General features: G+C 70.3%; 55 protein-coding genes, 1 tRNA gene and 1 other RNA gene (1 of these 57 cut by a window edge). 24 read left to right on the forward strand and 33 right to left on the reverse strand.

The features are described 5' to 3' along the window. From ACYVIP_RS33765 to ACYVIP_RS33780, 4 genes are all read right to left on the reverse strand, one after another. Window positions 1-2,186: hypothetical protein (locus ACYVIP_RS33765; RefSeq protein ID WP_460403846.1), on the reverse strand; the 2,186-nt coding region annotated here is incomplete at its 3' end. Window positions 2,187-2,276: 90 nt separating this feature from the next. Then, window positions 2,277-2,894, reverse strand: a complete 618-nt coding sequence (locus tag ACYVIP_RS33770; protein ID WP_460403848.1) for a hypothetical protein — start codon at window positions 2,892-2,894, stop codon at window positions 2,277-2,279. A gap of 55 nt (window positions 2,895-2,949) precedes the next feature. After that, window positions 2,950-3,408 (reverse strand): RidA family protein, encoded by a 459-nt coding sequence (locus tag ACYVIP_RS33775; protein ID WP_460403850.1) that lies wholly within the window; start codon window positions 3,406-3,408, stop codon window positions 2,950-2,952. A gap of 5 nt (window positions 3,409-3,413) precedes the next feature. Further along, window positions 3,414-3,569 carry a DUF4177 domain-containing protein gene (locus ACYVIP_RS33780; RefSeq protein WP_157420884.1) on the reverse strand — a complete coding sequence of 52 codons (156 nt, stop codon included), beginning with the start codon at window positions 3,567-3,569 and terminating at the stop codon, window positions 3,414-3,416. On the opposite strand from ACYVIP_RS33780, the gene ACYVIP_RS33785 reads away from it, so the two are divergent. The 3 genes from ACYVIP_RS33785 to ACYVIP_RS33795 are packed head-to-tail and all read left to right on the forward strand — an operon-like array spanning window position 3,568 to window position 6,045. Continuing rightward, a complete protein-coding gene (locus ACYVIP_RS33785) occupies window positions 3,568-3,876 on the forward strand; it encodes a hypothetical protein (RefSeq protein ID WP_460403852.1) in 309 nt (102 codons plus the stop codon). The genes ACYVIP_RS33780 and ACYVIP_RS33785 overlap by 2 nt on opposite strands. Window positions 3,877-3,922: 46 nt before the next feature. After that, a complete protein-coding gene (locus ACYVIP_RS33790) occupies window positions 3,923-4,927 on the forward strand; it encodes an ArsA-related P-loop ATPase (RefSeq protein WP_460403854.1) in 1,005 nt (334 codons plus the stop codon). Beyond that, the gene (locus ACYVIP_RS33795; RefSeq protein ID WP_460403856.1) at window positions 4,924-6,045 is read left to right on the forward strand and encodes an ArsA family ATPase; all 1,122 of its coding nucleotides are present in this window, start codon (window positions 4,924-4,926) and stop codon (window positions 6,043-6,045) included. Before ACYVIP_RS33790 ends, ACYVIP_RS33795 begins: the two co-directional genes overlap by 4 nt. 8 nt (window positions 6,046-6,053) lie before the next feature. On the opposite strand, the gene ACYVIP_RS33800 is transcribed toward ACYVIP_RS33795, so the two are convergent. After that, window positions 6,054-6,359, reverse strand: coding sequence for a WhiB family transcriptional regulator (locus tag ACYVIP_RS33800; RefSeq protein WP_460403858.1), 306 nt, complete (start codon window positions 6,357-6,359; stop codon window positions 6,054-6,056). A 265-nt stretch (window positions 6,360-6,624) separates the two neighbouring features. On the opposite strand from ACYVIP_RS33800, the gene ACYVIP_RS33805 reads away from it, so the two are divergent. Then, entirely contained in the window at window positions 6,625-9,135 is a 2,511-nt protein-coding gene (locus ACYVIP_RS33805) for a penicillin-binding protein (protein ID WP_460403860.1), read from the forward strand. A 52-nt stretch (window positions 9,136-9,187) separates the two neighbouring features. Here the strand turns inward: ACYVIP_RS33805 and ACYVIP_RS33810 are convergent, their stop codons facing one another. Continuing rightward, entirely contained in the window at window positions 9,188-9,658 is a 471-nt protein-coding gene (locus ACYVIP_RS33810; protein ID WP_460403862.1) for a GatB/YqeY domain-containing protein, read from the reverse strand. Between the two features lie 57 nt (window positions 9,659-9,715). Between ACYVIP_RS33810 and ACYVIP_RS33815 the strand changes: the two genes are divergently transcribed. The 3 genes from ACYVIP_RS33815 (at window position 9,716) to ACYVIP_RS33825 (ending at window position 12,267) form a co-directional block, all read left to right on the forward strand. Next, complete coding sequence (locus tag ACYVIP_RS33815) at window positions 9,716-10,681, forward strand: metallophosphoesterase (protein WP_460403864.1); 966 nt, start codon at window positions 9,716-9,718, stop codon at window positions 10,679-10,681. A gap of 17 nt (window positions 10,682-10,698) precedes the next feature. Further along, window positions 10,699-10,775: transfer RNA gene (locus tag ACYVIP_RS33820), tRNA-Pro, on the forward strand. A 217-nt stretch (window positions 10,776-10,992) separates the two neighbouring features. Further along, window positions 10,993-12,267, forward strand: a complete 1,275-nt coding sequence (locus ACYVIP_RS33825; protein ID WP_460403866.1) for a hypothetical protein — start codon at window positions 10,993-10,995, stop codon at window positions 12,265-12,267. A 51-nt stretch (window positions 12,268-12,318) separates the two neighbouring features. On the opposite strand, the gene ACYVIP_RS33830 is transcribed toward ACYVIP_RS33825, so the two are convergent. After that, window positions 12,319-13,323 (reverse strand): DUF3558 family protein, encoded by a 1,005-nt coding sequence (locus tag ACYVIP_RS33830; protein WP_460403868.1) that lies wholly within the window; start codon window positions 13,321-13,323, stop codon window positions 12,319-12,321. A 151-nt stretch (window positions 13,324-13,474) separates the two neighbouring features. Here ACYVIP_RS33830 and ACYVIP_RS33835 point away from each other — a divergent pair, with 151 nt between their 5' ends. Both ACYVIP_RS33835 and ACYVIP_RS33840 read left to right on the forward strand, forming a co-directional pair. Next, a complete protein-coding gene (locus ACYVIP_RS33835; protein WP_460403870.1) occupies window positions 13,475-13,795 on the forward strand; it encodes a YciI family protein in 321 nt (106 codons plus the stop codon). Between the two features lie 2 nt (window positions 13,796-13,797). Continuing rightward, the gene (locus ACYVIP_RS33840; protein ID WP_460404159.1) at window positions 13,798-15,024 is read left to right on the forward strand and encodes an RNA polymerase sigma factor; all 1,227 of its coding nucleotides are present in this window, start codon (window positions 13,798-13,800) and stop codon (window positions 15,022-15,024) included. Between the two features lie 68 nt (window positions 15,025-15,092). Here ACYVIP_RS33840 and ACYVIP_RS33845 read toward each other — a convergent pair whose 3' ends face one another. Next, entirely contained in the window at window positions 15,093-15,869 is a 777-nt protein-coding gene (locus tag ACYVIP_RS33845; RefSeq protein WP_460403872.1) for an amidase family protein, read from the reverse strand. Between ACYVIP_RS33845 and ACYVIP_RS33850 the strand changes: the two genes are divergently transcribed. Together ACYVIP_RS33850 and ACYVIP_RS33855 are read left to right on the forward strand one after the other, a co-directional pair. Beyond that, a complete protein-coding gene (locus tag ACYVIP_RS33850) occupies window positions 15,787-15,978 on the forward strand; it encodes a hypothetical protein (RefSeq protein ID WP_460404172.1) in 192 nt (63 codons plus the stop codon). The two genes, ACYVIP_RS33845 and ACYVIP_RS33850, sit on opposite strands and share 83 nt — an antisense overlap. Window positions 15,979-16,047: 69 nt before the next feature. After that, on the forward strand, window positions 16,048-17,874 hold the full coding sequence (locus ACYVIP_RS33855) for a prolyl oligopeptidase family serine peptidase (protein WP_460404162.1): 1,827 nt from the start codon (window positions 16,048-16,050) through the stop codon (window positions 17,872-17,874). On the opposite strand, the gene ACYVIP_RS33860 is transcribed toward ACYVIP_RS33855, so the two are convergent. Next, window positions 17,871-18,347, reverse strand: a complete 477-nt coding sequence (locus ACYVIP_RS33860) for a Dps family protein (RefSeq protein ID WP_460403874.1) — start codon at window positions 18,345-18,347, stop codon at window positions 17,871-17,873. The two genes, ACYVIP_RS33855 and ACYVIP_RS33860, sit on opposite strands and share 4 nt — an antisense overlap. Window positions 18,348-18,374: 27 nt before the next feature. After that, window positions 18,375-18,980, reverse strand: a complete 606-nt coding sequence (locus tag ACYVIP_RS33865; RefSeq protein WP_460403876.1) for an NADPH-dependent FMN reductase — start codon at window positions 18,978-18,980, stop codon at window positions 18,375-18,377. A gap of 19 nt (window positions 18,981-18,999) precedes the next feature. Here ACYVIP_RS33865 and ACYVIP_RS33870 point away from each other — a divergent pair, with 19 nt between their 5' ends. The 3 genes from ACYVIP_RS33870 to ACYVIP_RS33880 all read left to right on the forward strand — a co-directional run bounded on the left by ACYVIP_RS33870 (window position 19,000) and on the right by ACYVIP_RS33880 (window position 21,837). Continuing rightward, window positions 19,000-19,431, forward strand: coding sequence for a thiol-disulfide oxidoreductase DCC family protein (locus tag ACYVIP_RS33870; RefSeq protein WP_460403878.1), 432 nt, complete (start codon window positions 19,000-19,002; stop codon window positions 19,429-19,431). Between the two features lie 34 nt (window positions 19,432-19,465). Then, window positions 19,466-20,563, forward strand: a complete 1,098-nt coding sequence (locus tag ACYVIP_RS33875) for an alpha/beta hydrolase (protein WP_460403880.1) — start codon at window positions 19,466-19,468, stop codon at window positions 20,561-20,563. 65 nt (window positions 20,564-20,628) lie between these two features. Then, window positions 20,629-21,837, forward strand: a complete 1,209-nt coding sequence (locus ACYVIP_RS33880) for an MFS transporter (protein WP_460403882.1) — start codon at window positions 20,629-20,631, stop codon at window positions 21,835-21,837. A 48-nt stretch (window positions 21,838-21,885) separates the two neighbouring features. Here ACYVIP_RS33880 and ACYVIP_RS33885 read toward each other — a convergent pair whose 3' ends face one another. Then, on the reverse strand, window positions 21,886-22,362 hold the full coding sequence (locus ACYVIP_RS33885) for a cupin domain-containing protein (protein ID WP_460403884.1): 477 nt from the start codon (window positions 22,360-22,362) through the stop codon (window positions 21,886-21,888). A 76-nt stretch (window positions 22,363-22,438) separates the two neighbouring features. Between ACYVIP_RS33885 and ACYVIP_RS33890 the strand changes: the two genes are divergently transcribed. Next, on the forward strand, window positions 22,439-22,918 hold the full coding sequence (locus tag ACYVIP_RS33890; protein ID WP_460403886.1) for an RrF2 family transcriptional regulator: 480 nt from the start codon (window positions 22,439-22,441) through the stop codon (window positions 22,916-22,918). A 3-nt stretch (window positions 22,919-22,921) separates the two neighbouring features. Here the strand turns inward: ACYVIP_RS33890 and ACYVIP_RS33895 are convergent, their stop codons facing one another. From ACYVIP_RS33895 to ACYVIP_RS33905, 3 genes are read right to left on the reverse strand one after another with little or no spacing between them, the layout of a single operon-like run. Then, complete coding sequence (locus ACYVIP_RS33895) at window positions 22,922-23,683, reverse strand: NPP1 family protein (RefSeq protein WP_460403888.1); 762 nt, start codon at window positions 23,681-23,683, stop codon at window positions 22,922-22,924. Between the two features lie 52 nt (window positions 23,684-23,735). Next, a complete protein-coding gene (locus ACYVIP_RS33900; protein WP_460403890.1) occupies window positions 23,736-24,797 on the reverse strand; it encodes an aspartate-semialdehyde dehydrogenase in 1,062 nt (353 codons plus the stop codon). Beyond that, window positions 24,797-26,062, reverse strand: a complete 1,266-nt coding sequence (locus tag ACYVIP_RS33905; protein WP_460403892.1) for an aspartate kinase — start codon at window positions 26,060-26,062, stop codon at window positions 24,797-24,799. Before ACYVIP_RS33905 ends, ACYVIP_RS33900 begins: the two co-directional genes overlap by 1 nt. 159 nt (window positions 26,063-26,221) lie before the next feature. Here ACYVIP_RS33905 and ACYVIP_RS33910 point away from each other — a divergent pair, with 159 nt between their 5' ends. Beyond that, window positions 26,222-27,469 carry a mannosyltransferase family protein gene (locus tag ACYVIP_RS33910; RefSeq protein ID WP_460403894.1) on the forward strand — a complete coding sequence of 416 codons (1,248 nt, stop codon included), beginning with the start codon at window positions 26,222-26,224 and terminating at the stop codon, window positions 27,467-27,469. After that, window positions 27,469-28,074: a nitroreductase family protein gene (locus ACYVIP_RS33915; protein WP_460403896.1), complete on the forward strand. Its 606-nt coding sequence runs from the start codon at window positions 27,469-27,471 to the stop codon at window positions 28,072-28,074. Before ACYVIP_RS33910 ends, ACYVIP_RS33915 begins: the two co-directional genes overlap by 1 nt. 46 nt (window positions 28,075-28,120) lie before the next feature. Here the strand turns inward: ACYVIP_RS33915 and ACYVIP_RS33920 are convergent, their stop codons facing one another. From ACYVIP_RS33920 to ACYVIP_RS33930, 3 genes are read right to left on the reverse strand one after another with little or no spacing between them, the layout of a single operon-like run. Beyond that, a complete protein-coding gene (locus tag ACYVIP_RS33920; protein WP_460404164.1) occupies window positions 28,121-28,957 on the reverse strand; it encodes an SDR family oxidoreductase in 837 nt (278 codons plus the stop codon). After that, window positions 28,957-29,703 carry an SDR family oxidoreductase gene (locus ACYVIP_RS33925; protein WP_460403898.1) on the reverse strand — a complete coding sequence of 249 codons (747 nt, stop codon included), beginning with the start codon at window positions 29,701-29,703 and terminating at the stop codon, window positions 28,957-28,959. Before ACYVIP_RS33925 ends, ACYVIP_RS33920 begins: the two co-directional genes overlap by 1 nt. Beyond that, window positions 29,700-30,851: an acetyl-CoA C-acetyltransferase gene (locus ACYVIP_RS33930; protein ID WP_460403900.1), complete on the reverse strand. Its 1,152-nt coding sequence runs from the start codon at window positions 30,849-30,851 to the stop codon at window positions 29,700-29,702. Before ACYVIP_RS33930 ends, ACYVIP_RS33925 begins: the two co-directional genes overlap by 4 nt. A gap of 43 nt (window positions 30,852-30,894) precedes the next feature. On the opposite strand from ACYVIP_RS33930, the gene ACYVIP_RS33935 reads away from it, so the two are divergent. Then, entirely contained in the window at window positions 30,895-31,503 is a 609-nt protein-coding gene (locus ACYVIP_RS33935) for a TetR/AcrR family transcriptional regulator (protein WP_460403902.1), read from the forward strand. Here the strand turns inward: ACYVIP_RS33935 and ACYVIP_RS33940 are convergent. From ACYVIP_RS33940 to ACYVIP_RS33950, 3 genes are read right to left on the reverse strand one after another with little or no spacing between them, the layout of a single operon-like run. After that, window positions 31,478-32,974: a FadD3 family acyl-CoA ligase gene (locus tag ACYVIP_RS33940; RefSeq protein WP_460403904.1), complete on the reverse strand. Its 1,497-nt coding sequence runs from the start codon at window positions 32,972-32,974 to the stop codon at window positions 31,478-31,480. The two genes, ACYVIP_RS33935 and ACYVIP_RS33940, sit on opposite strands and share 26 nt — an antisense overlap. Before the next feature lie 26 nt (window positions 32,975-33,000). Continuing rightward, on the reverse strand, window positions 33,001-33,330 hold the full coding sequence (locus tag ACYVIP_RS33945; protein ID WP_460403906.1) for a hypothetical protein: 330 nt from the start codon (window positions 33,328-33,330) through the stop codon (window positions 33,001-33,003). A 31-nt stretch (window positions 33,331-33,361) separates the two neighbouring features. Continuing rightward, a complete protein-coding gene (locus ACYVIP_RS33950; protein WP_460403908.1) occupies window positions 33,362-33,661 on the reverse strand; it encodes a hypothetical protein in 300 nt (99 codons plus the stop codon). A 248-nt stretch (window positions 33,662-33,909) separates the two neighbouring features. Here ACYVIP_RS33950 and leuA point away from each other — a divergent pair, with 248 nt between their 5' ends. Then, window positions 33,910-35,715, forward strand: coding sequence for a 2-isopropylmalate synthase (leuA, locus tag ACYVIP_RS33955; protein WP_460403910.1), 1,806 nt, complete (start codon window positions 33,910-33,912; stop codon window positions 35,713-35,715). A gap of 12 nt (window positions 35,716-35,727) precedes the next feature. Here leuA and ACYVIP_RS33960 read toward each other — a convergent pair whose 3' ends face one another. The 9 genes from ACYVIP_RS33960 to ACYVIP_RS34000 all read right to left on the reverse strand — a co-directional run bounded on the left by ACYVIP_RS33960 (window position 35,728) and on the right by ACYVIP_RS34000 (window position 45,227). Continuing rightward, on the reverse strand, window positions 35,728-36,807 hold the full coding sequence (locus tag ACYVIP_RS33960) for an ABC transporter ATP-binding protein (RefSeq protein ID WP_460404166.1): 1,080 nt from the start codon (window positions 36,805-36,807) through the stop codon (window positions 35,728-35,730). A 44-nt stretch (window positions 36,808-36,851) separates the two neighbouring features. After that, complete coding sequence (locus ACYVIP_RS33965) at window positions 36,852-37,862, reverse strand: ABC transporter ATP-binding protein (protein ID WP_460403912.1); 1,011 nt, start codon at window positions 37,860-37,862, stop codon at window positions 36,852-36,854. Between the two features lie 7 nt (window positions 37,863-37,869). Next, a complete protein-coding gene (locus ACYVIP_RS33970; protein ID WP_460403914.1) occupies window positions 37,870-38,796 on the reverse strand; it encodes an ABC transporter permease in 927 nt (308 codons plus the stop codon). Next, a complete protein-coding gene (locus ACYVIP_RS33975) occupies window positions 38,793-39,812 on the reverse strand; it encodes an ABC transporter permease (RefSeq protein ID WP_460403916.1) in 1,020 nt (339 codons plus the stop codon). Before ACYVIP_RS33975 ends, ACYVIP_RS33970 begins: the two co-directional genes overlap by 4 nt. A gap of 49 nt (window positions 39,813-39,861) precedes the next feature. Continuing rightward, a complete protein-coding gene (locus tag ACYVIP_RS33980; RefSeq protein ID WP_460403918.1) occupies window positions 39,862-41,538 on the reverse strand; it encodes an ABC transporter substrate-binding protein in 1,677 nt (558 codons plus the stop codon). Between the two features lie 93 nt (window positions 41,539-41,631). After that, window positions 41,632-42,153 (reverse strand): uridine kinase family protein, encoded by a 522-nt coding sequence (locus ACYVIP_RS33985; protein WP_460404168.1) that lies wholly within the window; start codon window positions 42,151-42,153, stop codon window positions 41,632-41,634. A gap of 20 nt (window positions 42,154-42,173) precedes the next feature. After that, window positions 42,174-42,770, reverse strand: a complete 597-nt coding sequence (gene recR / locus ACYVIP_RS33990; RefSeq protein ID WP_460403920.1) for a recombination mediator RecR — start codon at window positions 42,768-42,770, stop codon at window positions 42,174-42,176. Between the two features lie 4 nt (window positions 42,771-42,774). Further along, window positions 42,775-43,083 (reverse strand): YbaB/EbfC family nucleoid-associated protein, encoded by a 309-nt coding sequence (locus tag ACYVIP_RS33995; protein ID WP_460403922.1) that lies wholly within the window; start codon window positions 43,081-43,083, stop codon window positions 42,775-42,777. A gap of 236 nt (window positions 43,084-43,319) precedes the next feature. Continuing rightward, window positions 43,320-45,227, reverse strand: a complete 1,908-nt coding sequence (locus ACYVIP_RS34000; protein WP_460403924.1) for a DNA polymerase III subunit gamma and tau — start codon at window positions 45,225-45,227, stop codon at window positions 43,320-43,322. A gap of 62 nt (window positions 45,228-45,289) precedes the next feature. Between ACYVIP_RS34000 and ffs the strand changes: the two genes are divergently transcribed. Continuing rightward, window positions 45,290-45,384, forward strand: an RNA gene (gene ffs / locus ACYVIP_RS34005) — signal recognition particle sRNA small type. Window positions 45,385-45,728: 344 nt separating this feature from the next. After that, window positions 45,729-47,918, forward strand: a complete 2,190-nt coding sequence (locus ACYVIP_RS34010; protein ID WP_460403926.1) for a terpene synthase family protein — start codon at window positions 45,729-45,731, stop codon at window positions 47,916-47,918. Here the strand turns inward: ACYVIP_RS34010 and ACYVIP_RS34015 are convergent. After that, window positions 47,915-48,370 (reverse strand): hypothetical protein, encoded by a 456-nt coding sequence (locus ACYVIP_RS34015; protein WP_460403928.1) that lies wholly within the window; start codon window positions 48,368-48,370, stop codon window positions 47,915-47,917. The genes ACYVIP_RS34010 and ACYVIP_RS34015 overlap by 4 nt on opposite strands. 50 nt (window positions 48,371-48,420) lie before the next feature. Here ACYVIP_RS34015 and ACYVIP_RS34020 point away from each other — a divergent pair, with 50 nt between their 5' ends. Then, window positions 48,421-49,449 (forward strand): alpha/beta hydrolase, encoded by a 1,029-nt coding sequence (locus ACYVIP_RS34020; RefSeq protein ID WP_460403930.1) that lies wholly within the window; start codon window positions 48,421-48,423, stop codon window positions 49,447-49,449. 4 nt (window positions 49,450-49,453) lie between these two features. On the opposite strand, the gene ACYVIP_RS34025 is transcribed toward ACYVIP_RS34020, so the two are convergent. Then, window positions 49,454-51,493: an MMPL family transporter gene (locus ACYVIP_RS34025; RefSeq protein WP_460403932.1), complete on the reverse strand. Its 2,040-nt coding sequence runs from the start codon at window positions 51,491-51,493 to the stop codon at window positions 49,454-49,456. Window positions 51,494-51,590: 97 nt separating this feature from the next. Here ACYVIP_RS34025 and ACYVIP_RS34030 point away from each other — a divergent pair, with 97 nt between their 5' ends. Then, window positions 51,591-53,063: a glycosyltransferase family 39 protein gene (locus tag ACYVIP_RS34030; protein WP_460403934.1), complete on the forward strand. Its 1,473-nt coding sequence runs from the start codon at window positions 51,591-51,593 to the stop codon at window positions 53,061-53,063. Window positions 53,064-53,107: 44 nt separating this feature from the next. On the opposite strand, the gene ACYVIP_RS34035 is transcribed toward ACYVIP_RS34030, so the two are convergent. Continuing rightward, window positions 53,108-53,791 carry a glycoside hydrolase family 11 protein gene (locus ACYVIP_RS34035; RefSeq protein WP_460403936.1) on the reverse strand — a complete coding sequence of 228 codons (684 nt, stop codon included), beginning with the start codon at window positions 53,789-53,791 and terminating at the stop codon, window positions 53,108-53,110. Between the two features lie 413 nt (window positions 53,792-54,204). On the opposite strand from ACYVIP_RS34035, the gene ACYVIP_RS34040 reads away from it, so the two are divergent. Continuing rightward, window positions 54,205-55,032, forward strand: coding sequence for an LLM class F420-dependent oxidoreductase (locus ACYVIP_RS34040; protein WP_460403938.1), 828 nt, complete (start codon window positions 54,205-54,207; stop codon window positions 55,030-55,032). A gap of 71 nt (window positions 55,033-55,103) precedes the next feature. Here the strand turns inward: ACYVIP_RS34040 and ACYVIP_RS34045 are convergent, their stop codons facing one another. Next, window positions 55,104-55,294, reverse strand: partial view of a cytochrome P450 gene (locus tag ACYVIP_RS34045; protein ID WP_460403940.1) — the 3' end only. The gene runs 967 nt beyond the window's last position; 191 of the gene's 1,158 nt are visible here — the last part of the coding sequence; its start codon lies off the right edge, out of view; its stop codon occupies window positions 55,104-55,106.

A 55,294-nucleotide genomic window follows, 5' to 3' on the forward strand; every position in this document is an offset into this window, starting at 1 on the left:
TGCCCGCCGGTGGCCCCGCCGCCGACCCGCACGGTCGCGCCCTGGTCGGCCCCCTGCTCGAACACCGACTTGATCGACTCGACCGGTCGGGGTCGGGAGAAGCGCACCGGCAGCTCCGTGGCGGCCGGTACCGCACGCACGGAGTCGATGGTCGGCGGCTCCATGCCGAACGGCGACCTCGGCTTCGGCCCGGCCTTCGCCGCGGCGTCGTCGGACTCCGGCGCCACCTCGGCGGCCGGCTTCGGCCCGGCCCCGTGCCGAGCCGCCGGCGCGGCCTCCGCTTCGCCAACTCGCGCCGCGGGAGCTTCCTCGGCCGACACCATCGGCCCGTCGGCGACAGCCAGCGCCGGGACCGCCGCGTCCGTGACCGACACCGGTGCGAAGACCGCGGTCTTGTCGCCCGACGTGTCGGTGGCCGCCGGAGCGACCTCGGCAACCGATCGGACCTGCGCGGCCGGCGACATCGAGACGGGCTGGGCCGCGGCGGCCTCGGTCGCCGGCGCGGACTCAACAGCGGACGCCGCGGGCACGACCGAAGCGGATTCCGCGAGCCCCGGCGCGGCCTCAGCGGCCGGCATCACGGGCATGGACTCCGCGACCGACAGGGCCGCCGCTGGCTCCGCCGGCGCGGCGCTGACCGCCGGCAACCCAGTCACCGACTCCGCGGCCGGCATCACCGGCGCGGTTTCGACAGCCGGCGCCATCCGCGTGGACTCGGACATCACCGCGGCAGCCGGCGCGGACTCGGCGGCCGGCACGGGGCTGACCGCCGGCATCCCAGCGGCAACCGCGACATCCGACGACACCGGCGCGGACTCCGCCGCCGGGATCCCCGGAACAGCCTCAACTACCGGCACCAGCGGCGCCTGCGCGGCAGGCAGCCCGGCCGCGGCAGTCTCAAGCGACGTCGCCGAACCACCCGGCATGGCCGAACCGGACACCGCGACCGGCGCGGCGCTCACCGCCGACACGGACTCCGCCGACGTCACCCCAGCAGCCGGCATCGCCGAACCAGACACCGCAGCCGGCGCGGCGTTCACCGCAGACATCACCCCAGCAGCCGGCTCCGCCGAAGCGGACTCCGCGACCGGCGTCACCGGTGCGGCACTGACCGCCGGCAGCCCAGTCGCGAACTCCACCACCGACGTCGCCGCAACGGCCGGCGCCGCGGCGGCAGGCTCGGCAACCGGCGCCGCGCTGACCGCCGGCAACCCAGCGGCAACCGCAACGCCCGGCACCAGCGGCACAGATTCCACGGCGGCCTCGGCACCCGACGCCATTGGCGCGGACGCCACCGCCGAGGCCCCCGGAACAGCCGCAACCACCGGCGCGGCCTCCACGGTCGGCATCGCCGCGGCAACCGGTGTCGCCACGGCGGCGGTCACCGACTCCACCGCCGGCGGCACCCGGCCAGCGTCCCCAGCCGACATCGCCGCGGTGTCGGCAGCGGGCATCGACGGCGTGGACACGGGCTCACCTGCCCGCGCACGCACCCCGGCCGCCGCCTTCGCCGGCTCCGCCGCGAAACTCTCCGCGCGCGCCTGCTCTGCCGGGCTCACCGGCGGACGGCCACCGCCGCCACCTGGCCCGGGGTCATCGAAAGGGACCTGTCGCGCGCAGCGCATCGCCTCCTGGTGGTAGGCGGTCGGCTGCCCGCCGTCGACGAGCACCTCCACCGACGCCCGCACCCCGGCCCGCCGCAGCGCGTACTCCACCCGATACGCCGTCGCCGGCGCGAAACCACCTGGGCCGACCCCGACCAGCACCACCCGGTGCGGCACCGGCCCGGACACCGGGCCGGCGGGCGTCAGCCGCCACACACACCACACCGAACGCACGTCCGGCAGCACGTCGAGCACCGGCCGGATCGCCTCCGGGACCCCGACATCCGGCTCGGTCCCGTCCACCGCACCGACCGCGAACCGGTGCCGGTAGGCGGGCACGTCATCACGCGCGTGCACCCGCTCGATCACCGACGGGTCGAGATAGGTGCCGGCGAACAGCTCCTCAAGCTCCCGGTGCTGTGCTCCGGACAGCACAACGCCACCCGCCGCGAGGCAGCCGGCGACGAACTCGAGCGCGCGGTCCAGCTCGGCGGACGCGAGCATCTGCCTGGCGTCGGCCAGCGCGTCGTCGTCCAGCCGGCCGGCAAGGCTCAGCAGCAGCTCGTGTATTCGAATCGGCAACGCAACACCTGGCCTGTTCCCCCTGGGGACCTGGGTCACGGTCAACTCCTTCCAAGATCGTCTGGCGTCGACCGGCCAGCGGAGGAGTGGCTATCCCTGCCGCACGACCATCCCGGACAGCATCGGCTCCGACGCCGCGAGTGCCGCCCGGTGATAGGGCGGCAGGTCGATGCCCTCCGGCATGACCTCGACACCCGGCTCATGTGTTCCGAGCGCCCGCAGCACGCGCTGTAGCTCCCCGGTCAATCGAGCGCAGCCCGCTGATGCCGTCACGAGCACGATCCGGGTGGCCGGACCCAACCCGGAACGGTGTCGTCGCCAACTCCCACGCACGTCGACCAACTCGGGACGACCATGGAGGACCGCCCCGAGCACAACCGCTTCGGAGTCACCCGCGTTCACCCGTTCGGGCGACTCCGATGTGAATGTGTAGTCGACTTCGTCGATTTGGTCCACCCACGGCACCGCGTGCAGCCGGCCGGCGTCCGCGCCAGCGTCCAGCAGAGCGGCGTTGAGCAGCAAAGACTCCCGCGCGGTGATCGCGACACGTTCTCTGAGCAAAGTCAGCGGCAGCGCCCGCGCGAGCGCGTCGATGGCGCCGCCGGCCAGCCAGTCCCGCAGCCGCCACAGCTGCCGGTCGGGCAGCCGGCCGGCGAACCGGAGCAGTAACTCGTGGCACGACGCGCCGTGGTCCTCGATGTCGGTCATGGCTGGACCGCCCTCCCCGGAATAACCCTTGTGGTCACGTTGAGTTGACCCCGTCCTATGCGGAGACCTCGACGATCAGCTCGACCTCGACCGGCACCCCGAGCGGCAGCTCGGCCACCCCGACGGCGGACCGCGCGTGCTTGCCCGCCTCGCCGAACACCTCGCCGAACAGCTCCGACGCCCCGTTGATCACCGCGGGCTGGCCGGTGAAGCCCTCCGCCGACGCGACGAACCCGACGGCCTTGACCACCCGCACGACCGAGTCGATGCCGACGAGGTCATGCACCGCGGCCAGCGCGTTGAGCGCGCAGATCCGCGCCAGCCGCTTGGCCTCCTCCGGGCTGACCTCCTGGCCGACCTTGCCGGTCGCGGCCACCTGCCCGTCCACGATCGGCACCTGGCCAGCCGTGTACACCAGGTTCCCGGTCCTGGTCGCCGGCACGTACGCCCCGGCGGGCGCCGGCACCGCCGGCAGCTCGATGCCGAGCTCGGCCAACCGCTCGCTCCACGTCACGCCGATCAGCCCTTCGGCCGCTTGAGGTAGGCCACCATCTGCTCACCGGTCGGCCCGGGCAGCACGGTCACCAGCTCCCAGCCGTCCTCGCCCCACTGGTCGAGGATCTGCTTGGTCGCGTGGATCAGCAGTGGCACGGTGGCGTACTCCCACTTCGTCATGCCGGGGACTGTAGCGCTGGCCCCGCTGGCGGGAACCCGCCGGTACGGTGACCGGGTGGAAGCCTGGCGGGTGATCGCGACCGTGCTGCTCGGTGCCGCCGGCATCGTGCTGGTGCTGCTCACCATGGCCAAGACGCGCGACCGCCGGGACGCGACCGGTGGCCAGGTCGCGATCAGCGGCGCGATCAGCCTCACCGTGCTGGTCCTGCTCGGGTTGCTCACCCTGACCGTGCTCTCCCCGGTCCTCACCTGGTCGGTGGTCGGTGTGGTGGTGGTCGCGGTCGGCGTGATGATGCTCGCTAGTTGACCCGCCTGAGCGGCACGCGTCCGAACTGTCCACTTACTCTGAACTCGTGGGCTTTTCCCCGATCGGCTGGACCGCACCGGTCACCAGGGCACGGCTGCACGTGGTCACCGGAAAAGGTGGTACCGGCAAGACCACCGTCGCCGCCGCGCTGGCGCTCGCGCTGGCCACGGGCGGCCGGCGGGTCCTGCTGGTCGAGGTCGAGGGCCGCCAGGGCATCGCCCAGCTGTTCGACACCCAGCCGCTGCCCTACGAGGAGCTGCGGATCGCCTCGGCCCCCGGCGGCGGCGAGGTCCGCGCGCTGCACGTGGACGCCGAGGCCGCGCTGCTCGAGTACTTCGCGATGTTCTACAACCTCGGCATCGCCGGGCGGACCCTGCGCCGGATGGGCGCCATCGAGTTCGCCACCACCCTGGCGCCGGGCCTGCGGGACGTGCTGCTCACCGGCAAGGTCAAGGAGACCGTCGGCCGCACCGACAAGAACGGCCGGCACGCCTACGACGCGGTCGTCCTCGACGCCCCGCCCACCGGCCGGATCGTGCCGTTCCTCGACGTCACCAAGGCCATGGCCGACCTGGCGAAGGTCGGCCCGATCAAGGGCCAGAGCGACGGCGTCGTGCGGCTGCTGCACTCCCAGGACACCGCCGTGCACCTGGTGACGCTGCTGGAGGAGATGCCGGTCCGGGAGACCATCGAGGCCATCGACGAGCTGGCCGCCGCCGACCTGCGGCCCGGCGCGATCATCGTCAACCGCACCCGGCCGCCCCGGCTGTCGACCCGCTCGGTCGCCGCGGCCGCCGGCGGGCGGGTGGACGCCTCCCGGGTGCGGGCCGGGCTGGTCGCCGCCGGCCTGGACCTCGCGCCGGCCGACGTCGACGGGCTGGTCGAGGAGACCGTCGAGCACGCCATCCGGGTACTGGCCGAGCAGCGGTCCCGCGAACGCCTCGCCGAGATCGACCTGCCGGCCGTCGAGCTCCCCGACCTCATCCACGGCGTCGACACCGCGGCCATCTACGAGCTGGCCGAGGCGCTGGTCGACCAGGGGGTGCGATGAGTCCCCTCGACCTCGACCAGTTGATCGACAACCCGGACATGCGGGTCATCGTGTGCTGCGGGTCCGGCGGGGTCGGCAAGACCACCACGGCCGCGGCGATCGGGCTGCGGGCCGCCGAGCGTGGCCGCAAGACCGTCGTGCTGACCATCGACCCGGCCCGCCGCCTCGCCCAGGCCCTCGGCCTGCGTGAACTGGGCAACACGCCGCGCGAGGTCGAGGTCGAGGGCTTCGAGCCGGCCGGCCAGCTCTCGGCGATGATGCTGGACATGCGCCGCACCTTCGACGACATGGTGCTCGGCCACGCCGGTGAGAAGCGGGCCAAGGAAGTGCTGGCCAACCCGTTCTACAAGACCATCTCCACCTCGTTCTCCGGCACGCAGGAGTACATGGCGATGGAGAAGCTCGGCCAGCTCGCCGGCGAGGGCCGCTGGGACCTGATCGTGGTCGACACCCCGCCGAGCCGGTCCGCGCTGGACTTCCTCGACGCGCCGCAGCGGATGTCGACCGCGCTGGACGGGCGGATCATCCGGATGCTCTCCGCGCCTGCCCGCACCGGCGGCTGGGGCCTGCGCAAGGTCGTCGGCGCCAGCGTGCTGATGTTCGCCAAGGCCGTGTCGACGATCGTCGGTGGCCAGCTGCTGGCCGACGCGTCGGCGTTCGTGCAGGCCTTCGACTCGATGTTCGGCGGGTTCAAGCAGCGGGCACGCAAGACCTACGAGCTGCTGCGCTCGGAGGGCACCGCGTTCGTCGTGGTCGCCGCGCCGGAGCCGGACGCGTTGCGCGAGGCCAGCTACTTCGTCGAGCGGCTTGGCACCGAGCAGATGCCGCTGGCCGGACTGGTGATCAACCGGACCCACCCGGTGCTGGCGGGCCTGTCCGGCTCGAAGGCGACCGCGGCGGCCGACCGGCTCGACGAGCAGGGCGAGGCGCCACTGGCCTCGGCCGTGCTCAGACTGCACGCCGATCGGGCGGCCATTGGTGAACGGGAACGCAGACTGCTGTCCAGGTTCACCAAGGCACACCCGTCGGTACCGGTGGTCGGCGTCCCGGCCATGCCGGCGGATGTGCACGACCTGACCGGGCTGCGCGCCATCGGTGACCGACTGACCGGAAACTGACCGGACGTTCAGCCGACGCGGACGTCCTCGTCCACGTCGGAGTGATCCCGCCGTGCTGACTGCAGTAACTCCAGCCAGTTGGTCACGTCCGGGCGACGGCGCAGCAACGCGCGCCGCTCACGCTCGGTCATCCCGCCCCAGACGCCGAACTCGATTCGGCTGTCCAGGGCCTCGGCCAGACACTCCGTGCGCACCGGACACGCGATGCACACGAGCTTGGCCTTGCGCTGTTCCTTACCCCGGACGAACAGCCCGTCCGGGTCCTGTTCACGGCATGACGCGTTGACTCGCCAGTCCGCCTGCTCGATATACATAACCCCCGCCCCTAAGCGTCGTCGCGACCCATCAGCTCCGGTCCCCCTCGCGAGCCCCACGGCTTTGTGGTGCCCCCGTATCAACCCGGAGTGCCGCCCGCCGGTTGCGTTTGCCCCGTCGGTTTCGGCTCTTGTCGTTGAGACGTTGACGGACTCTAGAGCCACCTGGTTCCCATTCGAGTGACGGGGTCCACAGCCGTTACCAACTGTCAATAACTCGGTTGGGTAACGTGGGCTTGATTCCACCCCGCGTACGCTGATCCACGTGCGAGTGGGAGACGGTCTGCTGAAACTTGTCGGTCTGTGCCTCCTGGCCGGTGTGCTGGTCGCCGGGATGCTGTTCCCCATGGTGGGGGCGTTGGGGGTGGTCTCGAACCGAGCCAGTGACACGATCGACAGCGTGTCGGCGGATCTGGTGGCCACGCCACCGCCGTTGATCACGCGGATCACCGACTCCAAGGGCAAGGACATCGCGTACCTGTACGACCAGTACCGGCTACCGGTGACCGGGGAGCAGATCTCCTCGACCATGAAGGCCGCGTTGATCTCGATCGAGGACCGGCGGTTCTTCGAGCACAACGGCGTCGACTGGAAGGGCACGATCCGTGCGCTGATCAGCAACCAGACCAGCGAGGACACCCAGGGTGCCTCGACGCTCACCCAGCAGTACGTGAAGAACTACCTGATCAACGTCGTCTACCGGGACCAGGTCGGGCAGGCCGACGAGGACCCGGCCAAGAAGATCGAGCGCAAGCGGGCCCAGGAGCAGACCGTCACCCGCAAGCTGCGCGAGGCGCGCCTGGCCATCCAGCTCGAACAGACGATGAGCAAGGAGGAGATCCTCACCGGATACCTCAACGTCGTCGAGTTCACCGAGCGGATCTTCGGCATCGGCTCGGCCGCGAAGGCGTACTTCAACACCACGCCGGACAAGCTGACCATCGCCCAGTCGGCGCTGCTGGCCGGCATGGTCAACAACCCGTACCTGTACAACCCGTGGTCCAACCCGGAGCAGGCGCTGCGCAGGCGCAACCTGGTGATCGACGCGATGGTGGAGACCAAGAGCATCACCGAGTCGGCGGCCACCGCGGCCAAGAAGGAAGCGCTCGGCATCCTGCCCGATCCGGTGAAGCCGGCCGCCAACTGCGTCGGCGCCGGCCCGGATTACGGCTTCTTCTGCCAGTACGTCGAGGAATACCTGGTGAACATCGGGTTCAGCGCGGACCAGCTGTACACCGGTGGTTACACGATCAAGACGAGTTTCGACGCGGGCGCCACGCGGGTGGCCAAGCGCGCCGCCGAGAACCAGGTGCCCAAGACCACCAAGGACATCAACAACTCCATGGCCATCGTGCGTCCGGGTAAGGACCGGCACGAGGTCGTCGCGCTGGTCTCCAACCGCGACTACGGCCTGGAACTGGACGCCGGACAAACCACCATCGGTTATCCCTACGGCGTGGAGAACAAGTTCGGCGCCGGCTCGATCTACAAGATCTTCACCTCGGCGGCATATCTGGAGAAGGGCGGCGGGATCAACCACAAGATCCGCACGCCGTCCCATCACGTGTCGAACAAGTTCACCGGTGGCAACCCGGAGAACTGCCCGCGCACGTCCAACCCGACCGACGGCGACACCACCTGGTACTGCCTGTCCAACTCCTCCGACGGGTACCCGCCGGAGATGACGCTGCGTAAGGCCCTGGCCACCTCCCCGAACACCGGCTTCGTGATCCTCGAGGAGAAGGTCGGGATGGACGCCGTGGTCGACATGGCGAGCCGGCTCGGTCTGCGCAACAGCATGGCCACCAACATGGACGGCAACACGCCGGACCCGAAGGCCGAGATGTACGAGCGGAAGGTGAGCCAGAGCGAGTTCTTCCGCAGCAAGGGCCCCAACCGCCCGGGCAACGCGTCGTTCACCCTCGGCCCGGCACCGCTGTCCACGCTGGAGCTGGCCAACGTCGGCGCCACGCTGATGAGCGGCGGGGTGTGGTGCCCGCCGACGCCGATCGTCGAGGTGCTCGACCGGGAGGGCCGCAAGGTCCAGATCGCCGAGCAGCCGTGTGAGCAGGCGGTGTCCAAGGGCCTGGCCAACACGCTGGCCCACGGCATGAGCGACGACGACAAGCCGGGCGGCACGGCGGCCGCCGCGGCCGCCGACGCCGACTGGACCCGGCCGATGCTCGGCAAGACCGGAACCACCCAGCAGCACCGCTCGGCCGGCTTCCTCGGCGCGACGCCGCAGCTGTCCGCGGCGGTGCTGACGTTCAACGACGGCACCCGGCCGGAGGGCATCTGCGACACCTCCCCGCCGTCGCTGTGTGGCGATGGCGGCAACATCTTCGGCGGCAAGATCCCGGCGCGGACCTGGTTCGAGGCGATGAAGCCGATCCACCAGGGAACCAAGGTGCTCGACCTGCCGCCGGCCGACCAGCGGTACGTCAACGGCGGCCCGGAGACGCAGGTGCCCGACGTGGTCGGCGACAGCGAGCAGGAGGCCACCGACACGCTGCGCCAGAGCGGCTACGAGGTGGTCAGCGAGGAGATCAACTCGTCGCAGGCGGAGGGGACCGTGGTGAGCCAGTCGCCGCGCGGCAACGCCATCCGCGGCGAGACGATCACCATCCGCGTGAGCACCGGTTACGTTCCGCCACCGCAGACCTCGGACGCGCCGTCGACCCCGCCGAACACGCCACCGGGCAACAACGATGGCAATGGGGAGAACGGCCCCCGACCAGGTGGCCGGGACGACCCGCCAGGCGAGGAACCACGGTAACCGCGACCGGGCCCGGACCAATCAGGTCCGGGCCCGGTCGCGTTGGGTGGTCTCAGTCCTGAAGGCGGGCACGCACCGCGGCAGCCACCCGGCCGCCCTCGGCCCGGCCGGCGACCTTGGCGTTGGCGGCCTTCATCACCTGGCCCATCTGGCGCTGCCCGGGCGCGGCGCCGAGCTGCCCAGTCACCTCCGCGACGGCTTCGGCGACCAGCGACGTCAGCTCGTCGTCGCCGAGCTGGGCCGGGAGGTAGTCGACCAGGACGGCGGCCTCGTCCTGCTCGGCCTGCGCCTGCTCGGCGCGGCCGGCCCCGGCGAACGCCTCGGCGGCCTCCTTGCGCTTCTTCACCTCGCGCGTCAGCACCCGCTGCACCTCGGCGTCGGACAGCTCACGCGCCGTGTCCCCGGCGACCTCCTCGACAGTCACCGCCGCGAGCGCCATCCGCAACGACGCCATCCGGACCGAATCGCGGTTCTTGATCGCCGCCGCGAGGTCGGCCTGCAACCGTGCCTTCAGCTCAGCCATGCGCCGAACCCTACTGGCCGTTACCGGTCACGCGGCGCACGCATCTAGGCTCAGGGCGTGGGTAACTTCGCACGAACCATCGGACGGGCGGCACTGGGCGCCACGGCGGTCGGCACCGCGACCGTGGCCTACGCGGCCGGGATCGAACGGACCCGCTGGACGCTGCGCCGGGCCGAGCTGCCGGTGCTGGCCGAGGGCGCGCGACCGCTGCGGGTGCTGCACCTGTCGGACCTGCACATGATGCCCGGCCAGAAGTCCAAGCAGCGCTGGGTCGCCGAGCTGGACGAGCTGAACCCGGACCTGGTGGTCAACACCGGAGACAACCTCGCGCACCGGCACGCGGTGCCCGCCGTGCTGCGCGCGCTCGGCCCGCTGCTCGACCGTCCCGGCGTGTTCGTCTTCGGCAGCAACGACTACTACGCGCCACGACCGAAGAACCCGGTGCGCTACCTGATCAAGTCGAAGCGAAAGATCCACGGCATCCCGCTGCCCTGGCGGGACCTGCGCGCGGCCCTGGTCGAGCGGGGTTGGCACGACCTGACCCATGTTCGCCAGCTGCTGACCATCGACGGCCAGGCACTGGCCGTGGCCGGGGTGGACGACCCACACCTGCACCGCGACCGGTACAGCGAGATCGCCGGCCGGCCGGACCGGGCGGCGACGCTACGCCTCGGGGTGACGCACTCGCCGGAGCCAAGGGTGCTCGACGCCTTCGCCGAGGACGGCTACGACCTGGTGATGGCCGGACACACCCATGGCGGGCAGCTGCGCGTCCCCGGATACGGCGCGATCGTCACGAACTGTGAGCTTGACCGGTCGCGGGCTCGGGGGGCGTCGCGCTGGGGGGCGCACATGTGGCTGCACGTGTCGGCCGGGTTGGGGACCTCGCCGTACGCGCCGGTGCGGTTCGCCTGCCCGCCGGAGGCGAGCCTGCTGACGCTCGTACCCCGTCCTACCGGCGCGAACACCCCGGACAACAGCAAACATGGCGCCCGTTTCGGGGCCGGTGCGGACGTCAGCTAGACTTCCGCTCGGACCTTCGGGGTGTGGCGCAGCTTGGTAGCGCGCTTCGTTCGGGACGAAGAGGTCGCAGGTTCAAATCCTGTCACCCCGACCAGATCAGGGCCTGTCCACGCACAGTGGACAGGCCCTGATTTCGTCTCTGAGTGACTAACTGCCTGAGATGCGTGCTGACACGCCGCGACCGGTCGCCTGCGCTGAGCAGGACGTCGTCGTGCGGCCGGCCGAGTCTGAGTAGCGGATTCAAGTTCCGTCCAAGCCAGAGGTGACAGCGTCGTCTGGTCCGCGCTGGTCCGCTCACCTTGGAGGCTCTGATGATCCGGCGCTTGTTATCCCTACTCGCGGTCACCCTGCTCGCAATCGTCAGTTCAGCGTTCCTGGCGGGGCCAGCGGTCGCCGCCCCGGACGACTATTTCCTGAGATGGTTCAACACCGCCGAGGGGGGCGTCTCCGGCACCTACCAGGACGTGATCAACAGAATCGCGGCCAAGGAAGTCGACCTGGACGACATCAGCGAGGTCACCATTCCCGACCAGACCCTCGAGTCGAACTGTTCCTCGGCGCTCCCTGACAACGCGACGGCGCTGTGCTGGACCTCGGCCGACGACTCGGCGGAGGAGTGGATTCCGCAGGGCGTCACCACGAGCAACGACGGCAGCAACAGCGCCGTCAACAAGATCTTCGTCAGCTGGTACGACGGGTGCAGTACCGGCTCCCAGGGCAGTGACTGGGGCCGGCCGAACCAGGGTTGCCAGGACGGGCCCAACACCGACGAGGCGCCGGACAAGGGCGTGCGGGTGAGCATCTACACCCCGGGCGTCGGGTACCGCAATGTGCTGCTGGTCGAACCCTTCTACAACAGCTCCAACAACCCGTCCTTCCATGCGACCTTGATGCACGCCGGTGGCATCGCCCTGTACGGGAACTTCCTGTACGTCGCGGACACCAGAAATGGCATACGGGTCTTCGACACCCGGCAGATCTTCGACATGAGCGAGACCATGAACGACGAGCACCCCCCGAACAGCAGCAAGACCAAGGTCGGTCGACACAACAACGAGTGGTACGGCCACGGCTACCGGTGGGTGTGGCCGGCGGTTGGTGAGTGGCGGCTGGTGGACGGAAAAGCGGACGCGACCCGCTGCCTGGGGGACGGGAACAAGCTGAAGTTCTCCTACCTGAGCGTCGACCGGGCGTCCGGGTCGCTCGTGGCAGGCGAATACTGTCCGACTCCCACACCGGAGAAGCCGGCGAAGCCGGGCCGGGTCGCGCGATGGCAGCTGGGCAGCGGCACGGTGGCGTCGAGCGGGCTGGCCAGCGGCTGGGCCACGGACGCCTACAACCTGCCGATCGACCACGTGCAGGGGGTCGTCACCCGGGGGAACACCTACTACGTCAACGCGAGCGACGGGCGCGACAACCACGGCAAGCTCTGGCGGTACCAACTGGTCGGCACCACGCTGTCCAACGGCACCAACACTCCCGCCGCGAAGGGGTGTGAAGACCTCAGCTACGACGGCAGGACCGGCGACGTCTACTCGGTCTCCGAGTACTACAACGCCCGCGCGATCTACCGAATACGGTACTGAGCTCACCGGTCAGGCCTGCCCACGCACAGTGGGCAGGCCTTGTCCTGTCTCTCAGCTGCTGGGCAGGCGCGGCCACAGCGCCTCGGCGACCGCCAGCGCTCCGTCGCAGACCGCCGGGTCGGCTTGGTCGGGCTCGTCGGGCTGGGCTCGTAGGGACGTGTCCACCACCACGGTCTCGACGAGACCGGCCGCCCCCGCGACCTCCTCGAACGGGATGTGCCCGGTCTCGATGCCGCAGTTCCCGGCGGTGTAGGTGGTGACCGACGGCCGGCCGGCGATCGGGTCGGCGTTGCCGTCGAAAGTCGTCGAGAGCTCCGGCGGCTGGCGGACGCCGAAGGTCACCTCGACCTTCCGCTCGTCCGCCCCCGTCGACGTGCGCCACTGACACCGGTGGCGGTCGGGGCTGGCCACCCGCCGTGCCTCGGCGAAGCCCGGGAGCGCGGTGATGGTCTCGTCGGCGACGAGGTCGCACGGGTCGAGTGGGATCAGCGAGTTCGACTTCGGCGAGCGGTGTTCGACCTTCCCGGACTGGATCACCTCGACGACTCTGGCCATGCCGGCTTCGACCAGCTCGCAGGTGGGGACCGGCGCCGCGCCCCAGTCCAGCCGGCTGCGGACGCTGATGGCGAGGTCCTCCCCCGCGAACACCAGGGTCTGCCAGCAGGAACCACCCTGGTCGACGGGCTTGGAGGTGTGGATCGAGTCGGTGACATCCTCGAGCTTGTCGGTCGGTACGAACCGGTCGGCGCTTGGCCGGGCCAGCTCGCCGATCATGATGGTGACTTCCTCGGCGTCGCTCCTGCTGAAGGAGGAGGCTTCGGAGTCGTCCAGCTGGACGACGACCGTGCAGAAGCCGAATGACTCCGGCGGGCCGAACTCGGCCGGCCCGAACTCGGCGAACACCTCGGGATCGGTGAGGCCGCACGGTTGGATCGTGGCGAGGTCACCGAGAACCTTCGTCGCCGACCTCGACTCCTCGCCGTTGGTGGTGCATCCGGCGAGAATCGCGACCGTCGCCATCGCGACCAGTGGCGTCCGCCGTAACCAGCTCGTCATTACGCCAACATCCCCCTGGACAAGTGCCTTGTGGATCGTCGAATCCTGTCATGCGCCGGCACATTTCCCAGGTGCGCGGCCGGATGCGGACAGGTGTCGGATCGGGACGTGGGATCACCCACCAGGGACCGCGGCAGGAGATGATCCATAAATGCAGTATCTGGTTTCCGTGATGAACGACAGGTCCGAATCCACCGAGGAGGAGATGGCCGCCATCAACGCGTTCGACGACCGGCTCCGGGAGCAGGGGAACTGGGTCTTCGCCGGCGGCCTCGGGTTGCCGAGCACGGCCACCGTCATCGACAACCGCGGCGAGGAGGCGGTGGTCACCGACGGTCCGTTCTTGGAGTCCAAGGAGTACCTCGTCGGGTTCTGGATCATGGAGGCGCCCGACCTCGACGTGGCGCTCGCCCTCGCCGCCGAAGGCTCGAAGGCCTGCAACGCCAAGATCGAGGTGCGGCCTTTCCGGTGAGCGTGCTCGACGTCCAAACCGCGATCACCCGGGCCCACCGCGAGGACTGGGCACGGGTGGTCGCCGTGCTGACCAGGCGGTTCGGTGACCTCGACATCGCGGAGGAGGCGGCGGCCGAGGCGTTCGCGATCGCCGTCGAGCGGTGGCCGGGCAGTGGCGTGCCGCCCAACCCGGGCGCCTGGCTGACCACCACCGCCAACCACAAGGCCATCGACCGGATCCGGCGGGAGAACAAGCGCGACGACAAGCACCGGGAGGCCCAGCTGGCCTACGACGACGACCCGCCGGCGCCGCTCGGCGCCATCGAGGACGAGCGGCTCCGGCTGATCTTCACCTGCTGTCACCCCGCGCTCGCGATGGACGCCCGCATGGCGTTGACGCTGCGCATGGTCGGCGGGCTGACCATGCCCGAGATCGCCCGCGCGTTCCTGGTGCGGGAGTCCACCATGGGACAGCGGATCACCCGGGCGAAGGCCAAGATCAAGACGGCGCGGATCCCGTACCGGGTGCCGGCGGCGGAGGATCTCCCGGCACGGGTCTCCGGTGTGCTCGCGGTGCTGTTCCTCGTGTTCAACGAGGGCTACCTGGCGACCGGGCCGGACACCGATCCCCTCCGCCACCACCTGACCGCCGAGGCGATCCGGCTCGCGCGGCTGATCCGGGCGCTGCTGCCGCAGGACGGTGAGGTGGCCGGGCTGCTGGCGTTGCTGCTGCTCATCGAGGCCCGGCGCGCCGCGCGGGTGTCGGCGACCGGCGAGCTGGTCGCGCTCGACGATCAGGACCGAGGGGCCTGGGACGCGACGCTGATCGCCGAGGGACATCGGCTGGTGCGCGAGCGGCTGGTGGCCGGGGTGGCTCCCGGTCGCTACCAGATCCTCGCCGCGATCAACGCCGTGCACACCTCGGCGCGCGACGCGCGGGACACCGACTGGTCGCAGGTGGTCGCGCTGTACGACCAGCTCGTCCGGCTCGATCCGTCGCCGGTCGTCGCGCTCAACCGGGCCATCGCGGTCGCCGAGGTGGACGGGCCGCGGGTGGCGTTGGCGGTGGTCGAGCAACTCGCGGACCGGTTGGCCGACTACCACGCCTGGCACGCGACCCGCGCGGAGCTGCTGCGCCGGCTCGGCCACGGCCAGCAGTCACGCGCGGCGTACGACAGGGCCATCGAGCTGGCGGGCAACACCGCCGAGACCGCCTACCTGACCCGGCGTCGCGACCAGCTGGGGTGACCGTTGGATGCGCGTCACATTGATGTCCTACGGAACGCATTCGAACGCCCGAAGCGTGTCGGTGTCGGTCACCGAGGCTCCACCGGCGTCAGTACGCCGTGGGTGTCCTCGAGTGCCTGCGCGGCGTCGAGCACGACATCTTCACGCCATGGCGGTCCGATCAGCTGCACCCCCACTGGCCGGCCGGCGGCGAGCCCGGTCGGCACGGCGACCGCGGGCGCGCCGACCGCGGTGGACCAGACGGTGAGCGCCATCGACTGGCCGAATCGCCGTTTCTCCTCGGCGGAGCTGGACTCCTGCCCGGGGGTGAAGGACGCTCGGGTGCTGACCGGACCGAGCAGGAGCGGTGTGTCCACCGCGTACTGGGCCCACGCCCTGCGGACGGTCAGGTGGCGGGCGGCGCGGTCGAGGTAGCCCTCGAGGTCCAGCGGGGGGTGTTCGTCGAGGTCGAAGTTGATGTAGCGCGAAGCGTCCTGGCCGACGAGCGCGCTGATGGCTGGCCAGTTTCCGGCGAACTCGGTGAGCACCATGCCCGTGTACACCTCCAGCGCGTCGTCGAGCATCGGCACCTGCGCCTCGACGACGTGGTATCCGCTGTCGGCGAGGGTCTGCGCCGCCTGCTCGATGGCGGCGGCCATGGCATGGTCCACACCGTGCCCACCCGGGTCACGGACGATGCCGACCGTGCGAGGTACCGCCGGACCGCGAAGCGGCACCGGCACGGCTCGTGGATCACGTGGATCGGCCACGGCGACCGGTGCCGTGGCCCACGAACTGGGGACCGGTGCCGCCGAGGCCTCCTTCCCCGCCCTCGTGGTGCACGCGCTGGAAGACGGCCTGGCCATCCAACGCGCCATCAACCCTGACGCGGTCCCGGCGGATGCCGTGGTGACCGCTACCGAACTGGTCCTGCGCGGCGCGCGCCGGTCAGGAACCCAACAGCCAGAAAGCTGACGATCCGTGCTTCACGGTGGATTGAGCAGAAGGTCGATGAGGCAGGATCTAGGGGTGACCAACCACCCCATGGCCGAGGTTCCCGACGTGCTGTTCGCCGACGCCGACACCGAGGCGCGCTGGCGAGCCCGGTTCACCGCCGCCCGTGTCTCCCTGCCGCGATGGGCCCACGACGCCCCGGACCGCAACCTGTTCCTGTCCAACTCGAGCGGGGTCTGGGAGGTCTACGCCTGGGACCGCGCGACCGACACCCGACGCCAGGTCACCGACCGGCCCAACGGCACCTCCTACGCGACCATCAGCCCCGACGGCCAGCACATCTGGTGGTTCGCCGACTCCGACGGCGACGAGTTCGGCAGCTGGGTCCGCGAACCGTTCGCCGGCCGGCCGGCCGCGACGGGCCCGCAGGACGCGGTGCCCGGCAGCACCCCCGGCTACCCCGCCGGCATCGAGCTCGGTCGCGCGGTCGCCGCGGTCGGCGTCTCCAACGACGAGGGCACCACCATCTTCGTCTCCAGGAACAACGCCGCCGCCGAGGTCGTGTACCAGGACCCGCACGACGGCGGGGTCGGCGCGCTGTCCCGGGACGAGTCGCTGCTCGCCATCGCGCACTCCGAGCACGGCGACAACCGCCACCCCGCGCTGCGCGTGCTCGCGGTCGCCGACGGCACCACCGTCGCGGAGAAGTGGGACGGCGCCGGCAAGGGCCTGGACGCGCTGGGCTTCAGCCAGGTGCCGGGCGACCAGCGGCTGCTCGTACTGCACGAACGCCGCGGCCGGGAGGAACTGCTGATCTGGGACGTCGCCGCCGACACCGAGACCGAGCTGACCGTCGACCTGCCGGGCGAGGTCACCGCCGAGTGGCACCCGGACGGCCGGGCGATCATCGTCGTGCACACCCACGAGGCCCGCAACACCCTGCACCACCTCGACCTCGCCAGCGGTGAGCTCACCCAGCTGCCCACCGCCACCGGCACGATCGGCTCGGTGTCGGTCCGCCCCGACGGCACCGTCGAGTACGCCTGGTCCGACGCCGCCCAGCCCTCGGTGGTGCGCGCCCTGTTCAGCGACGGCACCGAACGGGTCCTGCTCGAACCGCCAGGCCACAAGGCACCGCCCTCGGTGCCGCTCCAGGACGTCTTCGTGCAGGCCGAGAGCCACGGGCAGGTGCACGCGCTGTACGCGCGGCCGCCGGGCGCCGGGGACGGGCCGCTACCCACCGTCTTCACCCTGCACGGCGGGCCGCACTCGGCCGACGAGGACCGCTTCTCCGCCTACCGCGCGGTGTGGCTGGACGCCGGCTTCGCCGTGGTCCACGTCAACTACCGCGGCTCCACCGGCTACGGCTCGGCCTGGCGGGACGCGATCGAGGGACGCCCGGGGCTGACCGAGCTGGCCGACGTCGCCGCGGTGCACGCCTGGGCGGTGGACAAGGGCCTGGCCGACCCGGCCAGGTGCGTGGTCAACGGCGCGTCCTGGGGCGGGTACCTGTCCCTGCTGGCACTGGGCACCCAGCCGCGGCTGTGGGCAGCGGGCATCGCCGGCGTCCCGGTCGCCGACTACCTGGCCGCCTACGCCGACGAGATGGAGCCGTTGCGCGCGTTCGACCGTGCCCTGTTCGGCGGCTCGCCGGACGAGGTGCCCGACCGGTACGTCGAGTGCTCACCGATCACCTACGTCGACCAGGTGCGCGCCCCGGTCCTGGTGGTCGCCGGCGAGAACGACCCCCGCTGCCCGATCCGCCAGATCGACAACTACCTCGACCGCCTGGCCACCCGGCAGGCCGCCTACCAGGTCTACCGCTACGACGCGGGCCACGGCTCGCTGGTGGTCGCCGAGACGATCAAGCAGGTCGCCATCGAGGTCCACTTCGCGCGCACGGCCCTGGGGCTCTAGGCCTGCTGGGCCTGCCACATCCAGTGCTGCTTCTCGAGCTCGGCGGCGATCTCGATCAGCAGGTCCTGGGTGACCAGGTCCGACTTGTCGGTCTCGTCGATGCGCTTGCGCAGCCGCGCGATCATCGTGCTGAGCAGCTCGACGATCGCGGCCACCGTGGTCTCGGTGGACTGCCAGTTGTCGGGGTACTCCGGCATGCCGGAGTTCCCGACGACCGTGCTGGCCTTGCCGTTGGGGGACACGCCGATCGCGTTCGCGCGCTCGGCGACCTCGTCGACGTACGTACGCGCGGCCGTGACCAACTCGTCCAACTGCAGGTGCGCGCTGCGGAAGTGCGCACCGACCACGTTCCAGTGGGCCTGCTTGGCGATCAGGGACACGTCGATCAGGTCGACGAGGGTCGCCTGCAGGACGCCACCGGTCGACTTGCGCTCGGAATCGGACAGCGGGCTGGTGATCGGAGACTTCGTCATGCCGGTGAAGTACCCGCTACCCCGCGTTCATACCCGCGATGTGGCGAACTCCACCACCTGCGACCCGATCGTGCGTAGGGAGTCGGCGACGTTCTCGTCCGTGCAGCCGCCGTCCGGGCCGAACACCACGTGCCGGGCGTTGACCGCGGCGCCGAGCGGCGTCGGCCAGCCGCGCAGCGCGTGCACGATCGAGCGCAACGACGCCAGCGTGTTCACCGCCGCCTGCCAGCCGTGCGCGGTGGCCACGCAGCCGACCGCCCGGCCGTCCAGGTACGGACGCGGGTCCTCGCGCATGTCCTCGATGTAGTCCAGGGCGTTCTTCACCAGCCCGGAGATCGCGCCGTGGTAGCCGGGCGAGACCAGCACGACGCCGTCGGCCGCGCGCAGCTCCTCCACCAGGCGGCTGGCCACCGGCGACCGTTGCGGATCGGCCGGGTCATAAAACGGCAGTACCAGGTCCGCGCCGGACACCAGCGTCGTCTTCGCGCCCGCCAGTGCCGCGCCGGACAGCGCGATCCGCAGTGCACGCTCGGACTGCGACTCCTGCCGCAGGGATCCACCGATCCCCACCACGTTCACCGTCACACCGATCCCTTCCCACTCCCCGTGCGCGCCCCTCCGATCATCCACCATTCGATGCCACCATGGGGGAATGGTGGGCACCCTCATCTTCGACGGCGAGTGCGGATTCTGTACCCGTAGTAGGAACCTGCTGGTCCGGCTCGACCGCCGGGGCCGGCTGCGGACCGTGCCCTACCAACGGGCCGGCGTCGCCGAGGCGGCCGGCGTCAGCCGGGACGACCTCGCCCGGGCGGTGTTCTGGGACGGCGACCCCGCTGCTGGGGGCCGGTGTTGGGGCGCGGAGGCGATCAACGCCGCGCTGTCGGCCGCGCTTGGCAACTCGCTGTTGCTGCGGCTGTACCGGCTGCCGGGGGTCCGGCAGGCACAGGACGCGCTCTACCGCTGGGTGGCGGCCAATCGGCACCGCCTTCCGGGTACCACGCCGTGGTGCACATCACATCCCGAAGTCTGTCAGCCACCCTTTGGTGCAGGTCAGGATGAAGGCCAGGCGCGTACTAGATGAGTAGCCTTTTCCGGAACATTCTGGGAGGCCATACATGTCCACAGCGATGAGCAGGGTGCCGCTTACCGTCCAGGGGGCCGCGCTGCACGCGGTGTTCGCCCTCCCCCGGCCGCTGCGCAGAGTGCTCGCCGGCCCGCCGATCCAGCGCGACGGCCTCGAGCTCGCGCTGGACGCCCAGCTCCTGCTGCGGATGGCCGCGCTGACCGACACCCGGCTGACCGCGCGGACGGTCGAGGCCGCGCGCACCAGCATGGAGGGCGGCCGCACGCTCCTCGGCGGGCCGATCGTCAGCGGAGTCGAGACCCGCAACCTCAACCTCCCGGTCACCGACGGCACCATCCCCGCCCGGCTCTACGAGCCGGCCGACCTGCCGGCGGGGTCGCCGCTGTTGGTGTACTTCCACGGCGGCGGCTGGGTGGTCGGCAGCGTGGACACCCACGACGGAACCTGCCGCTACCTGGCCAAACAGGCCAACGTGCGGGTGTTGTCGGTCGGCTACCGGCTGGCCCCGGAGTACCCGTTCCCGGCGGCGGCCGACGACGCGTACACCGCCTTCCGGTACGCGGCGAAGAACGCGGACTCCCTCGGCGCCGACGCGTCGGCCATCGCCGTCGGCGGGGACAGCGCTGGCGGCAACCTCGCGGCCGTTGTCTGTCTGGACGCACTGCGCCGAGGTGGGCCCCGGCCGGTGTTCCAGCTGCTGTTCTATCCGGCGACCGACACCTCGAAGCGGTGGCCATCGCGCGACCTGTTCGCCGACGGCTTCTTCCTCACCGACGAGGACATGACGTGGTTCGTCGACCACTACAGCCCCGACCCGGCGACCCGCACCGACCAGCGGCTGGCCGTGCTGCTGGCCGACGACCTGCGCGGGCTGCCGCCGGCCTACATCGCGACCGCGGGCTTCGACCCGTTGCGCGACGAGGGCAACGCCTATGCCGACCGCCTCCGGGACGCCGGCGTGCCGGTGGTGAAACGCCAGCACGACGACCTGATCCACGGGTTCGTCAGCTTCATCAGCCTGGGCACGCGGTTCCGGGAGGCGGTCGCGGAGGCGGCCGGCGCGCTGCGGACCGGGTTGGTGTTGCGCTCCCGGGCCAATGTGGTGGACATCTTCCGGCCGACCGCCTGAGACTGATCAACGTTTCGCCGGCCTTGGCGACCTCGCCGTAAATTGGGTTGCCGGTGGAGTGCCGGATGGAGGTCAATCCATCCATGCGGCTCTACCGACAGACGCTGGCCCTGCCCGGCGTCCGCACCCTGATGGTGTTGCTGTTCTTCGCCAGGATCCCGATGACCGCCGCCGGCATGGTGCTGACCCTGCACGTCGCGGTCGGGCTCGGCCGGGGCTACGGCGCGGCCGGCCTGGCCGGGGCGAGCGCCACGATCGGCATCGCGCTCGGCGCACCGATCATGGGCCGGGTGGTCGACCGCTACGGCTTACGCCCGATGATCCTGGTCACCACCCTCGGCGAGGCCACCTTCTGGCTGTTCGGCCGCTACCTGCCGTACTCGTGGCTGCTGGTGGCCGCGTTCTTCGGCGGGATGCTGGTGCTACCGGCCAACTCCATCGGCCGGCAGGCCATCGCCGCCCTGGTGCCGCCCGAGCTGCGGCGCACCGCGTACTCGATGGACTCGATCTCCACCGAGCTGTCGTTCATGGTCGGCCCCGCGTTGGCGGTGCTGCTGGTGACCACGTACTCCTCCCCGACGGCGATGATGTCGATGATGGTCGGCGTGATCATCGCCGGCGCGGCGCTGCTGGTGATGAACCCCGCGGTGCGCACCGAGGAGGAGAAGGCGGCCGACACCGGCAAACGGCTGACCCGGCGCAGTTGGCTGACGCCACGGATGGTGGCCGTACTGGTGATCGGTGCGGGCGCGGTGTTCATCCTGTCCGGCACCGAGGTGGCCATCGTGGCCCAGCTGCGGGAGAACGGCGAGCTGTCCTACACCGGCGTGGTCGTCGCGGTCTGGGCGGCGGCCTCGGCGATCGGCGGCGTGATCTACGGCGCGCTGACCCGAGCGCCGACCCAGGTGACGTTGATGGCCTGGCTCGGCCTGCTCACCCTGCCCGTCGGGCTGGCCGGCGGCCAGTGGTGGCTGCTCATGCTGGTCCTGCTGCCGGCCTCGGCCATGTGCGCGCCGACGATCGCGGCCACCGGCGAGCAGGTGAGCCGGTTGGCGCCGGCCGCCGCGCGCGGGGAGGCGATGGGCATCCAGTCCTCGTCGTTCACCCTCGGCGCCGCCGCGGGGGCGCCGCTGGTCGGGTTCGTGGTGGACCACTCGTCGCCGGCGGTCGGCTTCGCGGTCGCCGGGGTCGGCGGGGTGCTGGTCGCCGGGCTGGCGACGGTGCTCATCGCCCGGCAGCGGCGCACCGAGCCGGTGACCACCGCACCGGTCTGAGGCGCCCGCGGAGTTGTCCACAGGCGCCATCCACACTGTCCACAACTCCTACGCCCGGGCCTCCCAGACCGGGCTCTCGACGTAGTGGTTGTCGAACCGGTCCTGCGACTCGATGATCTCCCGCTCGTCGGCCGCGCCGGTGTAGAGGCGCTCGAGCAGGCGGTAGTACTCGAACCTCGGCTTGCTCGGTGTGTACACGAACACCACGTCGGCGAAGCGGCCCGTGCTCGGCGCGAACGCATGCGGCATGCCCGGCGGCACGACGAGCAGGTCGTGCGCGGTGATGGTCACGATCTCCTGGTCGAGTAACACGTCCAACGACCCGTCGAGGACGAGGAACAGTTCGGCGGCGGCCGAGTGGACATGCGGCGGCGCGCCCGGGGAGCCGGGGTCGAACCACGATCGGTTGCTGGTCAGTGCGCCGCCGGTGGCCTCGGCGTCGACCAGCAGGGTGACGCCACTGGCGGGCAGGACCTCGGCCTCGGCGGCGCGGACCATGGCGAAGGTTATTTCTGGATATTTCATATCCAGGACACTACATATCCAGAATCAGTACGACAAGTGGTTGCGGCACATTTCCTGGATACGTACTGTCCAGAACATGCGCATGGCCGAGGGTGTCGAGTGGGCGCTGCACAGCTGCCTCAACCTGTCCTGGACGGAGGTCCCGGTGCCCGCCGCGCGGCTCGCGGCCTACTTCGACCTACCGGCGCCGTACCTGAACAAGCAGTTGCAGGCGCTCGCCAGGGCCGGGATCGTCCACTCGACCTCCGGCCCACGCGGCGGTTTCCGGCTCGACCGCACGCCGGCGAAGATCACCATGCTGGACGTGGTGGTCGCCATCGAGGGTCCCGAGCCGGCGTTCCGCTGCGCGGAGATCCTGCACGGCTCCCCCTTCGGCGACCGGAAGGTCAACTACGTCGAGGGCTGCGTGGTCTCCCGCGCCATGTCCAGGGCAGAGCTGTCGTGGCGGCGCGAACTGGCCGCCACCACGATCGCCGACCTGGCCGAGGACGTCGAGCGCACCTACCCCGGCTCGGCACACCAGAGCAGGGACTGGCTGGCCAAGGCCAGGTCCTGACGCTCAGGCGTGCGGGTCGAACGGGATGCCGGCCGGCTTGGCCCGCTCCAGGTTGCCGGCGAACGCGCTGTCCTTGATGGCCAGGCTGGCGCTGCCGAAGTCGGCGTTCACCAGGATGTCGCGGATGCCGGGCGGGTAGTTGTCCCAGCTGACCAGGTCCGGGTACTGCCAGGCGCCGTAGTGGTTCTCCGGCGGCTCGGTGGCGCTGGCGATCCGGAAGCAGTGCGTGCTGGCGCCGTCCTTGTGGTAGACGACCTTGGGGTGCGTGCCCTCCCAGGAGACCGCGGAGCGCGGGTGGGTCTGGTAGTTGCCGTGGGCCGACACCGACACGTACTGCGCCTGGTCGACGGCCTGCTCCACCCACACCACCACGTGCTCGATGTCGTGGCGGTGCCCGCAGCAGTCGATGATCGGCACGGCCTGGTCCTTCTCGAAGTACAGGTCGTAGAGGTACGCGCACCAGCCGCGGTCACACTTGGTGCGGGCGTAGGAGTTCGTGTTGTCCAGGTCGGCCTGGTCGTGGCAGTCCCCGTTGAGCGGACCGGAGTTGCGCAGCCCGGGGTTCAGCGTGCCGTCCGGACCGATCGCCGGCGTCGGGTAACAGCCGTCGCCGTCGTAGTCGAACGCCGGCTGCCACTTGGCGTCGGCCGCGGTCGCGTTGCCGGGTAACGCCGTCGGCGGCGCGGCCGACGCCACTCCCGGCACCAGGATGACCAGGGCGATCGCCCCGATGACAGCACGCAGCGTGAACCCCAACCGACCCATGGATCGACCGTAACGGTGGGTCGCTTTCCGAATACAGGGCCGAAGGTGTGGACTATCCGCGCGCGGCGAGCGCCTCGGCGACCTCGTAGGTGTTCAGCGCCGCGCCCTTGCGCAGGTTGTCCCCGCAGACGAAGAAGTCCAGCGTGTTCGGGAAGTCCAGCGCCTGGCGGACCCGGCCGACATAGGTCGGGTCGCCGCCGACCACGTCCGCCGGGGTCGGGAAGACGCCGTTGGCCGGGTCGTCGACCAGCACCACCGACGGCTGCGCGGCGAACACCTCGTGCGCCCCGGCGACGGTGACCGGCTTGGCGAAGGTGGCGTGCACGGCCAACGAGTGGGTGGTCACCACCGGCACCCGCACGCAGGTGGCCGACACCCGCAGGTCCGGGATGCCCAGGATCTTGCGGGACTCGTTGCGGACCTTGAGCTCCTCGGAGTACCAGCCGTCGCCCTTGTAGGAGCCGGCCGACGGCACCACGTTCAACGCGAGCGGCGCCGGGAACGGCGAGTCGGCCAGCGGCAGCCCGGCCGCCTCCAGCGCCTCGCGCACGTCGCCGGCGCGCACGCCGACGTCCTTGCCGACCACCGCGGCCAACTCGGCGTAGAGCCGCTCGACACCGGCGACCCCGGCGCCGGAGACCGCCTGGTAGGAGGCGACGACCAGCTCCCGCAGGCCGAACTCCCGGTGCAGCGCGCCGAGCGCGGCCATCATCGACAGCGTGGTGCAGTTGGGGTTGGCGATGATCCCGCGCGGCCGGTTGGCGATCTGGTCGACGTTGCACTCCGGCACGACCAGCGGCACGTCCTCGTCCATCCGGAAGGCGCCGGAGTTGTCCACCACGACCGCGCCCCGCTCGGCGGCCACCGGCGCCCACTGGGCGGACACCTCATCCGGCACGTCGAACATGGCGACGTCGACGCCGTCGAACACCTCGGGCGCCAGCGCGCGGACGGTCAGCTCCTGGCCGCGAACGGTCAGCTTCTTACCGGCCGAGCGCGGCGAGGCGATCAGCCGCACCTCGCCCCACGGCCACGACGGCCGCTGGTTCAGGATGTCGATCATCACGGTGCCGACCGCGCCGGTGGCGCCGACCAGCGCGAGGGTGGGGGCCATCAGCGACCACTCCCCGCGTACACCGTGGCCACCTCGTCGCCGCCGAGCTCGAACGCCTCGTGGATCGCGCGGACCGCGTCGTCCAGCTCGGTGTCCCGGATCAGCACCGAGATCCGGATCTCCGAGGTGTTGATGATCTCGATGTTCACCCCGGCCTTGGCCAGCGCCTCGCAGAACCCGGCGGTGACCCCGGGGTGGGAGCGCATGCCGGCGCCGACCAGCGACACCTTGCCGACGTGGTCGTCGTAGAGCACCGCGGTGAAGCCGAGCTCTTCCTTGATCTTCTCCAGGGCGGCGACCGCGGTCGGGCCGTTGTCCTTGGACAGCGTGAACGTGATGTCGGTGCGCCCGGACACCGTGCTCGACACGTTCTGCAGCACCATGTCGATGTCGATCTCGGCGTCGGCGACCACCCGGAAGATCCGGGCCGCGACCCCGGCCTGGTCCGGCACGCCGGTCACGGTGACCTTCGCCTCGGACCGATCGTGTGCGACACCGGTGATCATTGCCTGTTCCACGGGAAGATCCTCCACTGAGCCGGTGACGATGGTGCCCGGCTTGTTGGTGTACGACGAGCGGACGTGGATGGTGACGCCGTAGCGGCGGGCGTACTCGACACAGCGCAGCATCAGCACCTTGGCGCCCGAGGCCGCCATCTCGAGCATCTCCTCGTAGGGCACCCGGTCCAGCCGCCGGGCGTTGGCCACGATCCTCGGGTCGGCGGTGTAGACGCCGTCCACGTCGGTGTAGATCTCGCAGACATCCGCGTTCAGCGCGGCGGCCAGCGCGACCGCGGTGGTGTCCGAGCCACCCCGGCCCAGCGTGGTGATGTCCTTGGTGTCCTGGCTGACGCCCTGGAAGCCGGCGACCAGGCAGATGTAGCCGTCGTCCAGCGCGTTCTGCACGCGGCCAGGGGTGACGTCGATGATCCGCGCCTTGCCGTGGGTCGAGTCGGTGATCACCCCGGCCTGGGATCCGGTGAACGACAGCGCCTCGGCACCGAGCGCGCTGATCGCCATCGCCACCAGCGAGTTCGAGATGCGCTCACCCGCGGTGAGCAGCATGTCCATCTCCCGCTCCGGCGGCACCGGATTGACCCGTTGGGCGAGGTCGAGCAGTTCGTCGGTGGTGTCGCCCATCGCCGAGCACACCACCACGACGTCATTGCCTGCCTTGCGCGTGGCGACGATCCGCTCGGCGACACGCTTGATCCGGTCCGCGCTCTCCAAGGAAGAACCGCCGTACTTCTGGACCACGAGCGCCACTGTCCGAAACCTCCTTGAAGCGACCCTCGGGCGAGCCTAACGGAGTTGGCGAATCGATTCGGTCCTGCTTGTGGTCCCCACCACGTGTGGTGGCAGCGACCGCCGATGGCGCGCCCTAGGCTGTAACGGCCGGGTCAGCCGACGGGGAAAGGGATCGGGGTGTCTGCGACGGATGTGACGCGTGCCCACTCGGGGGAGGGTGAGTCGGCGCACACCACCGAGTCGACTGAGACGCTCGACACCACCGTCGAGCCGGTCGAACGCTTCTGGTCCGCGCGCCGGCTCGGCGTGTTGCTCGCGCCGGCGATGATCTTCCTCGGCATCCGGGAGTTCGGGCTGCTGGTGCTGACCTGGATGGCCGCCGAGAACAACCGGTCGGTCACCGAGTCGCTGCGCTCCTGGGACGGCCAGTGGTTCCTGGCCATCGCCGAGGGTGGGTACGACGGCGTGCCGGCGGGCCTGGTGGACGCGTTCGGCAACCGGGACGCGCAGACGCCGCTGGCGTTCTTCCCCGGCTATCCGGCGGTGGTGCGCTGGTTCGCCGCCATCGACGGCAGTGGCGGGATCGGGCTGGTGACCTCGGCGTTCACCATGACGATCGTGGCCGGGGTGGTGTGCTCCTACGCGCTGGCCAGGCTCGGGCGACACATTGACGGCGGCTCCCGGCGGACCGGGCTGATCCTGGTCGCGCTGTTCGCGGCGTCGCCGATGTCGGTGGTGCTGTCGATGGCGTACTCGGAGGCGATGTTCTGCGCGCTCGCGGCGTGGTCGCTGGTCGGGGTGCTGGAGCGGCGGTGGGTGCTGGCCGGGGTGTGCTGCGCGGCGGCCGGGCTGGTGCGCTCGACCGGGGCGGCGCTGCTGCTGGCCGTCGGGCTGGCGATCATCGTGGCGGTGGTGCGCCGGCGGGACGGCTGGCGGCCGTGGATCGGTGGGCTGATCGCGCCGGTCGGCCTGCTCGGCTACCTGGCCTGGGTCGGCGTGCGGACCGGCGAGTGGAACGGCTGGTTCACGCTGCAGGAACGCGGCTGGGGTACGGGCTTCGACGGCGGCCTGGCCACGGTCACGTTCAGCCTGGAGGCGCTGGCCGACGCGCGGTCGGTGCTCGAGGTGGCCACGGTCGCGCTGATCGTGGTGGCCATCATGCTGCTGGTGATCGGGTTCGTGCGGCGGGTGGAGTGGCCGCTGATGGTCTTCGCGGCCGGGGTGCTGGTGATGGACCTCGGCGCCAACGGGCTGATGAACTCCAAGGCGCGGCTGATGATCCCGGCGTTCACCCTGCTGGTGCCGGCGGCGCTGGCGCTGGCCAAACGACGACCGTCGACCGCGATGCTCACCCTGTGCTCGCTGACCGTGGCAAGCTCCTGGTTCGGCGCGTACTCGATCACCTCATGGGGTTATGCGATCTGATGGAGCACAACAAGGACGCCGAGACCAGCGTGCCGGTGCACGAGTTGGTCCGCACGCGCTGGAGTCCCCGGGCGCTCGACCCGAACGGCCAGGTCAGCGAGGCCGCGCTGCGGGCGATGCTGGAGGCGGCGCGGTGGGCGCCGTCCAACGGCAACACCCAGCCCGCGCGGTACCTGGTCGGCCGCCGGGGCGATGACACCTACCAGCGGATCTTCGACCTGCTCTCGCCGAGGAACCAGGGCTGGGCGTGGGCGGCGGCGGTGTTGGTGCTGGGCTGTGTGGTGACCACGAACGAGAAGGGCCAGCTGCCGATGTCCGAGTACGGCGCGGGGCTGGCGACGGAGAACCTGGTGCTCCAGGCGGTGGCCGAAGGGGTGGTCGCCCACCAGGTTGGCGGGTTCCACAAAGACGCCGCCCCGCTGGTGTTCTCGCTGCCAGCGGATGTGCGCCCGCTGGTGGTGATCGTCATCGGCACGCTGGGCTCCCCCGACCTGCTCGACGACGACCGGCGGGAGCGCGAGCTCGCCCCCCGCCGCCGGCTGCCACTCGCCGAGATCGCCTTCACCGGCGAGTGGGGCACCCCCGCGTTCCCATGCCCTGAATGAGGCATTGACGACGTTCACCGTCCCGAATGGGGCATTCAGGGCATTGCTAGGTGCCGTAGACGGGGACTTCTGGTGGTGCGGCGGCCAGCAGCGCTGTCACGGCGGGGCCGATCTCGGCCGGGTCCCAGCGGGTGCCGTTGTCGACGTCCGGGCCGCGGGTGTGGCCGGTGACCACGGTGATCCGGCCGCCGGCCACCTCGAACACCCGGCCGGTGACCGCCGAGGACGCCGTGCTGCCCAGCCAGACCACCAGAGGGGCGACGTCGGCGGGTGCTGGCAGGTCGGCGAACAGCTCCTCGGTCAGCCTGGTCCTGGCCACCGGGGCGATCGCGTTCACGGTCACCCCGTAGCGCGCCAGCTCGGCGGCGGCCACCACGGTCAGCCCGATGATGCCGGCCTTGGCCGCCGCGTAGTTGGCCTGGCCGACGCTGCCGAACAGGCCGGCGCCGGAACTGGTGTTGATCACCCGCCCGGCCACCCGCTCGCCCGCCTTGGCCCGTTCGCGCCAGTGCGCGCCCGCGTGCCGCATGGTCAGGAAGTGCGCCTTGAGGTGCACGCGCACCACCTCGTCCCACTCCTGCTCCGACGTGCCGACCAGCATCCGGTCCCGGACCACGCCGGCGTTGTTGACCAGGACGTCCAGCCGGCCGAAGGTCCGCACGGCCGTCGCGACCAGCGACTCGGCCCCCGACCACGCGGACACGTCCTGGTCGTGGGCGACCGCCCGGCCGCCGGCGGCCACGATGTCGGCCACCGTGCCCGCCGCCGCGTCGCCCAGGTCGTTCACCACGACGTTGGCGCCCTGGCGGGCGAACGCCAGCGCGTGCTCACGGCCGATGCCCCGGCCGCCGCCGGTCACCGCGACCACCCGATCCGCGCAGATCACGGCGTCACCGCCGTCGACGCGGCCAGGAACGCCGGCCGTTCACCGCCGCCGTGCAGGGTCAGCGCCGCGCCGGTGACGTAGGCCGCGGCCGGCGAGGCGAGGTAGAGGCACGCGGCGGCCACGTCGGCCGGGGTCGCCAGCCTGCCCATCGGGATGGTCGCGCCGACGGCCGCCACCCCGTCGGCGTCGCCGTAGTGCAGTGCGGACAGCTCGGTGCGCACCGGGCCGACGACCACGGTGTTCACCCGCACCTTCGGCGCCCACTCGACCGCCAGGCTGGTGGCCAGGCTGGCCAGTCCGGCCTTGGCCGCGCCGTAGGCGGCCGTGCCCGGCGACGGCCGGGTCCCCGAGACGCTGCCGATCATCACGATGGCCCCGCCGCCCTCCTGCTGTTGCATCACCGTGTTGGCCCGCTGGGAGACGTGCAGCGGCGCGACCAGGTTCAGCTCGATGACCTTCGCGTGCAGCCGGGGGGACGCGGTGGCCGCCTCGGCGGGTGGGGCGCCGCCGGCGTTGTTGACCACCACGTCCAGCCGGCCGTGGTCGGCCACGATCGCGGTCACCAGATCGTCCACCTGGGACGGATCGCGGACGTCGGCGACCAGGTGTCGCACGCCGGGCTCGGCCGGGGTTCGCCCGCAGCTCACCACGATCGCGCCGGCCGCGACGAAGGCGTCCACGATGCCCCGGCCGACCCCACGGGAGCCGCCGGTCACCAGGACCACGCGATCCTCGAAGTTCACAGTCGCTCCAGAATGGTCACGTTCGCCTGCCCGCCGCCCTCGCACATCGTCTGCATGCCGTATCTGGCCCCGGTCCGCTCCAGGTTGGACAGCAGCGTGGTCATCAGCCGCGCGCCGGTCGCGCCGAGCGGGTGACCAAGGGCGATCGCGCCGCCGGTGACGTTCACCCGTTCCGGGTCGACCCCGGATTCCCGTTGCCAGGCAAGGACAACGCTGGCGAACGCCTCGTTGATCTCCACCAGCTCGATGTCCGCTATGGACAGTCCGGCGCGACGAAGGGCGAACGCGGTGGCCGCGATCGGCGCGTCCAGCATGATCACCGGGTCACCGCCGCGGGCGCTGAGGTGGTGGACGCGGGCGCGCGGGGTCAGCCCGTGCAGCCGCAACGCGCGCGCGGAGACGACCAGCAGTGCCGCCGCGCCGTCGGCGATCTGGCTGGCCAGCGCCGCGGTCAGCCGCCCCTGCGGCAGCAACGGGTCCAGCGCGGCCATCTTCGCCAGGCTGGTGTTCTGCCGGGGACACTCGTCGCGGTCCAGCTCGCCGACCGGCGCGATCTCGTCGTCGAAGTGGCCCGCCTCGGTCGCGGCCACCGCGCGGACATGGCTGCGCAGCGCGAACTCCTCCAGCTCGACCCGGGTGAGGTCCCACTTCGCCGCGATCGCCTCCGCGCCGAGGAACTGGGAGATCTCCTGGTCGCCGTAGCGCGCCCGCCAGCCGCGCGAGGTGCTGAACGGGTCGGGGATCCCGTGCGCCCGCCCGGCGAGCATGGCCGCCGAGATCGGGATCATGCTCATGTTCTGCACGCCGCCGGCGACCACCACGTCGGCGGTACCCGACATCACCGCCTGCGCGGCGAAGTGCACCGCCTGCTGCGACGAGCCGCACTGCCGGTCGACGGTCACCCCGGGCACCTCGGCGGGCAGCCCGGCGGCCAGCCAGCTGGTGCGGGCGATGTCGCCGGCCTGCGGACCGATGGTGTCCACGCAGCCGAAGATCACGTCGTCGACCGCGGCGGGGTCCAGGTCGACCCGGTCGAACAGCGCGCGCAGCACATGTGCGCCAAGATCGGCCGGGTGTTCGCCGGCCAGTGCGCCGCCCCGCCGGCCGACCGGGGTGCGCACGGCGTCGACGAGGTAGGCCTCAGTCATCCTGCTAAGCTACCAAGCTAGCGCTTGGGTAGGAAGTGAGTCGATGGTCAGGAAACCGGGCAAGCCGTCCGAGCGGCGGGAGGCGCTCGTGCGGATCGCCGCCGAGCTGTTCGCCGAACAGGGCTACCGGGCCACCACGGTCCGGCACATCGGCGACGCCGCCGGCGTGCTGTCCGGGAGCCTCTACCACCACTTCGACTCCAAGGAGACCATCCTCGACGAGCTGCTCTCCAGCTACCTCGACGACCTGCTGGCGACCTACCGGGAGATCGCCGCCGCCGGCCACCGCCCGGCCGACACCCTGCGGGAACTGGTGACCGCGTCGTTCCGCTCGATGTCCGAGCACCGGGCGGCGATCACCGTGCTGCAGAACGAGCGCAACCACCTGCGGGTGCTCCCCCGGTTCGGCTACCTGGCCAAGTCCGAGGACGAGGTCCGGCGCATCTGGATCACCGTGCTGCGCGAGGGCATCGAGGCGGGCGAGTTCCGCCGCGACCTCGACCCGGCGATCGCCTACCGGTTCCTGCGGGACTCGGTGTGGGGCGCGGTGCGCTGGTTCCGCGTCGACGGCGCGAAAACCGTCGACCAGCTCGCCGAGCTCTACCTGACGCTCACCTTCAGCGGCCTCACGCTGACCGAAGCTCGCGCTTGAGCACCTTGCCGGAGGCGTTCCTCGGCAGCGCGTCGAGGAACTCGACCACCCTGGGCACCTTGTAGTTGGCCAACTCCCGCCGGCAGTGCCCCAAAAGGTCCTCAGTGGACAGTCCGGGCCGGCCGACGACGTAGGCCTTGCCGACCTCGCCAAGCCGCTGGTCCGGCACGCCGACCACGGCCGACTCGACCACCCCGGGCAGCCGCGCGAGCACCTGCTCCACCTCGGCCGGGTAGACGTTGAACCCGCCGCAGATGTACATGTCCTTGAGCCGGTCGGTGATCGTCAGGTAGCCGCGGTCGTCGACCCGGCCGACATCGCCGGTGTGCAGCCAGCCGTCGGCGTCGATCGCGGCCGAGGTGGCCGCCGGGTCGTCGAGGTAGCCGAGCATCACGTTGGGCCCGCGCACCAGCACCTCCCCGGTGTCCGGCGCGATCGCCAGCGCACAGCCGGCGGCCGCGCGACCGCAGGTGCCGGCGACGGTCGCGTCGTCGTCGCCCGTCCGGCACATGGTGGCCACCACCGCCTCGGTCAGCCCGTAGGCGGTGAGCACGGCGTCGAAGCTCAGCTCGGTCTGCATCCGCTCCACCAGCGCGACCGGCACGGTGGCCGCCCCGGTGACCGCGAGCCGCAGCGACGAGAGGTCCAGCCGCGCGCGGTCGGGATGGTCGAGCATGGCCTGGTAGATCGTCGGCGGTCCGGGCAGCACGGTGATCCGCTCGTCGGCGACCAGCCGCAGCGCGGCGTCGATGTCGAAGGTGGCCTGCGGCACGATCGTCGCGCCGGTGCGCAGGCAGGCCAGGATGCCCGCCTTGTAGCCGAAGCTGTTGAAGAACGGGTTGATCACCAGGTAGCGGTCGGCCGAGGTCAGCTCGCCGAGCTCGGCCCAGGCGTCGGCCACGCCGAGCGCCTGGCGGTGCGCGCTCAGCGCGCCCTTGCTGATGCCGGTGGTGCCGGAGGTGAACAGGATGTCGCTGACGTCGTCGCGGTCGACCGGCGCCGGGCCGGCGGCGGCCAGGTCGCCCAGGTCGGCCCAGGCGAGGGTGTGCGGCGCGGTGGTCGGGCCGAGGACCAGCGTCGCCGGCAGCGGATGGCCGGCGGCGACCAGCTCGGCCAGCCGGTCCCGGCCGAGGAACTCACCGGCCACGACCAGCGCGCTGGCCTTCGTACGGGTGAGCAGGTCGGCGGTCTCGGTGGCGGTGAACCGGGTGTTGATCGGGACCAGCACCGCGCCCGTGTAGGTCACCGCGAGCGCCGCGACCACCCAGTGGTGGGTGTTGGGCGCGCAGATCGCCACCCGGTCGCCCCGGGTGACCCCGATGGCGGCGAAGGTGGCGGCGACCCGGCGGACCTGGTCGTGCAGGTCGTGCCAGGACAGGCGGACCGCGCCGTCGACGACGGCCTCGGCGGTGCCGAACCGGCGGGCGGCAGCGGCGACGGTGTCCGGGATGGTGGCCGGGATAGTGTCCACCCGACCATGCTAGAACACGTTCTCGTTTAGGCCAGTCTGCGAATGAGCCGGGACGCGATCCCGGAGACGATCAGCCAGAACAGCGCGGCAAGTCCGTAGTTGACCAGCACCCGCAGCTCGGCGTTCTCCGGCATGAACAGGTTTCGGAACGCCAACGCGATCGGCTCGGCGACCTCGCCGAAGAAGACCGTGATGCCGTTGTCCGGGTTGGCGTTGCCCACGGTCAGCAGCACGTGCACGACCAGGATCAGCGCCAGCGCCAGGCCGGTCGCGCGGACCAGGCCGGCCGCCACGCCCGCCACGGTCGCGCGAATCGCGGCGGGACCGTGGCGGCGCTGGTCGGCTTGCGTGGCCATAGCGAAAGTCTGGCATGCCGATCGACCGGTGTCAGGACACGATTCGCGCGATCACGCCCGCGACCACGACCCAGAACAGTGCGGCCAGACCGTAGTTCAGGATGGTCTCGAGGTTGTTGTTGACGAGGTTGAACAGGCCGGGGAAGAACAGTGCGAGCGGCTCGGCCAGCGACTTGATGAACACGAAGAACTGGTTCGCCTGGTTCGCACCGAACAAGATCAACAGAATGTAGACGACCTCGATCAGTGCGAACAGCGCACCCACGCCGGTGACGATGCGCGCCGCTGTGCCCCGGCCGTTCTTGATGGCCCACCTGCTTCGAGTAGTCATGAATAGTGGGTGCCCGAGCACCCCTGTGACGAAACGCCACCTCGGACCAACTTGAATACGCCGTTCGGCCTAGTATTCCGCGCCCCGGGTTTCGTCACGGGTGGACACGGTGGCTAGGCTGCACCCCGTGGCACGTGTTCTCCTCCTTCGTTGCCGCGACGGGGCCTGACCAGACCGGCTCCCCGCCGCGGGGCGAAGCCTTGCCGGTCGTTCTCCGCCGTATCCGGCAAGCAGGGAGCAACCCCACAATGACCATTCAGGACGTCCACCGCAGCGCGACCGCCAGCCGCATCCGCATGCCATCCCGCCCGGCGCCCGCCGACCAGCCTGCCTGGAACACCCAGCGCGGCTCGGCCATGCCGATCCACCGCTACCGGCCCTTCGGCCAGCTGGTCGAGCCGATCTCGCTGCCCGACCGCACCTGGCCCGACCGGGTCGTCGACCGCGCGCCGCAGTGGTGCGCGGTCGACCTGCGCGACGGCAACCAGGCGCTGATCGACCCGATGTCGCCCGCCCGCAAGCGCAAGATGTTCGACCTGCTGGTGCGCATGGGCTACAAGGAGATCGAGGTCGGCTTCCCGGCCGCGTCCCAGACCGACTTCGACTTCGTCCGCGAGATCATCACCGACGGCGCGGTGCCCGACGACGTGTCCATCCAGGTGCTGTCCCAGTGCCGGCCGGAGCTGATCGAGCGGACCTTCGAGTCGCTGGCCGGGGCGCGCAGGGCGATCGTGCACATCTACAACTCGACCTCGATCCTGCAGCGGCGGGTGGTGTTCCGCGAGGAGCGCGAGGGCATCAAGAAGATCGCCACGTCGGCCGCGGAGATGGTGCGCGAGCTGGCCGACAAGTACCCGGACACCGACTTCCGGTTCGAGTACTCGCCGGAGTCCTACACCGGCACCGAGCTGTCCTACGCGGCCGAGGTGTGCAACGCGGTCACCGAGATCTGGCGGCCGACCCCGGACCGGCCGGTGATCATCAACCTGCCGGCGACGGTGGAGATGGCCACCCCGAACGTCTACGCGGACTCCATCGAGTGGATGCACCGCAACCTGGAGCGCCGGGACTCGGTGGTGCTGTCGCTGCACCCGCACAACGACCGGGGCACCGGGGTGGCCGCCGCGGAGCTTGGCTACCAGGCGGGCGCGGACCGGATCGAGGGCTGCCTGTTCGGCAACGGCGAGCGGACCGGCAACGTCGACCTGGTCACGCTGGGCATGAACCTGTTCAGCCAGGGCATCGACCCGCAGATCGACTTCGCCGACATCGACGAGATCCGCCGCACGGTCGAGTACTGCAACCAGCTGCCGGTGCCCGAGCGCCACCCGTGGGGCGGCGACCTGGTGTTCACCGCGTTCTCCGGCAGCCACCAGGACGCGATCAACAAGGGCTTCGACGCGCTGCGCGCCGAGGCCGAGCGCGCGGGCCACCCGGTGGACGACCACCCGTGGGAGGTCCCGTACCTGCCCATCGACCCGAAGGATGTCGGCCGCACCTACGAGGCCGTGATCCGGGTGAACTCGCAGTCGGGCAAGGGCGGCGTGGCCTACGTGATGAAGACCGAGCACCAGCTCGACCTGCCGCGCCGGCTGCAGATCGAGTTCTCCCAGGCGATCCAGCGCTACACCGACGACGAGGGCGGCGAGGTCTCCCCCACGCTGATGTGGGACACCTTCGCCGCCGAGTACCTGACCGCGACCACGCCGCTGGTGCTGCACGAGCACCGGATCACCGGCGCCGACCCGGGCACCGGGACCGGCCACGACGAGATCACCGCGGTCATCGAGGTCGAGGGCGACCGGCACGAGGTCACCGGCACCGGCAACGGCCCGATCGCGGCGTTCGTGGACGCGCTGGCCTCGGTCGGCTTCGACGTCCGGGTGCTCGACTACACCGAACACGCGCTCACCGCGGGCGACGACGCCCGCGCGGCGGCCTACGTCGAGTGCACCGTGGCCGACCGGGTCCTGTGGGGCGTCGGCGTGCACAGCTCCATCGTCACGGCCTCCCTGCGCGCCGTGGTCTCCGCCGTCAACCGCGCCAACCGCTGAACCCCAGCGGGGTCAGGGCCCGAGTGTTTCGGTGATGGAGGCGGGGCCGGCGAGGCTGTCCCCGTCGGGGGCGGTGTCCCAGTCGTCCTGGATCAGTTGGGCCTTGACCTCGTGCGGGCGGATGCGGCCGTCGCGGATGTCCTCGGCGTAGTGGCAGGCCACGCGGTGGCCGGGCAGGATCTCGCGCAGCGCCGGGCGCTCGGTGTCGCAGCGGGTCTCCTGGCGCCACGGGCAGCGGGTGTGGAACCGGCAGCCGGTCGGCGGGTTGGCCGGGGACGGCAGGTCGCCGGCGAGCAGGATGCGCTCGCGCATGTCCTCCACCGCCGGGTCCGGCACCGGGACCGCCGACATCAGCGCCTTGGTGTACGGGTGCAGCGGCGTGGCGTACAGCTGGTCGGAGGTGGCCTCCTCGACGATCCCGCCGAGGTACATCACGCCGACCCGGTCGGAGATGTGCCGCACCACCGCGAGGTCGTGCGCGATCACCAGGTAGGTCAGGCCGAACTCCTGCTGCAGGTCGGCCAGCAGGTTGATCACCTGCGCCTGCACGGACACGTCCAGCGCGGACACCGGCTCGTCGGCCACGATCAGGTCCGGCTGGACCGACAGCGCGCGGGCGATGCCGATGCGCTGGCGCTGCCCGCCGGAGAACTCGTGCGGATACTTGCGCAGCGACGTGCTCGGCAGGCCGACCACCGACAGCAGCTCCCGCAGCCGGGTCGCCGTGGCCGCCCGGTCCTTGTCCAGACCGTGCGCCCGCATGCCCTCGACCAGCAGCGACTCCACCGACTGGCGTGGGTCCAGCGAGGACATCGGGTCCTGGAACACCATCTGCATCCGGCGGCGCATCGTGCGCAACCGCTCGCCCTTGAGCGCCGACAGCTCGACCCCGTCGAACACCACCCGGCCGGCCGTCGGCTCGGTGAGTTTCAACATCGCCCGGCCCAGCGTCGACTTGCCACAGCCGGACTCGCCGACCAGGCCGTAGGTCTCGCCGCTGCGGATCGACAGATCGACCCCGTCGACGGCGTAGACGTAGCCGACGGTCTTGTCCAGCACCAGCCCGCGCTTGATCGGGAAGTGCACCTTCATGCCGTCGACCTCGACCAGCGTCGGCGACTCGGTTGCCACATCTGTCACGACAGGATCTCCTGCTTGGCACGGTCGGCCGGCTCGACCGGGTTGTGGCAGCGCAACAGCCGGTCACCCTCGACCACCCGGTCGACCTCCATCTCCGGGGTCACCTCGACGCACCGGTCAAGCGCGTGCGGGCACCGCGGCGCGAAGGCACAGCCCTCGGTCCACGGGATGTTGTCGGCCACCGAGCCCTTGATCGGCGACAGCCGCTCGCCCTTGGGCGCGTCCAGCCTGGGGATCGAGGCCAGCAGCCCGTGGGTGTACGGGTGGCGCGGCACGCGGAACAGGTCGTGCCGGCCGGCGCGTTCGACCACCCGGCCGGCGTAGAGCACGTTGACCTCGTCGCACAGACCGGCGACCACCCCGAGATCGTGGGTGATCATGATCAGCGCGGTGTCGGTCTCCCGCACCAGCTCCGAGAGCAGCGCGAGGATCTGCGCCTGGATGGTCACGTCGAGCGCGGTGGTCGGCTCGTCGGCGATCAGCAGCTTGGGCCGGCAGGCCAGTGCGATCGCGATCAGTGCCCGCTGGCGCATCCCGCCGGAGAGCTGGTGGGGATACTCCGACAGCCGCCGCTTCGGGTCGGGGATACCGACCTTGTCCAGCAGTTCCGCGGCCTCGGCCGTCGCCTGCTTGCGCGACATGCCCCGGTGCCGCTCGAGCACCTCGGACACCTGCAGGCCGATGGACACCACCGGGTTCAACGACGAGAGCGGGTCCTGGAACACCATGCCGAGCTCACGCCCGCGCCGGTCGCGCATCTGCTTGTCCGACAACGTCAACAGCTCGGTGTCGGCGAACTTCGCCGAGCCGCTGACCGTCACGCCCCGCTTGGCCAGCAGGCCCATGATCGCCAGCGAGGTCACCGACTTGCCGCAGCCGGACTCGCCGACCAGCCCGACCGTCTGGCCTGGCTCGACATCGAAGCTCACGCCGTCGACCGCGGTGGTCGACGGCTCTCCCCTGCGGTGGAAGACAACCGAGAGATCACGTACCTCGAGCAGCGCCATCGTCACGTCACCGCCGGCTCTTCGGGTCGAGTGCCTCACGCAGCGACTCGCCGACCAGCGTGAAGCCGAGCGCCACCACGATGATGCAGCCCGCCGGCCAGAAGGCCAGCTGCGGATGGCTGTCGATGACGTTCTGCGCCGCGCCGAGCATCTGCCCCCACTCCGGAATCCGGTCGTCCTGGTTGCCGAGCCCGAGGAACGACAACGCCGCCGCGTCGATGATCGCGATCGCGAGCACCAGGGTCGCCTGCACGATCACCGGGCCGAGCGAGTTGGGCAGCATGTGCCGGAACACGATCGACCGCTGCCGCACGCCAAGCGAACGCGCGGCGAGCACGTGGTCGCTGTGCCGTTGGGCCAGCATCGAGCCACGCAACAGTCTGGCGAACACGGGGATCTGCACCATCGCGACGGCCAGGATCACCGTGTACTGGCTCGGCTCGGAGAACATCGCGCCGATCGAGACCGCGAGCAGCAGGCCCGGGATCGACAGCATCACGTCGACCGCCCGCATCACCAGGGTGTCCACCCAGCCGCCGATCGCGCCGGCCAGCGTGCCCAGCGCCAGCCCACCGGCCAGGCCGATCAGCGTCGCGAGCACCCCGACGAGCAGCGTCTGCTGCGAGCCGATGAGCACCCTGGACAGCAGGTCCCGGCCGACCTGGTCGCCACCGAGCGGGTGACCGTCCTGGACCTCCGGGATCTGGTTGTTGGCCTTGACGACCTGGTCGCCGAGCATCCGCTCGCTCGGGTCGTGCTGGGCGAGCCATGGCGAGAGCAACGCCAGCGCGACGAACGCCACGATGATCCCCGCGCCGACCAGGAACACCGGGTTGCGCCGCAGCCTGCGCCACGCGGCGGCGGCCAGGCTGACCCCGGCGTCGTCGGCGGCCCGCGCGCTGAGCGCGTCGATCTTGTCGGTACGGGTGCTCATTTGCCGCTCCTGGTCCGGATGCGCGGATCGATCAGCGCGTAGGACAGGTCAACGAGCAGGTTGATCAGCACGAACACGCCGGCCGCGCACAGGATCAGCATCAGCAGCACCGGATAGTCCCGGCGTTCGAACCCGAGCGCGAGCGCCTGCCCGATCCCGGGGAACGCGAACACCTTCTCGGTCAGCACCGCGCCGGCGAGCAACGCACCGGTCTGTAGACCGATCGTGGTGACCACCGGCAACATCGCGTTGCGCAACACGTGCCGGCGGCGGATCACCGGCGTGGCGAGGCCCTTGGACTCGGCGGTGCGCACGTAGTCCTCGTCGACCACGTCGAGCACCGAGGCTCTGGTGATCCGGAAGACCACCGAGAACGGGATGCTGGCCAGCGCGACCGCGGGCAGGATCAGGTGGACGATCGCGTCCCATGCCGCGTCCCATTCCTGGGTGAGCAGCCCGTCCAGGACGAAGAACCCGGTCACCCGGGTGGCCTCGATCCCGCCCGCCTGCCGGCCGGCGGTCGGGAACCAGCCGAGGTCGACCGCGAAGACCTGCTTGAGCAGGAACGCCAGGAAGAACACCGGCACCGCGACGCCGATCAGCGAGCTGACCACGCTGAGGTTGTCCAGGATGCCACCACGCCGGCGGGCGGCGAGGTAGCCGAGCGGGACGCCGACCGCGATGGCGATGATGATCGCGAGGATCGAGAGCTCCAGCGTCGCCGGGAAGCGTTGCAGGAAGATCTCGGTCACCTGGTCTCCCGGCTGCACGCCGGTGGAGACACCGAAGTCACCGGAGAGCGCCCGCCCGACGAACTTCAGGTACTGCACGAAGATCGGGTCGTTGAGGCCTAGCTCCTCGGTGAGCTGCGCCCGGCTCGCGGCGGTGGCGCGCTCTCCCAGGAGGGCCGAGACCGGCCCTCCTGGGAGCGAGCGCAGCCACGCGAACAGCAGCAGCGACAGCACCAGTACGACTACCAGTAGTTGCAGCAGCCGCCGGATCGTGTAGCGAAGCACCTAGTTCGGTTTCCTGTGGTGGGAGCGTTGCTCGGTCAGTTCGCCGACGTCACTTGTTGACGCTGACCGTGTCGAACCGCTCATCGGTGAGCGGGCTCGCGACCAGACCCGTGACGTTCTCCGCGACGACCAGCGCCGGCGGGGAGTGCGAGATCGGGATGGCCGGCAGGTACTCCGACTTGAGCTTCTTGTTCAGCTCGACGTACAGCTCCTCGCGCTTCTCGGCGTCCGGCTCGGCGTCGGCGGCCTGCAGCTCCTGGGCGAGGGTCGCGCCCCACGGGGAGTTGCCGGTGCCGAACCGGTTCGCCGGGTCGGAGAAGAAGTTGCCGATGAAGTTGTCCGGCGTGTTGTAGTCACCGTTCCAGCCGAGCAGGAACAGGTCACCCTTGCCGCCGTCGACGTCCTCGAGGTAGCCGCCGTTCCACGGCTTGCTGACCGGGGTCAGCTTGATGCCGACCGCCTCCAGGTTGGTCTGGAGCAGGCCGAACATGTCCCTCGGGTTGGGCATGTACGGGCGGGTGACCTCGGTCGGCCAGTAGAAGTTGACCGCCAGGTTCTGCGCGCCGGCCGCGGCCAGCAGCTCCTTCGACTTCTCCGGGTCGTAGTCGTAGGACTCGACGTCGTCGGTCCAGCCGGACACGGTGTCGGGGTAGAAGTTCTCCGCGACCTCGGCGCCCTCCGGCAGCTGCTGCTTGACCAGGCCCTCACGGTCGATGGCGTGCGCGATGGCCTGCCGGACCCGCAGGTCACGCAGCTGCGGCACGTTCTTCTGGCCGATACCCAGGTAGAAGATGTTGAACGCGGGACGGATCAGCAGCTGGTGGCCGGCGTCCTTGAGGCCCTGCCAGTCGGCCGGGCCCGGCAGGTCGTAGCCGTCAACGTCGCCGGCCTCGAGGGCCTGCTTGCGCGCGGTCTCGTCCGGGATGGCGGTGAAGATGACCTTGTCCAGCTTGGCCGGCTCGCCCCAGTAGTCCTCGTTGCGGACCAGCTCGACGGTGCCGTTCGCCTCGTCGTACTTGGAGAACTTGAACGGGCCGGTGCCGGTCGGGTGCTCGGTGGCGTACTCCGGGTAGACGAAGCTGTCGCCCTGGGCGACCACGTTGTCCGCGTTGTACTTCTCCAGCGCCTCGGGGCTCTGCATGGCCCAGGACGGGAGGCCGAGGATGTCGGGCAGCTTGGAGGTGGACCGGGTGACCTTGATCTCGGCCGTGGTCGCGTCCGGCGCGGCGCAGGAGTCGTACAGCGACTCCTTCTTGCCGTCGGCGAAGCCGCCGAAGTTGTCCTGCCAGTAGCCGGTGACCGCGGGGCTCTGGCCGGCGCCGGTCTGGTTGTACCAGCGCTCGAAGTTGAAGCACACGGCCTCGGCGTTGAAGTCCGTGCCGTCGTGGAACTTCACTCCCTCACGGAGCTTGAAGGTCCAGGTCTTGCCGTCCTCGCTGGACTCCCAGCTCTCGGCCAGCCCGGGCTCGGCGTCGGCGGTGCCCGGCTTGAACTCCACCAGACCCTCGAAGATCTGCTGGGACGTGCGGAAGGTCGCACCGTCGGTGGCGAAGAAGGGATCGAACAGCTTCGGCGCACCCTCGGTGGCGAATCGCATCGTGCCGCCTGTTTGGCCGCCGCCCGACTCGCCGTCGTCTTCGCCCCGCTGGGATTCCGCGCATGCGGTCAGGACGAGCGCGGCCGATAGACCGAGCGCCGCCAGGCGAACCGTGCGGATGTGGACCATTTCGCACCTCAGAGAGTTGGTGTCTCACGTTTCGGTCGCCGACCTTATCCCGACCAGGTGTCGGCGCAACAAAGCAGCTTGGTCACAACTCGGTCACGCATGCCCGTTATCCGAACTCCTCGCGGCGTTCATCACCAGGTAATCAGCACGTCGCACAGTCTCGTCGACGGCGAACCAGCCCTGTTCGAACAACTGCCAGTCCAGGAGTGATCGTCGAGCCGACTCACCATCTCGGGCGACGGCCCGCGCCAGCCTGCGCGCCGGGTCGTCGCCCGCGCACCAGACCAACGCCGAGAGCTGGGCGGCGACCGACCGGCGGCCGGCGGAGACGCCTTCCAGGACGAGGATGTCGGGGACCTCGACGGTGACCGTCGCGCCCGGACGCGGGCGGCCGGCGGCCCACTCGATGCGCACGTAGCGTCCCGGCCTGCCCTCGGCGAGCGGGTCGAGCACGCCCGCGCGCAGCCTCGGCCACCAGGAGACCGGGTCGTCCCAGGTGGCGAAGTCGTCGGTGCTGATCAGCCGGGCGCCGAGCGCGGCCGCGAGCCGGGCGGCGTAGGTCGACTTGCCGGCGCCGGACGGGCCGTCGACCGCGACCAGCCGCACCCGCCCCAACCTGGGCGACCCGAGGGCGATCACACCGTCCGGCGGCCCGACAGCGCCCGGCCGAGGGTGAGCTCGTCGGCGAACTCGAGGTCGCCGCCCATCGGCAGGCCGGACGCCAGCCGGGTGATCGTCAGGCCGGGGAAGTCGCGCAGCATCCGCACCAGGTAGGTGGCGGTCGCCTCACCCTCGGTGTTCGGGTCGGTCGCGATGATCACCTCGGTGACCTCCTGGCCGGAGATCCGCCCCAGCAGCTCACGCACCCGCAGCTGGTCGGGCCCGATGCCCGACAGCGGGTCCAGCGCGCCGCCGAGCACGTGGTAGCGGCCCTTGAACTCCCTGGTCCGCTCGATGGCCTGGACGTCCTTCGGCTCCTCGACCACGCACACCGCGCTCACGTCGCGGCGGGCATCCCGGCAGATGCGGCAGGAGGTCTCCTCGGAGACGTTGCCGCAGATGTCGCAGAAGACCACGCCCTCCTTGACCTGCTGGAGCGCCTGTTGCAACCGGGCGATGTCCGCCGGGTCGGCGCCGAGCAGGTGGAAGGCGATGCGCTGGGCGCTCTTGGGGCCGACGCCTGGCAGTCGCCCCAGCTCGTCGATCAGGTCCTGGACCGGGCCTTCGTACATGTCCTCACATGCCCGGCAGGCCGAGCCCGCCCAGCCCACCGGCCAGCGGTCCCATCCGGTCCTGGGCGAGCTGCTGAGCGCTGTTCGACGCGTCGCGCACGGCGGCGACGATGAGGTCGGACAGGGTCTCGATGTCCTCGGGGTCGACCACCTTCGGGTCGATCGCCAGCGCCTTGAGCTCACCGGCGCCGCTGACGGTCGCGGTCACCAGACCGCCGCCCGCCGTGCCGGTGGCCTCCGCGTTGGCCAGGTCCTCCTGGGCCGACATCAGCTGTTCCTGCATCTGCTGGGCCTGGGCCAGGATCTGCTGCATGTCTGGTACGCCACCGGGTTGCACGCCGGCTCCTCTCGACAGGTCGATGTCGGGTTCCAGCGTAGCCGGGCGGTGGCCGGGGCCGTGGGCTGTGGCACTGGATGTGGCATCGTTGCCCGCCGTGTGGGGACGCGTACCGGTACTCGTGGCGACCGCCGCGTTCGCGGGCGCGGCCGGTCAACGGTCCTACGCCGAGACGATCGCCGCCGGGATCCTCGCCTACCTCGGCTGAGCGCTCAGCGCTCCAGCTGGCGGGCGCCGAGCCGGTCGGTCAGCAGCTTGACCATGTCGTCCTCTGGGCTGCTCGGCGGCGGCTCCTGGGCGGTGGGCGCGTCGGCCTCGAAGTAGTCCTCGTCGTCCGGCGGCTCCGGGGGGAGCGGCTCGTCGGTGGGGGTGGGTGCCGGTGGTTCCGGGGCGGGCGCGGGTGGCTTGGCCGGCGCGGCCGCGGCCTGGGTCGGGCGGTGGAAGGTCGGCGCGGCCTTGGGCTTGCCGGCGGCCGGGGCGGCGGTGGCCGCGCCTGGCTCGGCGTGCACGCACCGCACCTGCCACTGGCCGCCGAACACACCGACCAGGGCCTTGGCGATGGCGTCGACGTTGCGCGGCTCGCCGAGGCGGCGGGCGAGCGGGGCGGCGATGTGGCCGATGGTGACCACGTTGCCGTCGACGGACTGGACGCTCGCGTTGGTCAGCATCGCCTCGGTGCTGCGGCTGACCTTGCGGACCTCCGCGAGCAGCTCCGACCACAGCCGCCGGATGCCGGGCGCGTCGACGGTGCCCTCCGTCGTCGCCTCGGTCGCCTGCGCCGGCTCGGCGACCGGCTCCGGCGGGGTGTTCACCGGCGCGGCCGGCGGCGGCTCAGCTGGTTGCGGTGCAGCGGGTTGTGGCGCGGCTGGTGGTGGCGCGGGAGCCGGTGCGGCGGGGCGCACGGCGGCCGGCGCGGCCGGTTGCGGTGCGGGCTCGGCCGGGCCGCCGACCGTGACCCGGCGTTCGATCCGCTCGAGGCGTTGCAGCACGGCCGAGTCGGCGGCCGCGTCCGTCGGCACCGCGCCCGGCAGGAGCATCCGCGCGCACAGCAGCTCCAGCAGCAGCCGGGGCGCGGTGGCCCCGCGCATGTCCACCAGCCCGGTGTGCACGATCTCCGCGTACCTGGTCAGGGTCGCCGGGCCGAGCTGCTCGGCCTGGGTGGTCATCTTCGCCAGCTCGTCGCCAGGCGTGGTGACCAGCCCACGGGCGCCCGCGTCCGGCACCGCCCGCAACAGCACCAGGTCCCGCAGCCGATCGAGCAGGTCGGAGGCGAACCGCCGCGGATCGTGGCCGGCCTCCACCAGCTTGTCGACCGTGCCGTAGACCGTCGCCGCGTCCCCGGCGGCCAGGCCGTCGACCAGCTCGTCGATCAGCGCGATGTCGGTGACCCCGAGCAGCGCGACCGCCCGCTCATAGGTGACGCCGTCGACACCCGTGCCGGCGAGTAGCTGGTCAAGCACCGACTGCGTGTCCCGCGCCGACCCGCCGCCCGCACGGATGACCAGCGGATACACCGCCGGGGCGACCGTGGCGCCCTCGGCGGCGACGTTGCGTTCGAGCAGGCTGCGCATCGCACCGGGCGGGATCAGCCGGAACGGGTAGTGGTGGGTGCGCGAGCGGATCGTCGGCAGCACCTTGTCCGGCTCGGTGGTGGCGAAGACGAAGATGAGGTGCTCCGGCGGCTCCTCGACGATCTTGAGCAGGGCGTTGAAGCCCTGCGTGGTGACCATGTGCGCCTCGTCGATGATGAAGACGCGGTAGCGCGAGGACGCCGGTGCGTAGAAGGCCCGGTCGCGCAGCTCGCGGGCGTCGTCGACCCCGCCGTGGCTGGCCGCGTCGAGCTCGACCACGTCCACGTTACCCGGGCCCTCGGGAGCCAGCGAGATACAGGAGTCGCAGGTGCCGCACGGGTCGGCGGTCGGGCCCTGCTCACAGTTGAGGGAGCGGGCCATGATGCGCGCGCTGGAGGTCTTGCCGCAGCCGCGCGGGCCGGAGAACAGGTACGCGTGGTTGATCCGCTTGGCGGTCAGCGCGACCCGCAGCGGCTCGGTGACGTGTTCCTGCCCAACGACCTCAGCGAAGGTAGCCGGACGGTATTTGCGGTAGAGGGCGAGCGCCACGCCTGGACCATACAGTCCGACCCACCCGTGGGCGCCGCTGGACGGCGACGGCTACACTTGACCACGGACCCCATGCGGCGTTCATCTCGTGAACCTCCCCAGGGCCGGAAGGCAGCAAGGATAAGCGGGCTCTGACGGGTGCGTGGGGTCCTCCGACCTCGGCCGACCCCTGCTCGGTGGCTTCGCCCACCTTCGCGGGGGTCGGTCTTCGGCGTTTTATTGGGGGGCCGAGCCCCCATACCCCCCACGGTGCGTGTTGCTTGCGTTGCGGTCGGTGCAGGTGGGGAGGGACCAAACCTACTTACTTGCGTCACTTACTTGTGGTGAGGTCTGTGCTACTTGTGGTTAGGGCTGTGCGGGGTGGGGTGGGCCTGGGTGGGCCGGTTGGGGGGTTTTGGGGGCACTATCGGGTGGTTGGGGTGGTTGGGGCTTTGGTGGGTGGGTGGGGGTCTGTTTATGTCTCCGGGAGGTGCGGTTTGACTGGAAGGGTTCCCGGTACTGATGCAGCCGTTCGAGCTTCCCGAGTTTTATATGCCTTATCCGGCTCGGTTGAACGTCAACCTGGAGCGGGCGCGGGGGCATAGTAAGGCTTGGGCTTTTGAGATGGATATGATTGATGTGCCGCAGGGGGGTGTGAAGGTTTGGGATGAGGGTGATTTTGACTCTCATGACTATGCCTTGTTGTGTGCTTATACGCATCCTGATGCGTCTGGTGAGGATCTTGATCTGGTTACGGACTGGTATGTTTGGGTTTTTTATTTTGACGATCATTTTCTGGAGTTGTTCAAGCGTACTGGGGATTTTTCGGCGGCTCGGGACTATCTTGATCGGCTTTCCTCTTTCATGCCGCTTGAGGGGGAGATTGTCGAGGAGGCCGTAAATCCCGTTGAGCGTGGGTTGGCTGATTTGTGGCGGCGGACTGTGCCGGTGCACTCGTATGACTGGCGGGTTCGGTTTGTGGAGAGTACCAGGAATTTGCTTGATGAGTCGTTGTGGGAGTTGGCGAATATCAATGAGGGGCGGGTTGCCAACCCTATCGAGTATATTGAGATGCGGCGCAAGGTTGGGGGGGCGCCGTGGTCGGCTAATTTGATTGAGCATGTGGCTGGGGCCGAGATGCCGGCGGAGATTGCTGCGGCGCGGGCGATGACGGTGTTGCGGGATACGTTTGCTGATGGGGTGCATCTGCGGAATGATCTGTTCTCCTATCAGCGGGAGGTGCAGGAGGAGGGGGAGCTTTCTAATAGTGTTTTGGTGTTTGAGCGGTTTTTGGGGTTGGGTACGCAGGAGGCGGCGGAGAAGGTTAATGATTTGTTGACCTCTCGGTTGCATCAGTTTGAGCATACGGCGGTCGTTGAGGTGCCGTCGTTGTTTGAGCAGCATGGTGTTGAGGTGGGGGCCCGGTTTGGGGTGGGGGCTTATGTCAAGGGGTTGCAGGACTGGCAGGCGGGTGGGCATGAGTGGCATCTGCGGTCCAGTAGGTATATGAATCAGCAGGCTGTTCTGGGTGGGGTGCTTGGGGGGCCCACTGGGCTTGGTACGTCGGCGGCCAGGATTGTGGCGTCGGTGTTGACCACGTTGCCGCAGCGGGTTCGGGCGTTTCAGCACGTTCCTTTTGAGCGGGTTGGGCCGATTGCGTTGCCGGAGATTTATCAGCCGTTTTCGTTGACTCTCAGTGAGCATTTGGATGCTTCGCGGGAGGAGGTTGTTCGGTGGGCTCATTCTTGGGGGATTCTGGAGGAGGGCATCTGGACAGAGCGGGATCTGCGCGATATTGATCTTCCGCTCTGTGCGGCTGGTATTCATCCGGCGGCCAGTGCTGGGGAGTTGGACATCTCGTCCGGGTGGTTGGCGTGGGGGACCTATGGTGACGACTTCTATCCTCGGGTGTTTGGGCGGAGTGGTGATCCGCTTGCGGCTCAGGTGGGGACTGAGCGGCTCAAGCAGTTGATGCCGATCGAGGGGGTGGCGCCGATCGTGCCGGTGAACGGTATGGAACGGGGGCTGGCGGACATGTGGGGGCGCACCACACCGACGATGGCGGTGTTCGAGCGGCAGCAGTTGCGGGACGCGCTGGAGACGATGTTGGACGCCTGGTTGTGGGAGTTGGACAACACGCGGTTGAACCGCATTCCTGATCCGGTGGACTACATCGAGATGCGGCGCGACACGTTCGGCTCGGACCTGACCAAGTGTCTTGCCCAGCTCTCGCATGGCGGTGACGTGCCGGTGGCGGTGTACGCGAGCGGGCCGGTGATCTCCCTGCAGAACGCGGCGATGGACTACGCCGTGCTGCTCAACGACCTGTTCTCCTACCGCAAGGAGATCGAGTTCGAGGGGGAGCTGCACAACGCGGTGCTCGTCGTGCGCAGCTTCCTGGATGTGGGCCAGGACGTGGCGATCGCGCTGGTCAACGACCTGATGACCGGGCGGGCCAAGCAGTTCGAACACCTCACCGCGCAGCTGCCGACGCTGGCCGACGAACTCGGGCTCGACGACGACGGAAAGGCCGCGCTGGCGGCGTACGTGCAGAACCTGCGGGACTGGATGGCCGGCATCCACAACTGGCACCGGGGCTGCCACCGCTACGCCGACGCCGACCTGCGCCACGACCTGGTTCGGGTGGGCGTGCCGACCGGAATCGGCACGTCGGCGGCGCGGCTGGCGAGCCTGCTGTCGGTCGGGACCTAGTCCAGGCCGAGGCTTTCCCGTGCCGCGGTGAGGAACTCGGTCTTGACCGGGGTCAGCCGGTCGCCGAGCGGGGTGTCGCGGTCCTGCCAGACCGCCTCGTTGAGCGCGTGTTCGTAGCGGATCGCGGGCGCGATCAACTCCTTGGGGCACAACAACTCGACGCTCTGCTCGGCGATCCGCAGGCCGTCCATCGCCGGCCGCGCGGTCTGGTACCAGTCGTCACCGAGGACCCAGGCCGCCGGCCGGGCGTGCGCGACGCCCTCCGTCGCGTGGGCGAACCGGATGAACTCGGTGAGCACCCGGATCTGCTCGGCGCGCCGAGCCTCGGCGAGATCCTCGGCCCGGATGCGCTCGGCGGAGCGGTGCACCATCCGCTGGGTGAGGAAGGTGAGGCCGCCGCCCACCAACACACCGGCCATCGACGCCACCGCGGTCCACGCCTCGCTCGCCATGCCCGCCATTCTCGGATGCGGTCGCGCGGCGCCGGACCTAGGGTGGCGCGATGCTGCCTTGGTCAACCGAACTCGCGGGCCGGATCGAAGAGAACGTCGTCGTCAGCGTGCTGCTGCGCGACAACCCACTCGGCGACCCGCACCGGCGACCGGTGCACGTGTACCTGCCGCCCGGCTACGACGAGTCCGACCGGCGCTACCCCGTGGTCTACACCATCCAGGGCTACACCGGGCACGTCGCCATGTGGTTCAACCGCGAGGCGTTCCGCCAGCCCTACCCCGAACTCGCCGACGGGCTGTTCGCCAGAGGCGAGGCACCACCGGCGATCGTGGTGTACGTCGACGCGTGGTCCACCTTCGGCGGCAGCCAGTTCCTCGACTCGCCGGCCACCGGCCGCTACCACTCGTACCTGTGCGACGAGGTCGTGCCGTGGGTCGACGGGCGCTACCGGACCATCGCCGACCGCGAACACCGCGCCATCGCGGGCAAGTCCAGCGGCGGCTACGGCGCGATGATCACCCCGCTGCTGCGCCCCGACCTGTTCGGCGCGCTGGCCACCCACGCCGGCGACGCCCTGTTCGAGGTCTGCTACCAGCCGTTCTTCCCGAGCGTGGCACGGCTGCTGCGCGACGAGTACGACGGTTCCTACGACGAGTTCCGTGCCGGGCTGCGGGATCGCGTGTTCGGCACCCGCGACTCCGACCTGGACCTGATCGAGATGTACGGGTACGCGGCCGCCTACTCCGGCAACGAGGACGGCTCGGTCAGCGTGCCGTTCGACGACACCGGCGCGGTGCTCCCCGACGTCTGGGCACGATGGCTGGCGTGGGACCCGGTGCTGATGGCCCGGCGCGCCGAGTACCGGGACGCGGTCCGGTCGCTGGACTCGGTGTGGATCGACGCCGGCACCCGCGACGAGTTCTACCTCGACCTCGGCGCGCAGGCGTTCCGGCAAGCCATCGCCGACACCGGCCTTGCCGACGCGAACGTCCACTTCGAACTGTTCAACGCCAGGCACGGCGGCATCGGCTACCGCTATCCCCTCGCCCTGGCCTGGCTCTGCACCCGCTTCCCCTGAGCGCTCAGCTGGTCGTGCGTTTCGCCCGGCTCATTCTTGCCGGCCACCAGATCTTGGGTCCGATGTCCACGGTCAGTGCCGGTACCAGCAACGACCGCACGATGATGGTGTCCAGCAGCACCCCGAACGCGACGATGAACGCGATCTGCGCGAGGAACAGCACCGGGATCACCGACAGCGCGGCGAACGTCGCCGCCAGGACGACGCCGGCCGAGGTGATCACGCCGCCGGTCACCGCGAGTCCGTGCAGCGTGCCGGTTCTGGTGCCGGCCACCAGCGACTCCTCGCGGACTCTGGTCATCAGGAAGATGTTGTAGTCGATCCCGAGCGCCACCAGGAAGATGAACCCGAACAACGGGATCGTCGGGTCCGCGCCGGGGAAGCCGAGGAGGTGGTTGAACACCAACGCCGACACCCCCATCGTCGCGGCGAAGGACAGCACCACGGTCGCGATCAGCAGTAGCGGCGCCAGCAGCGCCCGCAGCAACACCGCCAGCACCAGGAAGATCACCACCAGCACGATCGGGATGATCAGCGCGCGATCGTGCGCCGCCGCCCGCTGGGTGTCCAGCTGGATCGCGCTCGCCCCGCCGACCTTCGCCTCGGCGCCGTCCACCGCGCGCACCGAGTCGCGCATGCGCTCCACAGTGGACAGCGCGCTCTCGGAGTCCGGCGGATCGTCGAGCACCGCCTGGATCAGCACGTAGCCATCGCGCTGGTCCGTGATCGCCGCGTCCGCGACCCCCGGCACCCTGGTCGCGGCCAGCACGTCCGGCGCCGCCTGGTCGCGGGCGATGACCGTCACCGGCGTGCCGGAACCGCCGGGGAAATGCCGGGACAGCACCTCCTGGCCGGTCGAGGAGTCCACTTCGGACAGGAACAGGTCCGACTGCGCGGTGCCGCTCGCCCTGAGCTGCGGCAGGAACGCGACCCCGACCAGCAGCACGAGCGTGGTGACGATCCAGATCAGCCTCGGCCGCCTGCCGACCAACCTGGCGATCCGCCCCCACAGGCCATCGTGTTCTGGCTTCGCCGACCCGTGTTCCGGGCGGAACGGCCAGAACGCCGCGCGCCCGAGCAGCGCGAGCGCGGCCGGCAGGAACGTCACCGACGCCAGCAGCGCCGCGCCGATGCCGATCGCGGCCACCGGCCCGAGGCCCCGGTTGGAGTTGAGCTCGGAGAACAGCAGGCACAGCACGCCGAGGATGACCGTCCCGGCGGACGCGGCGATCGGCTCGATCGTGCCGCGCCAGGCCGCGCGAATCGCGGCGACCCGGTCCTCGGTCTCGCGCAACTGCTCGCGGAACCGGGACACCAGCAGCAACGCGTAGTCCGTGGCCGCGCCGAACACCAGGATGAACAGGATGCCCTGGCTCTGCCCGTTGAGCGTCAGCGTGCCGGAGTCGGCCAGGAAGTAGACCACCATGCTGGCCGCGCCGAGCGCCAGCACCGCCGAGACCAGCACGATGATCGGCAGCACCGGGCTTCGGTAGATCACCACCAGGATCAGGGCCACCACCGCACCGGCGACCAGCAGCAACAGCCCGTCGATCCCGCCGAACGCCGCCACCAGGTCGGCGATCTGCGCGGCCGGGCCGGCGACCAGCACGGTCAACCCGGCCGGCCGGCCGTCGTCGAGCGCGGTCCGTACCTCCTCGACCACCTCGCCCGGGTTGCCGGCGCCGCTGATCGCCACCACGAGTTGCGCGGCCGCACCGTCGTCGGCCTCGCTCGGCACCGGTGGGGCGACGACCCCGTCGATGCCGGCGAGCGTCCGCGCCCGCGCGGCGAGGTACTGGGCGTCCGCCCGCTCGAGCCCACCGCGCCGCTCGACCACGACGATCGCCGGGATCACCTCGTCGTCGCTGAACCGCTGTTCGAGCCGCGTGACCTCGGTGGCCTCGGCGGACTCCGGCAGGAACGCCGCGTTGTCGTTCTCGACGACCTCGGACAGCTTGCCGGTGTAGGACCCACCGAGTCCACCGAACCCCAGCCACACCACTACCAGAAGAATCGGCAACCACCGGCGCATAGGCCTGATCATGCCCGGACGGAATCAGTACCGCACGACGGCGACCAGCAGGCGATAGCATGGCCAGGACGTCCCCGCCAGGTCGGTCCACTGTAGACAGGAGGCCGATTTGGGCACGCCCGTCAAGACTCCGTTCGCCGCCGGTGCGGTAGCCGTGGTCGCCGCGGTTCAGGTCGTGGTGCTCGCCATGTTCTCCGGCCGCTACGGATTCCACCGCGACGAGCTGTACTTCATGGCCGCCGGCAAACGCCCGGACTGGGGATATGTCGACCAGCCGCCGATCACCCCGGTGCTGGCCAGACTGTCGACGGCGGTCTTCGGCGACAGTCCGACCGGGCTGCGGGTGGCGAGCATGCTGATCGGCGCGGCCACTGTGTTCGTGCTCGCGCTGGTGGCCCGCGAGCTCGGCGGCGGGCGGGGCGCGCAGGTGATCGCGGCGGTGGTGGCGGCCGGCTCGTCGCTGACGCTGGTGATCGCCCACATGCTGGCGACGAACACCCTGGACACGTTGCTGTGGACGCTGATCGGCCTGTTCGCGTTGCGGCTGTTCCGCACCGGCGATCCCCGCTGGTGGCTGGCGATCGGCGCGGTCGCCGGGATCGGGCTGGCCAACAAGTGGCTGGTCATGTTGCTGCTGTTCGCGCTGGGGGTGGCGGTCCTGGCCGTCGGGCCGAGGGCGGTGCTGCGCACCTGGTGGCTGGCGGCCGGGGTCGCGCTGGCGGTCGCGATCGCCGCGCCGACGCTGGTGTGGCAGGCCGGCAACGACTTCCCGCTGCTCACCGTCGCCACCGGCATCTCGGCCGACGACGGCGCGGAGAACCGGATCATGTTCGTGCCGTTGCAGTTGGTGTACCTGTCGCCGGTGCTGGTGCCGGTGTGGCTGGCGGGCATCGTGCGGCTGTGGCGGGCGCCCGAGCTGCGGTGGGCACGGTCGCTCGCGGTGGCCTACCCGCTGTTGTGCGTGGTGTTGCTGGTGATCGGCGGCAAGCCCTACTACCCGATCCCGTTGCTGCTGCTGCTCGCCGCGGCGGGGGCCGAGCCGACGCTGCGGTGGTTGCGGGGACATCGGGTGCTCGGCTACGGGTTGGCGACGGTCGGGTTGGTGATCAACCTGGTGGTGAGCCTGCCGGTGGTGCCACCGAGCGCGCTCGGGCCGGTGCTGGCGATGAACGCCGAGCAGGGTGAGCAGGTGGGCTGGCCGGAGTTCACCGAGACCGTCGCCGGGGCGTGGCGGCAGCTCCCGGAGCCGGACCGGGCACGTGCGGTGATCTTCGCGAGCAACTACGGCCAGGCGGGGGCCATCGAGCGGTACGGCCAGGAACTCGGTCTGCCGCAACCGTTCTCCGGTCACATGTCCTATTGGGACTGGGGGCCGCCGGCCGACCGGATGACCGGCCCGGTCCTGCTGGTCGGCGACTTCGCGGACGGCGCGCGGCTGCCCTTCACCGGCTGCGAACCGGTCGTCGAGCACGACAACGGTGTGCACCTGGACAACGACGAGCAGGGCACGGACGTCGTTCGCTGCGCGTCGACGGTGGCGCCGTGGTCGGAGATCTGGCCGGGCCTGCGCCGGTTCTACTGATCGGTGTGGCGACGGCCCCCGGCCGTCGCCACACCTTTGTGCGGTCAGCTCATGTTGATGTTCGAGTTACCGCTGCTCTGATATCCCTCGGTGGCCAGGATCATGTAGTAGTTGAAGGAACCCAGGCCCATTCCGGCGCGGCTCCAGGCATCGAAGTGCGTCCCGCTGTTGATGCTGCCGCCCGTACGCCGCGACTGCCGCACGCTCCAGAACTGCGGGAACGTCTTGGTGCCCTCGACCGACGGGGCGTTGTACCTCATGGTCCGGTAGATGTCGTAGGTTCCGCCGTCCGCGGAAACGGTTCCCCGGTGTTCGCCGGTTGGGCGGTAGTTGCCGAAGTTGTCGACGACGTAGTACTCGACCAGGGGGTTGGACGTCCACCCGTACAGGCACAGATAGCCGTTGCCGGACGGGTTGAAGCTGCCGGAGTAGTTGACGGTCCGGCGACTACCGTTGCTCCATCCCTTACCGACGACGAAGTTCCCGGTGTTGCCCCATTGGGTGCTGTAGCTGCCGCCGTTTCCCAGGGTCATGGAGATGGTGCCCTGGCTGTCGGTCCAGAACGAGTAGAAATAGCCGTTGTGGGTGCCGGTCTGGTTGGTGGTGATCGTCTGCGCCTGGGCGATTCCGGGGAGCATCACGGTGGCGCCTATCGCCAATGCGCCGGCACCGCCGACAAAAGCCCGGCGGCTGATCGCGGGGCGACCGGAATCATCGTTTATGGGCATGCTTCCTCCTCTTCGTTGAGGGCTGGCACGGCAGCCGGACAGCGCGCCACGGCGCTGACTCGACGGACCCCGATGCACGGCGGGGACCTGGTATTCGACAGTGGCTGGAACCGCTGTCGTAGCTGAGAGTATCGGCGCGACTCCGACAAGTTGTCAATAATTTTCGGACCCTTTGCGGAACATCCTCGGCACCGACGAGGTGTCCGATCGGGCGTAAGGCCCAGTCACCAGCCCCATCCAGCCGATCTCGCTCGGCTCGCACCATCCGGATACCGGGCGGAAGCCAGCCAGTACGGACCCGAATTTTCGGAAACTTCCGGAGTCGTCGACGCCCGCCGGGGAGGCGTTCGGGAATCAGCGGCGCCGGCCAACCGTTGTCTTCGTCGACCATCGAAGACAACGGAGGATGACGTATGGAGATCGGCAAGATCGGTGTGTGGGACCACTCGTCGTGGCCACCGTTCCAGGACGGGGAAGCGCTGGCCGAGTTGACGGACCTCGGGTACGGCACCGTCTGGTTCGGCGGCTCCCCGCCCGCCGACCTCACCACGGTCGAGCCGACACTCGCCAACTCGACGGACCTGATCGCCGCGACCGGCATCGTGAACGTCTGGGACGCGCCCCCCGAAGCCGCCGCCGCGGGCTACGCACGGTTGTCGGCCGCCTACCCCGGCCGGGTGATCCTCGGTATCGGCGCGGGCCACCGCGCCTTTGTTGGCGACAAGTACACGAAGCCGTACGACAAGCTGGTCAGCTACCTCGACGGCCTGGACGCCGGCGGTGTCCCGGTCGACAATCGCGTGCTCGCCGCGCTCGGCCCCCGCATGCTGGAACTGGCGGCCGAGCGCACGGCAGGCTCGCATCCGTACCTGACCACACCGGAGCACACGGCCCAGGCACGCGAGATCCTCGGCGCCGGCAAGCTCCTCGTGCCAGAGCAGAAGGTGGTGCTGGGTACCGACGCCGAGGTGGCGCGCCGGATCGGCCGCGAGAAGCTCGCGCTCTACCTGGCGCTGCCGAACTACACGAACAACTGGCTGCGACACGGGTTCACCGAGGCCGACCTGGCCGATGGCGGCAGTGATCGCCTGGTGGACGCGATGGTCGTCTGGGGTGACGAGGACGCCGTGCGCGCCGGGGTGCTGGCACATCTTGAGGCGGGCGCCGACCAGGTGGCCGTGCAGGTGCTCAACCAGGACAAACTGGCGACCTTGCGTGTGCTGGGGCCCGTGCTGAACTGATCTCAGCACGGCTTGCCGCCCGGGTGAGCGCGGCGCGCTCACCCGGGCGGCAAGCACCCCGGCGGACTGGGTCACCAGGACACGGGCAGCGCGCCAACGCCGTAGATCCCATGGCCGGCGCGCAGCGGCACCTGTTCGGCCGGCACGGCCAGGTGCAGGGTCGGGAACCGGCGCAGCAGCGCGCGGTACCCGATCCGCAGCTCGATCCTGGCCAACTGCTGGCCGATGCACTGGTGCACGCCGTGCCCGAACGCCAGGTGTC

The organism is Actinophytocola sediminis, from assembly GCF_054779715.1.

What these genes read in the sequence shown, in the direction of transcription:
- ACYVIP_RS33935 (WP_460403902.1), top strand. Translation starts at nt 30,895, where the DNA reads ATGGTCAGGAAACCGGGCAAGCCGTCCGAGCGGCGGGAGGCGCTCGTG.
- ACYVIP_RS33795 (WP_460403856.1), top strand. Translation starts at nt 4,924, where the DNA reads ATGAGTCCCCTCGACCTCGACCAGTTGATCGACAACCCGGACATGCGG.
- ACYVIP_RS33890 (WP_460403886.1), top strand. Translation starts at nt 22,439, where the DNA reads ATGCGCATGGCCGAGGGTGTCGAGTGGGCGCTGCACAGCTGCCTCAAC.
- ACYVIP_RS33960 (WP_460404166.1), bottom strand. Translation starts at nt 36,807, where the DNA reads ATGAAGGTGCACTTCCCGATCAAGCGCGGGCTGGTGCTGGACAAGACC.
- ACYVIP_RS33875 (WP_460403880.1), top strand. Translation starts at nt 19,466, where the DNA reads ATGTCCACAGCGATGAGCAGGGTGCCGCTTACCGTCCAGGGGGCCGCG.
- ACYVIP_RS33970 (WP_460403914.1), bottom strand. Translation starts at nt 38,796, where the DNA reads ATGAGCACCCGTACCGACAAGATCGACGCGCTCAGCGCGCGGGCCGCC.
- ACYVIP_RS34040 (WP_460403938.1), top strand. Translation starts at nt 54,205, where the DNA reads ATGGAGATCGGCAAGATCGGTGTGTGGGACCACTCGTCGTGGCCACCG.
- ACYVIP_RS33870 (WP_460403878.1), top strand. Translation starts at nt 19,000, where the DNA reads ATGGTGGGCACCCTCATCTTCGACGGCGAGTGCGGATTCTGTACCCGT.
- ACYVIP_RS33880 (WP_460403882.1), top strand. Translation starts at nt 20,629, where the DNA reads ATGGAGGTCAATCCATCCATGCGGCTCTACCGACAGACGCTGGCCCTG.
- ACYVIP_RS33995 (WP_460403922.1), bottom strand. Translation starts at nt 43,083, where the DNA reads ATGCAGCAGATCCTGGCCCAGGCCCAGCAGATGCAGGAACAGCTGATG.
- ACYVIP_RS33950 (WP_460403908.1), bottom strand. Translation starts at nt 33,661, where the DNA reads ATGACTACTCGAAGCAGGTGGGCCATCAAGAACGGCCGGGGCACAGCG.
- ACYVIP_RS33865 (WP_460403876.1), bottom strand. Translation starts at nt 18,980, where the DNA reads ATGGTGGATGATCGGAGGGGCGCGCACGGGGAGTGGGAAGGGATCGGT.
- ACYVIP_RS33885 (WP_460403884.1), bottom strand. Translation starts at nt 22,362, where the DNA reads ATGAAATATCCAGAAATAACCTTCGCCATGGTCCGCGCCGCCGAGGCC.
- ACYVIP_RS33980 (WP_460403918.1), bottom strand. Translation starts at nt 41,538, where the DNA reads ATGGTCCACATCCGCACGGTTCGCCTGGCGGCGCTCGGTCTATCGGCC.
- ACYVIP_RS33860 (WP_460403874.1), bottom strand. Translation starts at nt 18,347, where the DNA reads ATGACGAAGTCTCCGATCACCAGCCCGCTGTCCGATTCCGAGCGCAAG.
- ACYVIP_RS34025 (WP_460403932.1), bottom strand. Translation starts at nt 51,493, where the DNA reads ATGATCAGGCCTATGCGCCGGTGGTTGCCGATTCTTCTGGTAGTGGTG.
- ACYVIP_RS34035 (WP_460403936.1), bottom strand. Translation starts at nt 53,791, where the DNA reads ATGCCCATAAACGATGATTCCGGTCGCCCCGCGATCAGCCGCCGGGCT.
- ACYVIP_RS33845 (WP_460403872.1), bottom strand. Translation starts at nt 15,869, where the DNA reads ATGGCCAGGCCGTCTTCCAGCGCGTGCACCACGAGGGCGGGGAAGGAG.
- ACYVIP_RS34010 (WP_460403926.1), top strand. Translation starts at nt 45,729, where the DNA reads ATGCAGCCGTTCGAGCTTCCCGAGTTTTATATGCCTTATCCGGCTCGG.
- ACYVIP_RS33895 (WP_460403888.1), bottom strand. Translation starts at nt 23,683, where the DNA reads ATGGGTCGGTTGGGGTTCACGCTGCGTGCTGTCATCGGGGCGATCGCC.
- ACYVIP_RS33915 (WP_460403896.1), top strand. Translation starts at nt 27,469, where the DNA reads ATGGAGCACAACAAGGACGCCGAGACCAGCGTGCCGGTGCACGAGTTG.
- leuA (WP_460403910.1), top strand. Translation starts at nt 33,910, where the DNA reads ATGACCATTCAGGACGTCCACCGCAGCGCGACCGCCAGCCGCATCCGC.
- ACYVIP_RS33900 (WP_460403890.1), bottom strand. Translation starts at nt 24,797, where the DNA reads ATGGCCCCCACCCTCGCGCTGGTCGGCGCCACCGGCGCGGTCGGCACC.
- ACYVIP_RS33800 (WP_460403858.1), bottom strand. Translation starts at nt 6,359, where the DNA reads ATGTATATCGAGCAGGCGGACTGGCGAGTCAACGCGTCATGCCGTGAA.
- ACYVIP_RS33780 (WP_157420884.1), bottom strand. Translation starts at nt 3,569, where the DNA reads ATGACGAAGTGGGAGTACGCCACCGTGCCACTGCTGATCCACGCGACC.
- ACYVIP_RS33810 (WP_460403862.1), bottom strand. Translation starts at nt 9,658, where the DNA reads ATGGCTGAGCTGAAGGCACGGTTGCAGGCCGACCTCGCGGCGGCGATC.
- recR (WP_460403920.1), bottom strand. Translation starts at nt 42,770, where the DNA reads ATGTACGAAGGCCCGGTCCAGGACCTGATCGACGAGCTGGGGCGACTG.
- ACYVIP_RS33945 (WP_460403906.1), bottom strand. Translation starts at nt 33,330, where the DNA reads ATGGCCACGCAAGCCGACCAGCGCCGCCACGGTCCCGCCGCGATTCGC.
- ACYVIP_RS33830 (WP_460403868.1), bottom strand. Translation starts at nt 13,323, where the DNA reads ATGACGAGCTGGTTACGGCGGACGCCACTGGTCGCGATGGCGACGGTC.
- ACYVIP_RS33770 (WP_460403848.1), bottom strand. Translation starts at nt 2,894, where the DNA reads ATGACCGACATCGAGGACCACGGCGCGTCGTGCCACGAGTTACTGCTC.
- ACYVIP_RS34015 (WP_460403928.1), bottom strand. Translation starts at nt 48,370, where the DNA reads ATGGCGAGCGAGGCGTGGACCGCGGTGGCGTCGATGGCCGGTGTGTTG.
- ACYVIP_RS33930 (WP_460403900.1), bottom strand. Translation starts at nt 30,851, where the DNA reads ATGACTGAGGCCTACCTCGTCGACGCCGTGCGCACCCCGGTCGGCCGG.
- ACYVIP_RS33785 (WP_460403852.1), top strand. Translation starts at nt 3,568, where the DNA reads ATGCCGGGGACTGTAGCGCTGGCCCCGCTGGCGGGAACCCGCCGGTAC.
- ACYVIP_RS34020 (WP_460403930.1), top strand. Translation starts at nt 48,421, where the DNA reads ATGCTGCCTTGGTCAACCGAACTCGCGGGCCGGATCGAAGAGAACGTC.
- ACYVIP_RS33855 (WP_460404162.1), top strand. Translation starts at nt 16,048, where the DNA reads ATGGCCGAGGTTCCCGACGTGCTGTTCGCCGACGCCGACACCGAGGCG.
- ACYVIP_RS33965 (WP_460403912.1), bottom strand. Translation starts at nt 37,862, where the DNA reads ATGGCGCTGCTCGAGGTACGTGATCTCTCGGTTGTCTTCCACCGCAGG.
- ACYVIP_RS33835 (WP_460403870.1), top strand. Translation starts at nt 13,475, where the DNA reads ATGCAGTATCTGGTTTCCGTGATGAACGACAGGTCCGAATCCACCGAG.
- ACYVIP_RS33825 (WP_460403866.1), top strand. Translation starts at nt 10,993, where the DNA reads ATGATCCGGCGCTTGTTATCCCTACTCGCGGTCACCCTGCTCGCAATC.